Below are 56,578 nucleotides of genomic sequence, written 5' to 3' on the forward strand. Positions count from 1 at the left end.
CAGCCTCTACCTGCTTCCTCTATATATAGTGGCGGCCGTTTTGCACTTGTGGCGCCAGTTGCGTTGGCGACTGCCGTCCACCCTTGGCCAACCCCTCTTGTGGTCGCTGCACCTAGCCTACCTGTTTATTCCTCTTGGTCTGCTCGCCCTTGGTGCTCTGGCGGCCGGCCTGCCCATCAGCCTGTCACTGGCAAGCCACCTGCTCAGTGCCGGCTGCATGGGGACCATGATCATGGGGATGATAGCGCGGGTCTCCCTCGGCCACAGCGGTCGGGCCTTGCAGGTGGGGCGCAGGACCCAGTGCGCGTTCGGGCTGGTCATCATGGCCGCCCTGCTCCGGGTGCTGATCCCGCTGCTTTGGCCTGCCTATACCCTGTACGGCTGGAACCTGAGCGGCCTTGCTTGGAGCCTGGCATATGCTCTGTTTGTCTGGGTCTATACCCCCATACTGACCAGCCCCCGGGCTGATGGGCGCCCTGGCTGACCCGTGAGGGTCAAGATCTGCTGGCCGGATAATGGATCAGATTGTGGAAGATGGCAGGGGCCCCCCCCTGATTTCGATAGCCATGGGGGCGATCGGCCGCGAAACGCACCGCCTCCCCCTGCGTCAAGGAGCGCCACTCCCCTTCCACCAGCACTTCCATCTGGCCGCTGATGACGATGACATGTTCGGTCACCCCGGGTTCATGGGGTTCTGACTCTCGTTGATAGCCGGGCAACAGAGTCAGCTCAAACAATTCGAAACCAAAACGCCCCTCATAAGGGAAGAGGGGAGCAACCTGCATGCCTTCTCCCGCCGGTTGTTGGCGAATGGCATCGGCGGCGCGATAAAGCACATCGTCCTGCGCCGTGGGAGCCGGCTCGATAAAGCTGGAGAAAGAGACCCGAAAGCCGGTGGCAATCTTCCACAGAGTGGCCACCGTCGGGCTCGACTCCCCTCGCTCAATCTGGCCCAGCATGGCCTTGCTCACTCCCGTTTCCCGCGCCGCCACATCCAGGCTCCAGCCCAGTTCGCTGCGCAAGCCCTTCAGACGTTGGGCCAGATGCTGATTCATCTCTTGCATGACTGCCTCTTTGTTGCGCTTGCTTGAATCGCCTTGTGCGCTATAGCGCACAGCGATATAGTCTAAAGCAATATTGTACGCAATAACGCACAAGCCGTCACAACCCCACAAGGACGTCACCATGCCCTTTGCCCTTCCCCACCTGGTCGCCGGCTTCATCGCCGTGATGGTCGGCTACACCAGTTCGGTCATCCTGATCATTCAGGCAGCCACGGCAGCAGGAGCCGATGCTGCCCAGCTCGCGTCCTGGCTATGGACGCTGGGCATCGGCATGGGTATCAGCTGCATCGGCCTCTCCTTCTATTACCGCATCCCTGTTTTGACCGCCTGGTCGACCCCGGGTGCCGCCCTGCTCATCACCAGTCTCGGCAACTTCACCCTGGCCGAAGCCATCGGCGCCTTCGTTATCTCTTCTCTATTGATCACCCTGTGCGGCATCAGCGGCTGGTTCGATCGGCTGATGCGCCATATCCCGGCCCAGCTGGCGGCGGCCATGCTGGCCGGAGTGCTGCTCAAGTTCGGACTGGATCTGTTCAAGGTTGCGCCAGCCGATCCCTTGCTGCTCGGCAGCCTGTTGCTGGCATTCCTGCTCGGCCGCCATCTCTGGCCACGCTATACCATGGTGCTGGTGCTGGCAGTCGGGATCCTCATCTGTCTGTTGCGAGGGGAGCTGCAGCTTGACGCCATTCACTGGCAACTGGCCGGCCCGGTCATGACCTGGCCAGAATTCTCTTTTGATGCCCTGTTCGGCATTACCCTGCCGCTATTCATCGTCACCATGACCTCCCAGAACATGCCCGGCATTACCATTTTGCGGGCCCACGGCTATCAACCCGCCACCTCCTCTCTCATCACCTGGACCGGCCTGACCGGCCTGTTATTGGCCCCCTTCGGTGGCTACGCCTTCAACCTGGCGGCCATCACGGCGGCCATCTGCATGGGGAAAGAGGTGGATCCGGACGCCAACCGGCGCTGGCCCGCTGCGGTGTGGGCCGGGGGCTTCTATCTGCTGACCGGCTGTTTCGGGGCCACGGTGGCGGCCCTTTTCACGGCCTTCCCGGCCACGCTGGTGACCTGTGTCGCCGGTCTGGCGCTGCTCGGCACCATCGGCAGCAGCCTGCACACCGCGTTGCAACACGACGATGCCCGTGAGGCCGCCCTGCTGACCTTCATCATCACCGCCTCCGGCATCAGCCTGCTCGGCATCGGCGCCGCCTGCTGGGGATTGCTCGTCGGCATCATCCTGCATCAAGTCAACCAGCGGAGAAACTGACCTGACCATCTGGGGAGCCCCCCGTGAGACACCGCACATAATTCAGAGAATTTGGTTCACAGCTGAAACTAATTGCCATTAAGTGGTGGCGAGGCACTTCTTCTTCCCCGATGTGTGCCTCATGTCAGACTCATAAACTGGAGAATAATAATGAGGAATCAGGCTGTCATTTTGTTACTGGCACTGCTGGGCGCCACCACCGCCCACGCTGCCGACACCGATCGGGAGCTGGCCCGCCAGCTCGCGCTGCAGCAGAAGAACCTGTTGCCGCTGCTGAGCAATCAGGAGTACCAGAGCCCGCTGCCCAACCTGTTGCAAAAGGCCAGCCCGCGCCTGAAACGCCAGGCTCGGGATGCCAACCAGGCGGCCATCAGCCGGCAAGGGCTGGACGGTGAGGTCAAGGAGCTGATGCAGCTGCGACTGGCCAACCCGGAACAGGCCGCCGCGCTGCAGCAGGGTGTCGAGCCGCTGGTCGCCTATGTACCGAGCGGAGATGAGAAGAGCTGGAGCGCCATCGAAGCCTTCGACAGCGCCGGCAACCCCGTCTATCTGGATGTGGACAAGGCACCGGCCCGTCCGGTCCTGGTCGTTGAGGCCGATCCCGTCAAGGCCAAGAACGCCGGCCTCAAGGTGATCCGCAAGGCGCTGGCTGCCGCCGACATGCAGGTGGCTCCCCGTGCGGCTGCCATCACGGCGCCGCTCAAGACCAGCATCCTGAAGAAAATTCGGTTGAAGGATGATCAGGAGCCCTGGCTGCTGGGTGCGGCCGAAGTGTATGCGGTGGTCGCAGGGGTCAATCCCAGCCGGGATGAGCCCGTGGTCGACATCGTCGACATGCCCTATCTCGACTATGACAACACCGACTACACCCCCAACCAGATCCTGGTTTACTGGGATCGCTATCGCTGGGGTGCCGTCGACATAGTCATGATGGAGCAGGACGACAACGTCAACTACAAGGAGCTGAGCGGCCTGTTCATCGATGCCCTCAAGCTGGCCTTCACTGCTGGCGGCGTGCCCGAGGCTCTGCCCTTCCTCGATCTCGGCGGCCGTATCGTCAAGGCGCTGCCCGACTCCTGGATGACCAACAACGATGACTATCTGGATACCTTCTACACCCTGGAGCAGGACCAGAGCTATCACCAGTACCCCGGCGCCGCCGGCAATGCGGTGATCGATCTCGAACCCAAAGAGATCTCCCCCACCAGACCCTGATTGGTCGTTATGACAAAAAAGCCAATGAACGACTCATTGGCTTTTTTTTACCCGCGATCCGTTACGGCTGGCCTTTCGGCCTCACCCCCAGGGTGTGGCAGATGGCGTAGGTCAACTCGGAGCGGTTCAGGGTATAGAAGTGGAAATCCTTCACCCCCTCCTGACTCAGCACCCGTACCTGATCGATGGCGATGCTCGCCCCCACCATGTTGCGGGTCATCTGATCATCATCCAGCCCCTCGAAACGCTGATGCATCCAGCGCGGGATCTTCACGTTGGTGAAACCGGCAAACTTGGCCAGGGTCTGGTAGTTGGAGACCGGCAGGATCCCCGGCACGATTTCCGCATCGATGCCGATGGCGGCGCAGCGATCCCGAAAACGCAGGTAGGTCTCGACGTCAAAGAAGAACTGGGTAATGGCGCGGTTGGCACCTGCATCGATCTTGCGCTTCAGGTTGAGCAGATCCGACTGCGCACTGCGCGCTTCCGGGTGACCTTCCGGGTAGGCGGCCACTGAGATGTCGAAGTCCGCTTCGGCCTTGAGCAGGGCTACCAGGTCGGTGGCATACATCTCCGGCTTTTCCAGCCCCTGGGGCAGGTCGCCGCGCAGCGCCACGATATGGCGGATGCCGCTGTTCCAGTAGTCGCGGGCAATGGTGCGCAGCTCGTCGCGGCTGGCGTCAATACAGGTCAGGTGCGGGGCGGCGATCAGACCGGTCCGCTCCTTGATGTCCTTGATCACCTTGTGCGTGCGATCCCGGGTGCCCGAGTTGGCACCATAGGTCACCGACACGAATTTGGGCTCCAGCACCTTCAATCGCTCGATGGATTGCCACAGGGTATTTTCCATCCCTTCGCTGTTGGGCGGAAAAAACTCGAAACTGACCGAAATGTCGCCACTCAAATCTGCCAGACTCTGGTTGAGTGCCTCAACCTGACGTGCGCTGTGAAATCCCATCTGCTCTCTCCCTGCCCTGCAATCCATTTCTCTACGTCAAAACGGATGTTTGGACGTCTAAACGTCTTTCTATCTTTATGAGAAAATGGCACAAAGTCAACACTGTTTTACAGCGAGAGGAAGGCCGCCGATTTTTATTTGGCAATAAAGCCAAAGTAACGATTGGCACCCCATCCCAAAATCCGGCGAGTCGCGTTATGATGAACGCAGATCGTCCTGGACGTTCTGAATCTGCGTGTGATTGTTTGGCCGGAGGTTTCTCCGGCCCCTTTTCAACCTCTTCCCCTTCCTGCCGATAACCAATTGAACCATTCGCAGGAGCATCATCATGGACACCCACCCCGGCTTTGCCACCGACTTGCTGTTCGATCGCTATCAGGGCAACGTGGTCGACCATGATCAGTTCTGGGCCGTGCGCACTCCCGATGCTCCCGATTACTACTTTGGCAACTATCTGCTGCTCCCCTTCCCCCCCAGCGATCACGACAAGGGCTGGCTCGAGGCCAGTTTCGACAAGCTGATCGGGCAAGATCCCCGGGTCAGACATCGCACCTTCCAGTGGCCTCTGGCGGCCGGTCAGAACAGCCGGGTCGCCGGCTTCGTGGCGGCGGGATACCAATACATGGAGTGCGTGGTGCTGGCGCTGGAGGCAGAAGGCTGGCAACCGCCAACCGCGACGGTGGCTGCGCGTCCCTTTACCCCGACCGACTGGGACGAGTGGCTGGCCTTTGAACTGGAGGAGCGGGATCCCGGCCACTCGGAGCAGAGCTACCTGCCCTATCTGCAATCACGCCGCCAGTTGTATGAGGCGATGATCGGAGACGGGCTGGGTCAGTGGTGGGGGATCTGGCAGCAGGAGCAGCTGGTCGCCAGTTGCGGTCTCTTCTTCACCGACACCCTGGGTCGCTTCCAGCTGGTACGCACCCGGCAGGCATGGCGCAATCAGGGATTGTGCCGCCAGCTGCTGAGCCAGGTTGCCCGGCACGGGCTGACGCGGGTCGACCGGCTCATCATAGTGGCCGACGAGCACTATCACGCCCAGCGGGTCTATCGCTCGCTCGGCTTTGCCCCGGTGGCCCGCATCGGCAGTCTCTGCCGCTGGCCCCGTACGGAGCAATGAATCAGAACACGGGCAGCAAAGAAAACGGGAGGCGACAGCCTCCCGTTGTGTATCTGCCGGCAGCTATTGCTGCGGCGTTTCCAGCTCATTGGAGAGCGCCTGCTCCACCTCAGCCGACTGCGCCGGTAGCGGGGCTGCCGCCGCAGATGCCGCTGCGGCAGGCGTTGCTGACGGCGCCGGGGCGGCTGGTGTCTCTGCCTCCACCGGCGTCGCGACAGGTGCAGCAGCAGGCTCGGTGGTCGCCGCTGCAGCCGACACCGCAGGCTCGGCGGCAGGAGCGTCACACTGGCAATCTGCCCCTTTCACCTTGTTGCCCTGATGGGGCGGATACCAGCCCTTCAGCCCCTGCTCCAGCCGATCGGCTGCCGCCTTGGGCTCCATCTTGCCGAGCAGCACGGCCTGGCTCACTTCGGCCAGTTCGTCACCCAATTTGGGCGTACCGCGGGAGAGGATCTGGGTGGCCACCCGGATGGTGGAGTCGCACTGATCCCGCCACTCCATCATCTCCTTCGCAGCCGGGTTGGTGACCTCGAAGAAGTGGTTGGAGAGGGAGAAGAAGCCGGGCAGCGAGTTGGTATAGAGCTCGGCGAACTGGGGCGTGGTCAGCCACTGCAGGAAGGCCATGGCCGCCTCCTTGTTCTTGCTGGCCGGGTTCATGCCCATCCCGATGTCGGTGTGATCGGTAAAGAAGCAGCCATCGCCCTGCTTCGCCACGGGCGGGCGCATCACGCCAAAGTCCACCTTGCCGGTAAAGGGGGCGATCTCCCAGGAACCCGCCACGTAGAAGGCGGCCTTGCCCGAGGTGAACAGCTCGTTGGTCGCGGCATAGTCGCGGCTCTCGCCACCTTCGCCGAGGTAGGGACGCCAGCGCGCCAGCTCCTCGAACACCTTGATGTAGGGCGGGTTGTCAAAACGCTCCTGCCCGCCGATCAAGGCCAGCCGGCCATCCTCCCCCTTCCAGTAGTTGGGGCCTATGTTCTGGAAGCCGAGCTCGGAGGATACCCAGCTTTCCGAGCCACTCATGGCGAGCGGCACGTAGCGGCCATCGGCCTTCACCTTGTCGAGCACCGCGAAGAAGGCATCCCGGGTCTGCGGCACGCTCAGCCCCAGCTCACTGAAAATCTTCTTGTTGTAGAAGAAGCCGTGAATCACCGAGGCCATGGGCACGCAGAAGGTCTGGGCGCCGGAGTCGGTCTGCCAGGGGGACTGGGCAAAACTCGGGAAGTTCTCCATCCCCGACATCTCGGTCAGCTCCGCCAGATGGCCCGCCTTGAACAGGGCCAGGGAGTCGTCGAACGGCCGGCAGGTGATGAGATCCCCTGCCTTGCCCTCCTTCAGGCTGGCCCACAGGGTCGGCATGTAGTCGACATTCTGCACCCCGTTGAATTTTACCTGGATGCCTGGGTGGGAGGCCTCGAAAGCAGGGATGATCTTCTGCTCCCACAAGGCCTTGTCATCTATCCGCCAGCTCTCGATCACCAGCTCGCTGGCCATCAGCTGACCACACAACAGGAGACTCAGGGCCCCGATCCACTTGTTAGACATAAGCCCTCCTAAACCTTGAAATGTGCGATCAATTGCTGCTGCTTGGCCACCAGATCCGCCAGTACCTCGCTGCTGCTGGCCGATTCCCGTGCCTCCCGCTCGGTCTCGTAGGCCACCTCGGCGATGCCGGAGATGTGACGTGCCACCCCCTGGCTGACCGAGATCTGCTCCTGAGCCGCGTGCGCCACCTGATCCGCCATCGCCTTGATGGCGCTCATCCGGTCGGCGATGGACTGCAGGGCCGCATCCATCTCACGGGTCTGTTCGACACAGCTGTGGGTCTGCTCCTGGCTGCGTCCCATCACCTCCACCACCAGCTTGCTCGAGCTCTGCAGGTTTTCGATCATCGCCTGGATCTCTTCGGTCGACGTCTGGGTCCGGTTGGCCAGCGCCCGCACCTCGTCGGCCACCACGGCGAAGCCGCGGCCGGCATCACCGGCTCGCGCCGCCTCGATGGCCGCGTTCAGCGCCAGCAGGTTGGTCTGTTCGGCGATGCTGCGGATCACGTCGAGAATGCTGCCGATGTTGTCGCTGAATTCGCCCAGCTTGTAGGTGATGCCGACGGCCTCCTCCATGGCTCCGGCCAGTTGTTCCGTGATGCGACGGGTGGTTGCCACCTTCTGACGGCCGGTTCTGGCTTCGTCATCCGCCAGATCCACTTCCCGCTTGGTGCCGTCGGTGGAACGGGCCACCTCGGTGGCGCTCACCTCCAGCTCGGTGATGGCGGCGGCCACCTGATCGGTCTGGCTCTTCTGATCCTGCACCCGGGATACTGCCCTTTCGCTTATCTCGGCGGCGCGGCTCGCCTCCTCCACCAGATGACGGGAGCCGGCATTGATCTGGGAGAGCAGCTCGCCGGTCTTGCCGGCCAGCACGTCGATGGAGCGGGCCAGGGCGCCGAATTCGCAACTGCTGCGGTAATTGATGCGGCGGGTCATGTCCCCGGCCGCCATGTAATCCAGCTCCTTGTTGATCATCTGCAGCGGGCGCTGAATGCTGCGCGCCGTGGTATAGCCGATGATGAGGGCGGCGGCAGCCGAGATGGCGGCCACGATCAGGATCCAGAAGCTGGCACTGCTGACCGCATCATCCGCCGTGGTACGGCTCTGGCTGGCGATGGAGCCGGCCGACTGTCCCATCTCGTCGAGCAGCCCCAGGCTGTTGATCAGGCTGGCGTCGAGCTGCTGATTGAGGGTCTGCAGCGAGGCGGCCAGCTGCTGGGCATTGCGCATGGTGGCGAGCAGCCCCTGCGGGCCGAGCGCCAGCTCCTGCATCCGGTCGAGGTTGGAGACGAAGCGCTGCTTCACGTCATCCGGCACCAGCACCCGGTCAAGCCGCTTGCGCGCCATCTCGATGTCCTTGCTCAGCACCTTCTCCAGTTCGTTGAGGTCGGTCTTGGCATCGGCCCGGCGAATGTTCTTCAGGTCGCGCGCGATGCCCGAGGTGATGAGCTCCGCCTTGTTGCGCATGGAGCGCTTGCTGGCGGTCTGCTGCAGCAGCAGATCGGCCGCCCACTGGTAGGTGTCTTCCAGCCGGATGAAGGCAATCTCCAGCTTGTGGCGCTGATCCTGGGCATTGACCCACTGACTGTGCTGGGAGAGCACCTGTTCGGCCAGGCCGTAGAACTGCTTGGTCGCCGCATCGACCTGCTGGAAGCGGGAACCGGCCTCGGTCACCCCACTGAACTTGTCCATCTCCTGGCTCAGCTGCCTGAAACGCGCCTGCTGCTCCTTGAACTGGCTGGCCAGCTGCGGCAACTGACTGCCATCCTCATTGGTCCGGTAGACCAGCACCCAGCGGTTGCTGTCCTGCAGGGCGCCCTTCAGACCGGCCACCGCAATCACCAGGGGGGTTGCCCGGTCGGAAACCTGCGACAAACCGTCGTTGATGCCCCTGATCTTCAGGGTGCTGATCACACCCAGCAGGATCAACAGCAGCAGCATCAACACAAATCCGGCGATGATCCGCTGCACAATAGATAAACCCATGGAGACATCCTCACTCGTGGGGGAAAGGTAACGTGAACATAGACACTATCGGCACAAGGGGCGAATTATAGAGGGGAGACAGAGGGTATTTTATTGATCTATATGGGGTTGGATCACAGTTGGCGGGGAGTGGCCTGACCGTAAAAGGGCCCGGACTGTGCCGGGCCAAAGAGACATGCTAGCTGTAATGGCCCGTGGGGAGGCCAACCCTGTGTCCTATCAGAAGCGATAGCCGACACCAACCATAAATACCATGGGGTCAATCTTGGTCTTGATGCCATCACCACCGTTTACATGCACATCAGTATCGATATCCATGATCCAGGCAGAACCGTTGACGAACCAGCGGTCATTGATCGCCATGTCCAGACCGACCTGACCGGCCATGCCCCAGGAATTATCCAAGCTCACATCAGCGTTGCTCAGAGGGCCGCGACCTTGCTCGTCGAAGAAGGTGGTGTAGTTCACACCGATACCAACATACGGGCGCACCTTACTCTGGACATCACCAAAGTAGTACTGCGCCATCAGGGTCGGCGGCAGGTGCTTGACCTTGGCGACTTCCGTATCTCCCATTTTCACTGAATGAGAAAACGGTGTTGCTGCCAGTAGCTCAACCCCAAAGTTATCGGTTGCCATATAGGTCAGCGTTAACCCAAGTTGGGCATTGTCATTGATCTCAAAATCGTTACCGCTACTTTGCGGAGAAACGAAAGCCAGGCCGCCACGCACCAGAAAATCGCCAGCCTGGTGAGCCATGGCGACGGGGGACGCAAGCGCTGCTGCGATCATCAGAGGAAGGATCTTTTTCATCACGTATTCCTTTTAGTTTTCGTTTTATATGTTGCAAGCCCGAAAACTATAAAGGGATGTGAATGCTGAGTTATTGATTTAGCTCAAACGTTACCAAGAAATAGATAGATGTGTACAGCAGCTTCCAACCATGTTGGGCATCGAGAGAAACACCAAAAATATCAAATAAAAACAATTAACTGGATAGATTTTCCGCCTTACCAACCACAATAAGAAATAATTTCCATATATCTTATTGCGGATAAAAACGACTGAAAACGGTTGTTTCACTCGTCCAACAAGAGTATTTTTGCGGGCCATGTAGCCGGGCTGTAAGTAATTCTTTATGAAACCACAAACCAGAAGGGACAAAATAGTAGCCATATTGGCAGCCATCTGGGGCATTGGCTCTTTTCTGTTTATTTTGCTGGGTTTCGTGCTCGGCATGGCCTTGCTGATCCTGACCCATTAGACCGGCTGGTTGGCGTGGGAGGCCTGGCACAACAGCCACTCCCCTTCCGCCAGCTGCTCCGGGCTCAACCTCCACTGTGCCCGCCCCAGCTCGCCGCTGTATCCACGCCAGCGATCCCGGCCCTCCTGTTTCGCCCGGTACAGGGCCATGTCCGCCAGCTTGAAACTCAGACTCCAGAAAGAGTCCTCCAGCTCCGCATGCAGAGGATAATCGCAGAATCCCAGTGAGACGGTCATGCGCAGCGGCAGCTCCTCCCGCCCGAAACGGCAGTCGGCGATCTTGCGGCGCAGGCGCTCGATCCGTCCCGCCACTTGTCCTGGCTCCTCTCTGGCCAGCAACAGCATGAACTCCTCGCCACCCAGCCGGATCAGCGGCTCCTCCTCATCCAGCGCCCCTCGCAGCAGCTCGGCCAGCTGACATAACAGCAGATCGCCGATGTCATGGCCGAAGCGATCGTTGACCCGTTTGAAGTGATCCAGATCCAGGATCACCAGCACCCAGCCTGCCGCCGGATCCTGGCGGTTCAGCAACCACTCATCGAGATAACGGCGGTTGAAGGCATGAGTCAGTGGATCCGTATAGGCGGCGACCTCCATGCGGGAGGAGTGGGCCTGCAGGGCACTGTGGTGCAGGCTGATCCTGGCCGCCATCTCGCGGAATTTGCGGCTGAGCAGCGCCATCTCCTGGCTGCTGTCGATGATGGGCAGCACGCTCGCGTCCTGCTTCTCGGTAAACTGGTGCAGCGCCCCCACCAGCTCGCCGATCGGCCCCAGCACGATGGCGCGCAGCCGGGCCAGTGCCATCAGAATGCAGGCGAAGCTTATCAGCAGCATGCCGATGAAGGTCCAGATCGCCCCCTCCATCGCCCCCAGCAACACGTCCCGCTCCTCGTCCACGATCAGGGTCAATACAGGCTCGCCGTCGTTGTCGAGCAGCAACCCCTCCCCTCTGACCTGCTGCAACCCGAGATCGACCAGCCGGTAGCTCATGTGCGGCCCAAGCGGCTTGAAGGAGCCCAGATGCTCGCGCGTTCTTGGTTGGGCTATGGTCAGCGTGAGCGCGGTCCGTTCCCCCAGATCCTGCAGATAGCGCTTGTCCAGCCAGCGAGTCGCCAGCACATAACCGTTGGGCTTGACGCTGCCGAGGGTATCGGTCACCGGCTGCAGCGAAAAGATGAGCGGTCCCCACTGGGAGCGCCTGACGCCACTCAGGCTGCTGATGCCCGCCTGCCGTGACTCGCGCAGCAACTGCAGCTTGAGATCGTCCAGAAAGGAGGGCAACAGGGTGGTATCCGTGTCCGGCGCGTCTGGCAACAGGGTGCGGGTCCAGATCTCCGAGCCCTGCAAATCCATGTAACTCAACACGTTGAGTTCAAAGTCCCGCATCGGGGTGTCGACCAGCAGATTGGAGTTGATGTAGGCCTGGTTGGGGTGGGCCAGAAAATGGTAGCTCTGATCCCAGATCCCCCAGTCCCGGGTAAAGGCATTCATGGCGCCGATGTCGTTCTGCACAGCCCTGATCACCCGCTGCAGATGCTCCTCCATCCGCCGCTCCTCGACCCGCTGCGCCGCCGGCACCTGGGCCAGTGCGATCACGATGAGCAGCATCAGGATGGCGCCGGCCCAGACCGGAAACATGGAGTAGGCCAGCAGATGGTCGATGGAGCGGGACGGTTGAGCCATGGGCGCCAATATCCTTTGAATGGCAATGCGAAGCGGGAAGGGTCTTGCCCCAAGTATGGAGGATAGGCCCGCTGAGAGGTCACTGAATTACCACAATAAAAACAAGGGGCCCAGGGCCCCTTGTCACAATTATTGAACGCTTTATCTGGCCAGCAGAGGTGCCAGGAAGCGGGCCGTATGAGAATCCTCGCAACGGCTGATCTGTTCCGGCGTCCCCGTCACCAGGATGCGGCCGCCACCGGCGCCCCCCTCCGGCCCCAGATCGACGATCCAGTCGGCGGTTTTGATGACGTCCAGATTGTGCTCGATGATGACGATGGTGTTGCCGCGATCCCGCAGCTGGTGCAGTACCTTGAGCAGCTGCTGGATGTCGTGGAAGTGCAGCCCTGTGGTGGGCTCGTCCAGGATGTAGAGGGTCTGCCCGGTATCCCGCTTGGAGAGCTCGCGCGCCAGCTTGACCCGCTGCGCCTCGCCGCCCGACAGGGTGGTGGCCGACTGACCGAGGCGGATATAGGAGAGGCCCACGTCCATCAGGGTCTGCAGCTTGCGCGCCACTGCCGGCACAGGATCGAAGAACTCGCGGGCATCTTCCACCGTCATCTCGAGGATCTCGTGGATGTTCTTGCCCTTGTACTTCACCTCCAGCGTCTCGCGGTTGTAGCGCTTGCCCTTGCAGACGTCGCACGGCACGTAGACGTCCGGCAGGAAGTGCATCTCCACCTTGATGACCCCATCCCCCTGACACGCCTCGCAGCGGCCCCCTTTCACGTTGAAAGAGAAGCGGCCCGGCTGGTAGCCGCGCGAGCGCGCCTCCTGGGTGCCGGAGAGCAGCTCGCGGATCGGGGTGAACAGGCCGGTGTAGGTGGCCGGGTTGGAGCGCGGGGTACGGCCGATGGGGCTCTGGTCGATGTCCACCACCTTGTCCAGGTGCTCCAGCCCCTCGACGCTGCGATAGGGGGCAGGAGTGGACTCGGTCGCCTTGTTCAGCTCGCGGTGAGCGATACGGAACAGGGTGTCATTGATCAGGGTCGACTTGCCGGAGCCGGAGACGCCGGTGACGCAGGTCATCACCCCGATGGGTAGGTCCAGGTTGACGTTGCGCAGGTTGTTGCCGCTCGCCCCCTTCAATTTCAGCCACTTGCCGGTGAGCGGGGTGCGCTCGGCCGGGATGGCGATCTGCTTGCGGCCGGAGAGGTAGTCACCGGTCAGCGACTCGGGGTTCGCGATGATCTCCTCCGGCGTCCCTTGGGCGACGATGGCCCCGCCGTGCACCCCCGCCCCCGGGCCGATATCGAGCACATGGTCGGCGAGGCGAATGGCGTCCTCGTCGTGCTCCACCACGATCACGGTGTTGCCGAGATCGCGCAGATGGGTCAGGGTCTTGAGCAGCCGCTCGTTGTCCCGCTGGTGCAGGCCGATGGAGGGCTCGTCCAGCACGTACATGACCCCCACCAGACCGGCACCGATCTGGCTGGCCAGCCGGATCCGCTGCGCCTCACCACCGGAGAGGGTCTCGGCACTGCGGGACAGGCTCAGGTAGTTGAGACCCACGTTCACCAGGAAGCCGAGCCGCTCGACGATCTCTTTCAAGATCTTCTCGGCAATCTGGGCGCGCTGGCCGGTCAGATTCAACCCTTCGAAGAAGGCCAGCGCATCGCCGATGGACTGCTCGGCGATGGCCGGCAGGTTGCGGTTGTCGACGAAGACATGGCGCGCCTCTTCCCGCAGCCGACTGCCACCGCAGCTGGTGCAGGATTTGTTGGCGATGTATTTGGCCAGCTCTTCACGCACCGAGTTGGATTCGGTCTCCCGGTAGCGGCGCTCCATGTTGTGCAGGATCCCCTCGAACGGGTGTTTGCGCACCACCACATCGCCGCGATCGTTCATGTAGCGAAACTCGATCTCGGTGCGACCGGAACCGCGCAGGATCACCTCCTGGGTCTTGACCGGCAGATCCTCCCAGGGCGTATCCAGATCGAACTTGTAGTGCTCGGAGAGGGATTTGAGCATCTGGAAGTAGTAGAAGCTGCGCTTGTCCCAGCCACGGATGGCGCCGTTGGCCAGGCTGATGGCCGGATCGCCGATCACCTTGGCGGGATCGAAATATTGCTGCACCCCGAGGCCGTCACAGGTGGGGCAGGCTCCGGCCGGGTTGTTGAAGGAGAAGATGCGCGGCTCCAGCTCCGACATGGAGTAGCCGCACTCCGGGCAGGCGAAGTTGGCGGAGAAGGTCATGGGAGCGACCCCCTCCTCGCCGTCCATGGGCACCACCAGTACTATGCCGCCGGAGAGGGTCAGCGCCGTCTCGAACGACTCGGCCAGACGCAGGGCCAGGTCATCGCGCACCTTGAAGCGATCCACCACCACCTCGATGGTGTGCTTCTTGTGCAGCTCCAGCGCGGGAGGGTCAGACAGGTCGCACACCTCGCCATCGATGCGGGCACGGATGTAGCCCTGGGCCGCCAGGTTCTCCAGCAGCTTGGTGTGCTCACCCTTGCGGTCACGCACCACCGGGGCCAGCAGCATCAGCTTGCTCCCCTCCGGCTGGGCCAGCACCTGATCCACCATCTGGCTGATGGTCTGGGCGGCGAGCGGAATGGCATGGGTCGGGCAGCGCGGCTCACCGACCCGGGCAAACAGCAGGCGCAGGTAGTCGTAGATTTCGGTGATGGTGCCGACGGTCGAGCGCGGGTTGTGGGAGGTGGACTTCTGCTCGATGGAGATGGCGGGCGAGAGCCCCTCGATATGGTCGACGTCCGGCTTCTCCATCAGGGAGAGGAACTGGCGGGCATAGGCGGAGAGCGACTCCACGTAGCGGCGCTGCCCCTCGGCATAGAGGGTATCGAACGCCAGAGAGGATTTGCCCGAACCGGAGAGGCCGGTGACCACGATCAGCTTGTCGCGGGGCAGGGTCAGATTGATGTTCTTGAGGTTGTGGGTGCGAGCACCCCGGACCACGATCTTTTCCATCTTGTTGCACGCTCGATACGGAAACCTGAGCGAGTCAGTATGGCATAGAGACTACTGGATGAATAGACAGGTTTTATCCATCATCCCCATCGATTTCAGAGATATTCCTTGGCCCAGCTCACCGCCTGCAAACGGTTCTTCACATTCAATTTCTTGAAGACGTTATAGAGGTGGGACTTGATGGTGTGCTCGCTCACGAACAGGCTGTCGGCGATCTCGGTGTTGGAGGCGCCCGTCATCAGATAGCGGATGATCTCCTGCTCGCGCACGGTCAGCAGCGTCTGGTTGCGCAGGTGATGTTCCCCACCCTTGCGGTAGTAGTTGACCAGATCGCACAGCAGGTGGCGCGGGATCCAGTACTCCCCCTCCAGCACCTTGCGAATGCCGAGCACCAGCCGATCCAGCGGATCCTGGCAGAAGAAGAGTCCGCTGGTATGGGGCCACATCAGCAGCAATTCCCGATCGGTGCTGGTCGGGGCATTGAGCAGCACCGTATTGGCCTCCCCGAAGCGGCTGGAGATCTCCCGCGGCCATCCTGCCTGCTGGCTCGACTTGAGGTAGTCCAGATCGACCAGAAACAGCGGACGAGGCTCGAGCTCGTCCGGTTGCGGCAGCTCCTCCAGGGTGCTTACCAGCACAATGGGCAGTGCCAGCTGCTCGGCCAGATAGCTCTGGAAGCTGGTTGCCTGCACATTGTTTTCGGTTACCAGTACGATGGGATATGGGGTGCTCATGAAAGGCTGGTCCTTGAACATTGCGGCCATGGTTTTTTTCGGCAGCAGAGAGTACCAAGCCCCCCGTGGGGTGCAGCATTAAAAAAGTATTAGACGGCGATGCGCCTCCTTTGAAACTCACCAATTTTCCAAGCAATACAAATAACTAGCAGCCCCCCCCCATTTGGGTGGAATGCTGGCATCCGGGCAGACAGGGGCTGTCGTAGCGTCATCGAATTCACTTTTCGCGCCCGGGTTTCGATGCTAGGCGTCCCCCTCTGCGGCTCACTTGCTGGCCAAGGCCCGCCTCGTGTAAGTTAACCCCTCGGTCCGGAGAAGCTGGCGACGAAGAAGACGTCTTTCTCCCCAAAAACTGTTACTATTGCGGGCAAAATCTGGAAACGGCATGGCAGTCGACAGGCGAGCCAACCCGGGTTCAGTCATCACATGAGTCGCAAGCGCCTGCGGCGTTCTTGCGTATCTCGCAGAAAACAAACGAAATGTTGAATTGGTCCGGGCATATGGCCTGGCCGGAATACAAAGGGTGGAAGAGAGATTATGGCCAGTCGAGGCATCAACAAAGTCATTCTGATCGGTAACCTGGGGCAAGACCCGGAAGTGCGCTACATGCCGAGCGGCGGTGCCGTGACCAACATCACCCTGGCCACCTCCGACACCTGGCGCGACAAGCAGACCGGTGAGCAGAAAGAGCGTACCGAGTGGCACCGCGTCGTCTTCATGGGCAAGCTGGCCGAAGTGGCGGGCGAGTACCTGAAGAAGGGTTCCCAGGTCTATGTGGAAGGCAAGCTGCAGACCCGCAAGTGGCAGGATCAGAGCGGCCAGGAGCGTTACACCACCGAGGTGCTGGTCGATGGTTTCAGCGGCGTGATGCAGATGCTGGGTGGCCGTCCGCAAGGCGCCGGTCAGGGCATGGGCGGTCAGTCCCAGGGCAACTGGGGTCAGCCGCAACAGGGCATGCAGTCCCAGCAGCCGATGAACCAGTCCCGCCCGGCTCCGCAGCAGAACATGCAGCAACAGCAGGGCGGTTATAGCCGTCCGGCCCAGCAGCCGCAGTCCGCTCCGCCGGTATACAACGAGCCGCCGATGGATTTCGACGACGACATCCCGTTCTAAGGGAAGTGCACGGTTCAGAGGGCCCTGTTCACGCAGGGCCTTTTTTTGCCCGTTATTGACGCAGGCGCGGCACGCAAGCCGGCTCCCCCGACCAGAGTTGCCGACCCTGCTCCCCCTGTCGCCCGCCCAGGGTTTATCATCAGGGCAATTCGTTTGTCAGAGAGAACGCATGGGGTTTTTGTCTCGTATCCTGCTGCTCGCGGCAAGCCTTGCCGTGCTGTTTCACTCTCCCCTCTTGCTGGCCGGCGAGCCACTGCGGGTGGGGGTCAGTTTCGCCATTCCCCCCTATGTGATTGAGGAAGAGGGACGCGGCATCGAGCTCGATCTGCTGCGCGAAGCCTTTCGTGGCAGCGGCTACGAACCCAGCTTCGAATATCTGCCGCTGGAGCGCACCTTTCGCATGCTGGAGTCCGGCAGGCTCGATGCCATCATCAACGTCAAACCCGGGATGCTCGACAACGTCTTCCTGTCGCAACCCGTCATCGCCTTTCACAACCGGGTGTTCACCCTGAGCAAGACCCACATCGCCACGCTGGACGACATGAAAGAGCTGAGGGTCAGCGCCTTTCAGCGGGCACGCCAGGTATTGGGGGGAGCCTTCGCCAGCATGGCCGACCAGAATCCCCGTTACGAGGAGGTCGCCAAGCAGCAGGGACAGGTGCACAGACTGATGCTGGGGCGGGTGGATGCGGTGATCCTGGAGCAACGGGTGTTCTATTACTATCTGGCGCAACTGGCCACCAGCAAGTATGGCGCCGAGCTCTATGCCCCAAGCCGGGTCAGACAATATGATCTGTTCGCTCCCACCCACTACCATTTCGCCTTTCGCCAGGCCGCGCAGCAACGCTGGTTTGATCGCCAGCTCGGCAAGATGCGAGCCGATGGCCGCTACGAACGGATATTTGCCAGCTACGGCGCCACCCCCTGAGCCCACGCCAAAAACATAAAAGCCAGCCCGAAACAGGCTGGCTTTTTGTTACTGGCTCCAGAGGAACTACAGCATGGGGAGCGTTACTTCATCGCGCTGCCATTTTTCAGTTCTGCTTTCTGACGTTTGGCTTCGCGCTTCTCTTTCAGTGACATCTGCGGTTTTTTCTTGGCATCTTTGCCGTTGTGATGTTCTTTGTTACTCATCATCAAACTCCAAAAATGTTACCCAGACAGTTGGAACCCAGGTTCCAGCATGCCATCCGAATCGTAGACTACAGTACGCTTTCAGTGACGATCCCAGGATCGCACTCAATCCAGCATACCCCCAATCTTGCGCAAGAATCCACCCTCATTCGTCACGCCGCGCCAAACCGGGGCCGACGGCCCCCGTCAGGCTCTCCTGGGCGGGGAAGGAACAGCCGTAAAAACACTGGAAGCCTTATAAAGTAGCGATTATCAATATTATTTGGCGACCACCTGAAATAAATAACCAAAAACCAAAATAACTATTATTTAAACGAGCAGTGTTAATTTGGATAAGCATTCTCACTATCGCCGGAAACAAAAAGTTACAACCTCAAGAAGTTATTATTAACGCAAGCTGATATTATCAGGCCTTATTTTCAAACTATTTCATCGAGAATAGGGATATCCCATGACCAGAAAAACCAGAGCCGCCTTGGTCTCGGTTTGCTCCAATATCAGCCTGATTGTCATGAAGATAATTGCCGGCATACTGAGCGGTTCCGTCAGCATCATCTCCGAAGCCATCCACTCGGCCATGGATCTGGTGGCCGCCCTGATCGCACTGGTGGCCGTGCGCAAGTCGGATATTCCACCCGACCCGCGCCACCCCTATGGCCACGACAAGATAGAGAATGTCTCCGGCGTGATCGAAGCGCTGCTGATCCTGCTGGCCGCCGGCTGGATCATCTTCGAGGCCGTCGGCAAGCTGATCACCCCCACTCCCATCGAAGGCGTCGGGCTCGGCGTGCTGGTCATGCTGTTGTCGGCGCTGGTCAACAGCGGCGTCTCCGCCTATCTCTACCGGGTCGCCAAGGAGGAAGAGTCGGTGGCGCTGGCTGCCGATGCCCTGCATCTGAAGGCGGACGTGCTGACTTCGCTCGGGGTGGCTGCCGGTTTGCTCGGCATCTGGATCGCCTCTGCGCTGGGCTACAACCTCTATCTGCTGGATCCCCTCGTCGCCATCGGGGTCGCGCTCTTCATTCTCAGAGAAGCCATCGCCATGCTCAACCAGGCCTTCCAGCCCCTTCTGGATCACAGCATGAGCGAGGAGGAGCTGGCCATCACCACCCAAGTGATCGAGGAGTGTTGCCCGGAGCACGGCGGCTTCCACGATCTGCGCAGCCGTCAGGCGGGACGTCGTCGCCATATCGACTTCCACCTGACACTGCCCAAGGAGATGAGCATCGAGCACTCCCACGCCATCTGTGACCGCATAGAGCAGGGGATCCAGCGCCATCTGCCCCACGCCATCGTGCTGATCCATGTCGAACCAACCGGTCACGCCTAGTCCAACCGGGGAAATCATCGGGAATGCCATAAACAGCACAATAAACTGTCAGATGACGTGGTAGGGTGTTCCCTCCCCGTCATCAGGTATACGCCGTGAAAAAGCTGGAAATGAAGGATCTCACCGACGCCGAGAAGGCCGGGATCACCCTGCTGCTGCAAAAAGCACAGGCCAACGCGGATCACCCATTGACCAATGCCGAACGCAATCGCATACGCGAGGAAGGCCGGCTCAAGGTGGTCGCAGACCGGGCGGCAGCCGCGAAAGCGGCGGCACAGATCGCGCGAGAGAAGGCCAAGGAACGGGCCGCCAATCAGGTACTGCCCGAGACATTCAGCTGGGTTGACTCCGTCAGCAATCGCTTTCGAAAGAAGCCTTGATCATGCCGTTTCAACCGAATGCAGCCAGCCCACGCCCTGTCGACGGGCTGGCTTTTTCATGATGGAAGGGGAAGGTTCTGACACTTGACGTGACATTATCTGTCGACTCACATGACCCTTTATCTCGTTTTTTCTTCGCACAAAGGGATTCACCACAACCCGAAAAGCACCTGAAATGGATATTCATGCTATTGATATAAAAGGTAAAATCGTCCTGAAAATCCAGTCATCCGGCACAGAGTACCAACTGAGAGATAAAGTTTGCTTTAACAAAGCGTGCGTGTTCTAATCGACAGCGATAGTTCGGCAGTTCAGTCCTGATTATGTTAGGCAGTCATTTTAGTAAAGCAGTGATTAGTGCAAGTGTTATTTCGATGATGCTTGACGAATAATTCTCCTTCTTTAGTGCTTCCCCTACGTATTGCTGACGAAAAATCAAAACTTGCCATCTGATGGCATTTCAAACACTAAATTTGAGAGTAATTATTATGTCCAAAGTGACTGGTACCGTAAAATTCTTCAACTCCGAAAAAGGTTTTGGCTTCATCTCCCCGGTTGACGGCAGCAAAGACGTGTTCGTACACTTCTCCGCTATCCAGTCCAACGGTTTCAAAACCCTGGAAGAAGGTCAGCGCGTTGAGTTCACCATCGAGCAAGGCCAGAAAGGCCCGGCTGCTGCCAACGTAGTTGCCCTGTAATTCAAGTCAGGGATACCATCACCCCGCTTCTGCCGGCTGAACGGATCCACTGCAAGAATTGAAAAAACCCGCTTCGGCGGGTTTTTTGTTGCCTCGAATTCACCCTGCCCGCCATCCCTACCCTGCTCCCATCCTTGCATACCTCCGCTTCTCTGCTGGCGAGAGGATAACCGCACAATATTAATGAGATTAATTATCATTTACACAGCCATCAGTGATCACTACAATGCCTGCCGACCGCCGGGATCACTATTCGATTGAACCTGCCTGGTCCGGGTTTCACGCGGGATGCGGCGAGACCCCCCATCGATTCACCCAAAGGATGAATGCATCTTCTTACTAAAAAAGAGTTCAGGCCAACATGATAACAATGCACCGCAACAAGCTGACCACGCTCATTCTCGCCGTCCTCGCCGCCAACGCCCATGCCGCCGAACAGGAGGTCATGGTGGTGACCGCCTCCGGCTTCCAGCAGAAGATCGAGAACACCGCCGCCTCCATCTCGGTGGTGACGCGCGAGCAACTGGAGAAACGCGCCTACCGTGACGTGACCGACGCCCTGAAGGACGTGCCGGGAGTGGTGATCACCGGCGGCGGCAGCAGCAGTGACATCAGCATTCGCGGCATGAGCTCCAAGTACACACTGATGCTGGTCGACGGCAAGCGGGTCGACAGTCGCGGCACCCGTCCCAACAGCGACGGTCCCGGCATCGAGCAGGGCTGGCTGCCGCCACTGCAGGCCATCGAGCGGATCGAGGTGGTGCGCGGCCCCATGTCCTCCCGTTACGGCTCTGACGCCATGGGCGGGGTCATCAACATCATCACCCGCAAGACCGCCAGCATGACGGCCTGGCAAGGTTCGGTGCAGGCCGACTCCACCTTCCAGGAGAACAAGGACTCCGGCAACATCTTCCAGAGCAACGCCTACACCGCTGGCGCCCTGGTGGATGGCCTGCTGGGGGTACGAGTGAACGGTCTGCTCTCCCATCGCGGCGAGGATCAGTTCCAGAACGGGTTCGCCGAACAGGAGATGCGCAGCGGCACTGTGGTGTTCAGCCTGACGCCGGACGAGCACAACCGCTTTGACTTCGAAGCCAGCCGCGGCCTGCAGGATCGCAACCGCACCCCGGGCGACTCTCTGGCAGCCAAGGCCAAGCCCAGTCTGAACACCTACGGGCGCACCAACTACGCCATCACCCACGACGGTCGTTATGACTTTGGCTCTTCCACCAGCTACCTGCAGCGGGAAGAGAACACCAACCCCGGCCGTCAGATGAAGCTCATCAACACCATCGCCGACACCCATACCCAGTTCGAACTGGGGGCTCACTACCTGAGCGTGGGCGGTCAATACCGTCACGAGGATCTGCAGGATGAGGGCAACCAGCTCAACGTGGCCAACCGTGCCAATCAGCTGACCCGCTGGAGCTGGGCCCTGTTCGTGGAAGATGAGTGGTCGCTGACCGACAGCTTCGCCCTCACCGGCGGCGTGCGGATGGACCGTGACCAGAACTACGGCACCCACTGGAGCCCGCGTCTGTACGGCGTCTGGCACCCGGCCGAATTCTGGACCCTGAAGGGCGGCGTCTCCACCGGCTACCGCTCACCGGATCTGCGCATGTCGGCCGCCAACTGGGGCCAGGCCACCGGCGGCGGCACCCAGGACGGCATGCTGGTCGGCAACCCGCAGCTCAAACCGGAAACCAGCGTGAGCCAGGAGATCGCCCTGCTGTGGGATGGTCAGGAGGGGCTGAGCACAGGGCTGACCCTGTTCAATACCGACTTCGAGGACAAGATCTCCGAGATCCGCCGCTGCACCAGCAAGGATGACCCCTCCTGCACCCTGAACGGTCACACCTATGACTTCATCAGCGACCGCATCAACGTCGACAAGGCGAACATGCGCGGGGTGGAAGGTACGGCCAACTGGGCCATCAACGAAAAGTGGTCGCTGGCCTCCAGCTACACCTTCACCCAGTCCGAGCAGAAGAGCGGTCCGAACGAGGGCAAGGCGCTTAACCAGATGCCGCGCCACATGTTCAATACCACGGTCGACTGGAAGAGTACCGATGACGTCAGCCTCTGGTCACGGGTCAACTTCCGCAGCAAGACCTCGGACTACCTGAGCCGGGTCAGAATGGCCGACGGCACCCCTTCCTACACCTTCTTCGACACGGGTCTGGTCTACAAGGCCAACGAACATCTGAACGTCACCGCAGGCGTCTACAACCTGTTCGACAAGACGGTGGACTACAGCAGCTTCGGCACCGTGCTGGATGGTCGCCGCTACACCCTGGGCATGACCTACAACTTCTGATGACTCACCGCCGCCCACCCTGGGCGGCGGTTCTTTATTGCCCCGCCTCGTCTGCCCCCTCTTTCACATAGCTTGCCGCCTGCCAGGTGTTGCGCCCCAGCGACTTGGCGCCATACATCAGCTGATCCGCCTGCAGCAGCACTCGTCGGCCCTCTGCCCTCACCTCTGCCGGCACCCACACCGCCCCCGTGCTGATGGAGATGCCAAGCTCCCCGGCGCTGGTCGACAGCTTGCGGCCATTGACCTCCCGCCCGATCCGCTCGGCCCACTGCTGCAGCGTCGCCATGTCGACCACCAGCAGACTGATGCAGAACTCCTCGCCGCCGATGCGGGCGAACAGGGCGCTGGCGGGCAACACCCGCTGCACGCGCGCCACCATGGCCGACAGTACCTCGTCGCCGACCCCGTGCCCGAAGTGATCGTTGATCCCCTTGAAGCGATCGAGATCGAACAGCAGCAGGGCACACGCCTCGCTGCTGCTCAGTCGTTGTTCCAGCAGCGGCAAGAAGGCGCGCCGATTGAGGATGCCGGTCATGGAGTCGGTGCTGGCGAGACGCTCCAGCCTGGCGTTGGCCTGGATAAGCTCGGCGGTACGGCTCGCCACCGCCCGCCGCAGCTGGATGATGTAGGCCATCAGCACCAGGCCGCCGACGGCCAGCAGCCAGGGCCAGAGATGTGCCGGGTAGACGGTCTCGATATGCATCCACTTGCGGATGATCCGCTCCCGATCCGCCTCGCCGATACGGGCGAAACCCTGCTCCAGCTCCTGCAGCAGCGCCTGATTGCCCTTGGCGACGGCAAAGCGGACGTCATCGCTATAAAGGTGGCGCACCGGGATGAAGCGGGTGGGATCCGCCGCGGTGTAGATGTAGAAGTTGGCCACCTGCAGGTCGGCGATGAAGGCTTCCAGTTCGCCGTTCAAGGCAGCGCGCAGCATGGCGTCGTTGTCATCGAAGGTGCGCAGCCGGGTGCGCGGGAAGTTCTTGCGGGCGTAGTACTCCTCGAATCCTCCCGCCACCACGCCCACGCTCTCGTGCAGCAGGTAGTAGTTCACGTCCGAACCGCGCAGAGAGTTGGCGAAGAAGAGCTGGGCGTCGAGGTGGGAGAGGGCCTGGCCATAGTCGTAGACCCTATTGCGCTCCGGCGACCAGAGCAGGCCACCATGGACATCGGCCTGGCCGTTGCGGACCAGATCCAGCGAGCTCTGCCAGTCCACCAGCTTGAACTGGATGGGGCGACCGGTGACGCGGCCATACTCACGCCACAGATCGATCAACAGGCCATCGGGCTGACCCGCCTCATTGAGATAGGAGAAGGGCTGCCAGGCCTTGGAGTTCGCCACGATGAGCGGTTTGGGCGCTGTGTTCGCCCATGCCGGCAATACCAGCGTACAGAGCAGCAGCAACCACCCGTATCCGACTCGCCACCTGACTCCCAACTCACCTGCCATCCCTGTACCGACCCTGCTGTTTGGCCGTCTGCGCGGCCATCGATTATCACCATCTTCAGCATAGGAGAACAAGCATGAGCGAGTATGAAACGAGCGTGATGCCGGCCGGACCAGTGCAAGACCAAAAACGAAAAGGGCACCCGCAGGCGCCCTTTCCATCGACTCGTTCGCCCCTCACAGCGGCAGGCTGATACGCGCCTCCAGCCCGCCCTGCTCCCGGTTGTGCAGGGTCAGTTCGCCCCCATGCTGGTGCACCAGAGTGCGGGCGATGGAGAGGCCCAGCCCTACGCTGCCGGATTCGGTGTTGCGGGCCTCGTCGAGGCGCACGAACGGCTTGAACACATCCTCCAGCCGGGCCGGATCGATGCCGGGCCCCTGATCGCAGACCCGGATCACCAGCTCGCTGTCGGTGCGTTCCAGCGACACCTCGGCGCTGCCGGCGTACTTGATGGCGTTGCCGATGAGGTTTTGCAGCACCCGGCGCAGGGTGTTGGCGCGGCAGGCATAGACCTGCTTGCCCTCTGCCAGACAGGTAACCGGCTGACCTGTGTCGGCATAGTCGTCGCACAGGCTCTCCAGCAGGCTGACCAGGTCCAGCTCGCGGGTCGCCTCCTGCTGCCCCTCCTCCCTGGCGAAGCTGAGGGTGGCCGCCAGCATCTGCTCCATCTGTTGCAGGGTCTGCTGGATCCGCTCCTTGTCCTCCCCCTCGTCCAGAAATTCGGTGCGCAGCCGCAGGCTGGTGATGGGGGTACGCAGATCGTGGGAGATGGCCGCCAGCATGCGGGTTCTGTCCTGCACGAAGCGATCGAGCCGGGTGTGCATGCGGTTGAAGGCCTGGATGGACTCGCGCACCTCGGTCGGCCCCTCCTCCCGCAGCGGCTCTATGTCCTCGCCGCGGCCGAGCCGGTCCGCGTTGGCGGCCAGTTGCTTGAGCGGCCGGGTGGCGCGGCGGAACAGCCAGATCATCATGCCGATCACCAGACTCGCCACCAGCATCAGGTTGAAGGTGGTCTGCCAGGACCAGCTGGCCGACTCCTTGTCCACCAGCGAGCTGAACTGCAGCCAGCCGCCGCGCGGCAGCTGGATGGAGCCGTACAGCCGCATGTCCTGCGGCGGCGGCACCCCCTTGCGGTCCTTCATCATCCGGTTGTGGTGCTGCCAGGCCCGGCTGCGCTGGGCATCCTGCTTGAGCTCGGCGCTGATCTCCACCATCAGGGTCGAGGGGTAACCCAACCGGGAGCGCACCAACTGCTCGAAGCGGGGGCTGCGGTTGTCCGGCTGCAGCGGCTCGTCGGCGATGCGCAGCAGCAGGGTCTCGCTGCGGCTCGCCTTGAGGATCTCGTCATAGAGGGAGGGGGGCGAGAGGGCCAGCAGCCGCACCACCGAGACGATGCGCTGCATGGCGTTGCGGCTGTTGACGTAGCCGAGCGCCTCCTCCCGATCCGTACGGTAGATCTGGATGCTGAGCAGCTGGATCAGCACCAGCCCGGCCAGCGCCACCAGGATGATCTGGCCGGTCAGCCCCTTGGGCCACAGCTTCGACCAGCCGCGTCTTAACATCCCCACCGCCTTATACCTGGGTCACATCGGCGGCGAACAGGTAACCGCCGCCCCAGATGGTCTTGATAAGCTCCGGATTCTTGGGATCCCGCTCCAGCTTGCGCCGCAGCCGGCTCACCAGAGTGTCGATGGCGCGGTCGAACGCCACCGCCTCACGGCCGCGGGCCAGATCCAGCAGCTGATCCCGGCTCAGCACCCGCTGCGGGCGCTCCAGAAAGACCCGCAGCAGGTCGAATTCGGCGGTAGAGAGGCTCAACCCCACCCCTTCCTCATCCACCAGCTCGCGCCGGTTGATGTCGAGCAGCCAGCGATCGAAGCGCAGATCCCGGGTCAAGGCCTCGGCCACCGGCTGCGGCTCGACCTGGGTGCGGCGCATCACCGCCTTGATGCGGGCCAGCAGCTCGCGCGGATTGAACGGCTTGGCGAGGTAGTCATCGGCCCCCATCTCCAGCCCTATGATGCGATCGGTCTCCTCCCCCATGGCGGTGAGCATGATGATGGGCAGGCTGGACTTGGCCCGCAGCTCGCGGCACAGGGTCAGGCCATCCTCCCCCGGCATCATCAGATCCAGCACCAGCAGATCGAATTCCCGCTCCTCCAGCAGCCGCTTCATCTCCTTGCCATCGCGGGCACAGCTGACCCGCAGGCCGTGCTGTTCCAGAAAACGCTTCAGCAGATCGCGGATCTCGCTGTGATCGTCGACCACCAGAATGTGGGTGCTGTTTTGATTCATGGGGACCTCCTGTTAGAGCTGGCACGAGTATACGAAAATCCGCCGGGCGGTTTGTGTCAAAGTGTGCCAGATCAGCAAGATGCCACACTCTGCTACAAAAAAGCGGCCGCTCGGCAAAGTTGAGACACAGACCGGCTGTTTACTGTGACCACCCCATCGGTTGCAGGAGCAGACAGGCCATGCTGGCCCTCACCACCCCCTTGCTGCTGGCCTTTGCCGCCAGCGAAGCCCTTGCCAGACAGGCAAGGCGCACATCCGGCCAGACCGACCCGGCCCAGGCCGGCGCCATCGACGCGGCAGCAGACGATACCGGCGTGCCCGCCGACCAGGCGACCGAGCCCCCTTCGTCATGATGCGCCCCCTCCGGTGCGCCCCCTGACCTTCCCGCCGCCCCTGCGGCATCTCATCAAGGAGAATCGACTCATGATCAACAAGACCATGGCCCTGTTCATGCTGGCCGGACTGGCCCACACCGGGCTGGCCCAGGCCGCCCTGCCGGCCGACGTCAGCGTTGCCCCCGGCCTGCTGTTCGTCAACTGGCACGACACCGCCAGCAGCAGCGATGCCCATCCGACCCTGGAGGTCCACAATGCCGCCGGCGACCTGATCAAGCGGGTCCCCGCCCGGCTGAACGGCATGCAGCAGGTGCGCCTGCCAATGCGGGCCCAGGGTGACCTGACCCTCAGCCTGGATGGCGAGAGCAGCAGCTATCGGATGCCCTACAACGTCGGTAGCGGTCGCCAGCGCTAAGCACGCCCATCCGGAAAAATACCCCGCCAGTGACAGACACTGACGGGGTATTTTTATTGCCCATCCAGCATGGACCCGGTCAATGCCCGGTACAGGGTCATGGTGTCACACTCTGCTACAAAATAGGCTTCAACTGGCAAAGTTCAGACACCTGTCTGGTGTGTAATCAGGGTCAAGGCGAGCAAGCCGACCCCGAACTCAATCCGCAAGGAGATAGACCATGAAAAAACTGACCAAGACTCTGCTGACCGCCACCCTGATCCTTGGCCTACCGCTTGGCGCCTATGCCGCCAGCGAAGCCGTCAGCACTGCCCAGCCCGGCATGATGACCGACTGCCCGATGGACGGCAGCGGCATGATGGGCGGCAAGCACCATGGCGGCCGCCACGACAAGATGGCCCGCATGCAGAACATGACCCCGGAGCAGATCCAGACTCACCTGCAGCAGCGTTACGACAAGATCGAAGATCCGGCCAAGAAGGCCGAGTTCGTGAAAAACCTCAATCTGCGTGCCGACGGCATGACCAAGCACGCCGAAGCGATGAAGCAGTTCGCCGAAGCGCACCAGTAATTCGAAAGCAGCAAAAAGGGGCCCGCGGGCCCCTTTTTTCATGCACGTCGTTCAGACTCAGGCCTTGGTCTTGTCGGCCAGGTTCAGGGTCTTGACGGTTTCGCCTTCGAACTTGATGAGCACGGTTTTCTGGGCCACTTCGGACTCCTTGAACAGGCTCTTGGAGGTCTCTGCCAGCATGGGGGATACCTTGTTCAGGGCGCCCAGATCATAGGTCCAAACTTCCAGACCGGCTTCGGTCTTGGTGCTGGCCGGTGCGCCCAGCTTCTCCTTGATGGCCTGCTTGTTGGAGCCGCCTTCCTTGATGTCCAGCGCCTTCTTGATCGCCTCGTTGGAGGCGCTGTCCATGGCGGTGCCAGCCATCTCTTTGGCAGTGCTGGTTACGCTGCTGGTCACTGTGTCGGTCAGGGAGTCCATCAGGCCGGCGTTGGCCATCAGAGGCAGTGCAGTCAGGGCAACCAGGATGCTCTTTTTCATCGTTTCATGTCTCACGGGGTTTAAAGAGCGCGCATCAGACCAGCGTACCCGTACGGAGTCAAGATGAGGCTGAGGTCAAGACGCATTCGGGGGGAAGGATTAGCACCATTCGGCAGCCAGCGCCCTGGCGGGGCGGCTGGCTACTGGCAGATCTGGTTTTTGCCCGTCTGCTTGGCCTGATAGAGGGCCCGATCCATTCTGACCATCAGCTGACCCATGCTCTCGTCCGGCCGGTACTCGGCCAGCCCGAAGCTCATGGTGATGGGGAAGTGCTCGCACACCGGCGTATCCATCAGCAACTGCCGCAGCTTGTCGGCCACCCGCCAGCCATCGGCCAGGCCGGTATTGGGCAGCACCACCATGAACTCGTCCCCGCCCCAGCGGGCAATCAGGTCTATTTCGCGAATGTGGCTGCGCACCAGCGCCACTATGTTGATCAGGGTCTGATCCCCCGCCTGGTGGCCGTGGCTGTCGTTGATCTGCTTGAAGTCGTCCACGTCCATGGCGATGACGGAGAAGGGTTGCTGAAAACGCTTGGCCCGCTCGCACTCCTGCCGAATGGTGCGCTCCAGCCGGTAGCGGCTGGCGGCACCGGTCAGGGCGTCGGTTTCCGCCAGCTGGCGATTCTCCTCCGCCTTTTGCTGCAGCGCCTCGTTGAGCCGCACCAGCTCGGCGGTGCGCAAGGCGATCTGCTGCTCCAGGGTGTGGTTGCGCCGCTCCAGCTGCTCCAGCAGCAGCTTCTGGGCGTGGATGTTGCGATGGGCACCGATCATCCGGGCCACAGAACCGTCCGGGTTGCGGGCTATGATGCGGCCGCAATCCTCGATCCAGATGTAGTCACCGCCGCGGCTGCGGCAGCGATACTCGACCCGGTAGTCGGGGGCGGCGCCGCTCAGGTAGGCGTCGAAGCAGGCCATCACCTGCTCCATGTCGTCGGGATGGATCACGCTCTCCCAGGTGAAGACAGTGTTGCCGAGGGTGTGGGGCTCGTAGCCCAGCATCTGGTACCAGCCAGGATTGCGATAGACGAACCCGGTGTTGGCGTTCCAGTCCCAGATGCCGTCGCTCACCACCGCCAGGATGCCGTGCACCACGGCTTCGCTGACGTCCGAGATCCTGATCGTGTCACTGTCTTGCAGCATAGAGACCATCCTTGCCCTCTCACCCCCAACTGCGGGAAATGCAATTTGATTGAAGAAAAACGATTATGGGGAGACGACTCCCATGAAACCCAACTCTGTCGCGGCCAGCCGGCTCATGGCCCGTCTCCGGTTATCGGCCGCAATCAGGTTCGTCTGAACAACAGTAGCAACCAGTGTGACTCAATACACTAGCCTTTTCCGGTTTTAAAGGCGGGATGATGCCGGTGGCGATAGTGGCTGGGCGCCAGGCCATGCTGGCGTTTGAAGGCGGTGGAGAAGTGGTACTCGTTGCGAAAGCCGCACTGCTCGGCCAGCAGCTTTACCGAATCGGCCCGGCTGGCCAGCAACAACGCCGCCCGTTGCAGCCGCAGCCGTTGCAGCAGCGCCATGGGCGCCAGCGCGAAGTGCTGCTGGCAGAGCCGGTAGAGCTGGCGCTCGGAGAGATGCAGGGCGCCGGCCATGCGCGCTATGTCCCAGGGCTCGGCCAGCGCCTCCTTGAGCAGCAGTTCGAGGCGCAGCGCCAGCCGCTCGCCGCGCCGCTGCCCCTCCCCCTTCTGCAGCAGACGGCGCAGATAGAAGCCGAGCTGCTCCACCAGCAGGGCGCTGAGCAGCGGGTCCTGATGGCGTTCCTGCTCCGCATAGAGGTTCTCGATGGTACGCAGCAGAGTGGCCTGCTGGGAGGTGCAACCCAACCGGGATTGGCTGGCGAAAACATCCCAGGGGGAGTCCTTGTGCAGCAGCAGCCACACCAGCTCCCAGTCGCTCGACTGTTGGCTCAACGGCTCGCTCGGCTGCTCTCTCAACTGCTCACTAATCGGCTCACTCAGCTGCTCACTAAGCTGCTCTCTCAACTGATAGCAGAGCGGCTCCCCGGCCGGGATCAGAGCCCATTCACCCACCTGCAGCCGCGCCATGCGATCGCCCACCAGCACCTCCCCCTCGCCCCCCAGGGTCAGCAAGAAGCAGTGCATATCGGCAAAGCGGCGCGCGATGCGGTAGCGAGTCTTGAGGCGAGAATAGCCCGCCAGCCACACCTGCTCCTGCGCGAGGGCCGGCAGCAGGCTGTCACAGCAGATCTGCTCGCGGCAGTCGGGGGAGACATCGATAAGCTCGATGTTGGCAGTTTCAGACATCATCAGGACGGACTCAACCATGTCGAAGGGGCAGGCCCCAGCATAGCATTAAGGGCATCAAGTCACAGGAGATAAGCCATGCATATCCATCACGTCGCCATCTGGGCGCAGGATCTGGAGGCGCTCACAACATTCTACTGCACCCTGTTTGGCGGGCAGGCCAATGAGCGTTACCACAATCCAAGCAAACAGTTCAGCTCCTACTTCGTGCGCTTCGAAGGGGGGGCCAGTCTGGAGCTGATGCACACCCCCATCCTGTTTCCGGCGGATCTGCGCCTGCCACACCCGCTGCAGGGGCTGGCCCATATCGCCTTCTCCCTCGGCAGTGTGGAGGCGGTGGACAAGATGACCGCCCGCCTCAAGCTGCTCAAGGGGGCCGAGGTGAAACACCTGGACGGCCCCCGCTGGACTGGCGACGGCTATTACGAGAGCACCTTTCTCGACCCGGAAGGCAACCGGCTGGAGTTGACCATCTAATCCCTGAGAGCTCCCCTCACCCTGCCCTCTCCCAACGGGAGAGGGGATAAAGCAGCATCGAAGACATGATCGCCAGCCATGTTGATTCGGTTGACGGCAAAAATAGCCAACCAAGTAGGTTCGATTAACGAAGCGTAATCGGACAGCGTATTTGCTCCCTTCTCCCCTTGCGGGAGAAGGGTCGGGGATGAGGGGAAGGCAAAAGAGATTTAGCGGTAAACGTTGGACTTCGTTCAGCCACCACCTTCGCGACAGATTGATTGATGCGGTTCTCGTGCAGAATTATATACGGGACTACCAATTGCCAGATCATATCACCTGAGGTGCAATACCATATCTCAGACAGGGTGACACCAGCGCCACTCAATATCATATTCAGAAAAATAAACATTAATTTGGCACGCGGTACCAAAAACAGCGTCTCAATATTTAATCCTGTCTCTGGCGTGATGCTGCTTTTGATTGTCATCATCGTGCAGCCCCATATCTTGTCGCAACCAGTCTGGCATATTCTCCTGCTTGAATGTGCGGGTCTTGTCGGCCCTTCTGGTCAATATTTTCATGATCGATTCGATCAGATTGCTTCCTGCCGTTTCCATGATAACCTCGCCTTTATTTCGCCGTTTGATTGGACGTCGAGTGTTATTAATTCGGGCCAGGAAGGCCAACGATGAAAGCTAACCAGACACATAAGCGCAAGTTATACATCGCCCAGATCGGCGCCCTGCACACCTTCGAGGCGGCGGCCCGCCACGGCAGCTATTCCCGCGCCGCCGAGGAGCTATTCATCACCCAGGCGGCGGTCAGCCAGCAGATCCGGGGGCTGGAACAGAGTCTGGGGGTCAAGCTGTTTGTCCGCGAGGGGCGCAACATGCGCCTGACCGAGCGGGGTGCACGCCTGCTCCCCTGGGTCAGCCAGGGCATGGCGGCGTTCGAGCAGGGCATGGCCGCCCTCGAGTGTGAACCGCTGGCAGGGGTGCTGAACGTCACCGTCATCCCCTCCTTCGCCAGCCGCTGGCTGATGCCGAGGCTCTGGCGCTTCGTCGAACGCCACCCCGAGGTCGAAGTGCGCCTCAACGCCAACCCCCAGGTGCAACCCATAGGCCGGGGTGGCATGGATCTGGCGATCCGCTACTGCAACCGGGTCGACCCCGAGCTGAGCTCCTGCCTGCTGATCCGGGAGTGCGTCTTTCCGGTCTGCTCGCCGGCCCTGGCCGAGCGGCTGCAGCGTATCGAGGATCTATACGACACCGTCATCGTCTCCGGGCCCGACTACGCCGGAGTCTCGTGGGAGAAGTGGCTGCAGGAGTCGGGCTATCGGCTCGACCTGAGCCGGATCAAGCGCTTCGAGGTCAACAACAACAGCCTGGCGATCGACATGGTGCTCTCCGGCAAGGGGGTGGCCCTGAGCCGCAACGTGCTGGCGGGGGATCTGATCGCCAGCGGCCTGCTGACCCGCCTCTTCACCAAGAGCTACAACCCCGACAACGACTACCACCTGGTCTGGGATCCCGACTCCCCCAGACTGACCCGGATCCGCTGCTTTACCGACTGGCTCAAGGAGGAGGTCGCCCAGGGCCCCGGCTGCCAGCCGGATATACAGGCCGAACCATAAGCCAGAGGCGGTTGGAGGGGGTGGATATTCGACACTCGAATCTCTGGCTCGCCGAAACCCCGGCCAAGGGAGCCTCCAATTAGGTGATCGTCGGATTACGCGACCATCCGGTTACGCGATTTTCCGATTACGCGACCGTCCGATTACGCGACCGTCCGATTACGCTTCGCTAATCGAACCTACAAATGCCGGATAATCCCTTGGTGCGAAAGATATAAAAAGATGCCTAACCTCCCTTCTCCCCTTGCGGGAGAAGGGTCGGGGATGAGAGGGAGGAAAAAGTTCATTTAAGCTCTGCTGCCACCACAAACAACTAGCTAGGAGATTAAATTGCAAAACAGAAAAGACAATATCAAAGGCTAATTACTCATATTTTACAACTATCCCCCTGAGGTAGCTCTACCGAGAAATCATATTCCTCTGGTTTATAAAAACTCAACTTATCAATTGACTGTTGCACCAAGAATTTATACATAAATTGATCTGAACATCCTTCTTCAAAAGATGAGGAAAATGTAAACATAACATTTTGTTTGTTTTTCATATCAAACCATGATGTGATAAAATAATATCCAGTTATTATATCTGTTTTTGTTGACGAACCTATCACTCCAAATGTTTTTTGCCTGTTTTCGGTACAACTTAGTGTTGCACCAAAACCAGTGCAGTTTGTAGTAGAAAAGCCGCTATCTACCATACCGTAATCTGGGCTATTGTATTGATATGAACTAGTTTTTTTGCTTACATCAATGAATATGACCAAGTCTATCGGCTTGCTTACTTTATCTAATTCATTATATGAAAATACATTCTCGAATCCTTTATTCTTCAAGGCATTAACAACTTCTTTTACATAGAATTTAGTTTCTAATAAATTTCCTTGTTCATATGCAGAAACGATTATCAATTTATCATTTTTAAAACTGTAATCTGGATCAACTTGAGACTTATACTTCGCACTAATTTGAGTTGAACAACCTGAAAGAAAAATAATAACAATTAATAGAAGAAACTTATTGAACATAATATACCCCTTTTATTTATTGCACCAAAACAAATTGACATTTATATCATTATGCTATTCCAGTCTCTCCGCCAACCCTGAATACCGCTCGGTCTTTTTCCGCACTGCTTGGGCCAACAGGGCGCGATCGCCGTAGAGATCGAGCCGGGCCTTGGCGCGGGTGATGCCGGTATAGACCAGCTCGCGGGTCAGCAAGGGGCTGGGGCTGTCGGGCAGCACCAGCACGGTATGGGCAAACTCCGAGCCCTGGGATTTGTGGATGGTCATGGCGTAGACGGTCTCGTGGGGCGGCAGGCGGCTGGGCAAAAGCGCCCGCAGGGTGCCGTCCGGCTGCTCGAACCAGACCTTTAACCGGCCAGTTTCATCGGGCAGGCAGAGCCCCATATCGCCGTTGTAGAGGCCGACCCCGTGGTCGTTGCGCACCACCATCACGGGGCGGCCCGCATACCAGTCGCCATCGCGGGCAATCAGCCCCGCCCGTGACAGGGCCAGTTCCAGCCGCTCGTTAAGCCCCTCGACGCCAAACGGACCATCGCGCAGGGCGCAGAGGATCTGAAAACCGTTGAACGCCTTGAACACGGCGCCGGGCGCTTCCCCCGCGCGGGCCGCCTTCAGATAGCTGCCGTAACCGGCCACCCCCTGGGCAATCAGGGCGTCGTAGGCCTCCCCGGCCCAGGGGTACAGGCTGATATCGGCAAAGCCCGCGCCCCAAACCGCCTCCACCGCCGCCGCATCGCCGCCATTGCAGGCGCGCGCCAGCTGGCCGATGCCGGAGTGCTGGTCGAAGCGCCAGCTCTTGGCCAGCAAACAGAGGCTGTCACGCACCGGTGCGCCAGTTGGCGTGCCCTGCAAGCGGTAACCGGTCTGGCGGGAGAGCCAATCCGCCTGCGCCGGGCTGATGCCCTGTTCGATAAAGCTGCAGATATCGCCGAGCACGGCCCCCGCCTCCACCGAGGCGAGCTGATCCTTGTCGCCGAGCAGAATGAGGCGGGCGTGACTTGGCAGCGCGTCCAGCAGGCGCGCCATCATCGGCAGGTCCACCATGGAGGCCTCGTCCACCACCAGCAAGTCGAGGTGCAGCGGGTTGCCTTTGTGATGGCGGAACTGGCTGCGCCCCGGAATGACCCCGAGCAGCCGGTGCAGGGTGCCCGCCTCGGTGGGAATGGCTTCCACCCACTCAGGGGGCAAGTCCAGCGCCTGCAGGGCAGCACCGATACTCTCGGTCAGACGCGCCGCCGCCTTGCCGGTGGGGGCCACCAGCCGGATCGCTGGCGCCTTGCCCGCTTGCAGGCCGGTCTCCACCAGAATGGCGAGCAGTTTGGCGACCGTGGTGGTCTTGCCGGTGCCGGGGCCACCCGAAATCACCGCAAAGGGGCGCGCTGCCGCGGTGGCCGCCGCCAGCTTCTGGCCGTTGCAGCAGAGCGCCTCGGGCACCAGCGTATCCAGCTTGCTTAAGTCGCTCGCAGCCTGGGCGCTGGCCAGTAGCCCCTCGATAGCGAGCCAATCCACTTCATTGGGGAACACCAGATCCAGATACTTTTCGATAAAGTGGCGAGCCGAGAAGTCGGGGGCGAGGCGGGCTTTGAGCAGCGCCGCGAACACCAGCCCGTAGTCGCGGGCAAACAGCCGCGACAGAGCCGGGGCTATCTCCGGCCATTCGGCTCGCTCGCTCAACGCGCGCAGATGGCGGGCTACCCCCTGCTCATGATCGTGGTAGCGGGTGAGGTAGAGCCGCCCGTGCCACAGCCGCAGCGGCCAGCGCGGGGCGAGCCCCTCATCCTGTTCGGTACCAACCAAGGGACTCTCTGCAAACAGGGCGGGCCAGCGGGCAGGATCCGCCAGATCCCCCAGCAGATCCCGGCTCTGCTGGGGATCCAGCCCGAACGGCCGCAGTGATCCGGTAGCGAGCATCTCCAGCGGCAGGCAGACATGACCGCGCCCCAGCTCGAAGCAGGTGAGCGCCGCCCCCAGCACCAGCTCGGGGCTGCCGCCAAGGTCGGCCACCAGCCGGGCAAATTGCAGATCCAGCTGGCGGATGCGGCCAGCCAGCGCCAGTGTTTTGAGCCGTTCAACCATCATTGCGCTGGCTGCGGTGCTGATCATGGTGCCGCTCATGCCTCTACCTCGTTTAATTCTGCTGATGACACACCGCCGGAGCGATCACCATTTCTAAACAACTCATCCAGCCCCAGCACCAGTTCACGGCTCGGGCGGGTATGGAAAATGCCCCCCTGCGGCATGCCGCGCAGGAACAGATAGAAGACCCCGCCAAAGTGCTGCTCGAAGTCGTAGCCCGGCAGGCGCAGGGTGAGCAGCCGGTGCAGCGCCAGCGAGTAGAGCTGGTATTGCAGGTCGTAGCGGTGCTCGGCCATCGCCCGCTCCAGCGCCGGACGACTGTAATCGGCGGGGCTCATGCCGAGGTGGTTCGATTTGTAGTCGAGCAGATACCAGCGCCCCTGCCACTCGAACACCAGATCGATAAAGCCCTTGAGCATCCCCTGCACGGTGGCAAAACTGAGCGGCTTGTTGCCCCGCGACAACGGGTCGTGCTGCTGGCAGAGGGCGGTCAGCGCCGGTGCCGTCACCCGCCCCATGGGCAGGAAGAACTCCAGCTCCACCTGCTTGCGCTCGGGGGCCAGATCCCTCAGCCGCACCGGCTCGCCAAAGCCCGTTTCCAGCGGGGTATCCAGCACCGCCTCCACCTGCTGTTGCAGCACCGGGGCCCAACTCTCGTCGAAACCGTCTTGCAGCAACAAACTGGCGATATGCTCTGCCAGCGAGTCGCCGCCGGCGCTTTGAAAGTCGATGGTCTCGAACAGGCTGTGCAGCAAGGTGCCGGGGCGCGCCCCCTTCGGGAAGGTGAAGATGGAGGGCTCAGGCGCCTCTTCCTGTTGTGCTGTAGACAGGTCGGCAGCCAATGCAGCTGCCTCGGTGACCACCTCGTCATCGAAGCCGGGATTGGCCAAGACCCCCTTGCTGTGACCGTGACCCTGCGCCGCCAGCCCGGAGTAGGAGCTGATCCACCAGTCCCGCTCAAGGGTGCCGGTAAAGCGGCGCACCTGCGGCTCGCCCAGTTGCTCCTCCTCCGCCGCCATGGGGGCCGGACGGGTGAGCGAGGGCTCACCGACGGCCACTCCGGGCAGCGCCTGCGCCAGCTCGGTCAGAGCGGTCGCCAGGGTGGCGGCATCCCCCTCTTCCCCCTTTTGCAGCAGGTAGCCGATGGCGGTGTGGTGCAGGTCGGTCTGCTCCGATTTGCCATTGCCGGAGCGCACCGGCGCCAGCCCCAGCCAGGTGGCGTAGACGCCCCGGGTCAGCGCCACGTAGAGCAGCCGCAGGTCTTCGGCAAGTCGCTCACGGTCGGCCTCGGCCAGGGATTCCTCGGCGCCGGTCAGATCGAGCACGGTGCGATTGCCCGCGCCGTCCGCTTCGTGGAACAGCGGGGTATCGGCAGCGCGGTGGCTGCAGATGAAGGGGAGGAACACCAGCGGGTACTCCAGTCCCTTGGATTTGTGGATGGTGACGATCTGCACCAGCTTGCGCTCGGATTCGAGCCGCAGTACCTGCTCCGCATCCTGGCCGTCGGGGCGGCTCGCCGCCTCCCCCAGCCAGCGCAGCAGGGCATATTCGCCATCCAGCTCGCAGCTCACCTGTTGCAGCAGCTCGCCGAGGTGGAGGAAGTTGGTCAGCCGCCGCTCGCCATTCGGGCTCGCCAGCAGGGAGGAGGCGAGATTGCGCCGGTGCAGCAGGGCGCGCAGCATGGCCAGCACGCCGCGCTTGTGCCAGATCTTGCGGTACTCCATAAACTCCTGCACCGCGCTCTCCCACGCCCGCTCGTCGCTGGCGAGCTCGTCGAGCGCCTTGGCATCCAGATCGAACAGCCCGGTGGCGAGCGCCGCCCTAAGGCTCCGTTCCTCCCCCGGGTTCTGGCAGGCGTGCAGAATGAGCAAAATCTCCCGCGCCTCCACCTGCGCCAGCACGCTCTCGCGATTCGACAGATAGACAGAGGCGATGGCGAGCCGCGCCAGCTCCTGCTGCACCAGCTTGCCCTCGGCGCCGGTGCGCACCAGCACGGCGATATCCCCGGCCTTCACCGCCTTGTCACCAATCAGCGCCTTTCCTTCGCGGGCCAGGGTCAGCAGGCGGTGGATCTCCACCGCCGTGGCGCGGGCCATCCGGCTCTGGTAATCCCCCTTGTTGAAGGTGGGTTGGCCGGTGAGCTGCCAGCAGTGGAGCACGGGGGCGGTGTCGCCCTCCAGCAGTAGCGCCTTGCTCTTGCCCTGTGCCTCCACCGGCAGGAAGGGGATATCCGCTTCGTAGATAAAGGGATCCTTGGCCCGCTCGAACAGGCCGTTGACCGCCGCCACCAGCGCACTGCTGGAGCGCCAGTTGCGCCCGAGGGTGTAGTGGGCGCTTACATTTCGCCGCGCCTGAATGTAGGTAAAGATGTCGGCGCCGCGAAAGCCGTAGATGGCCTGCTTGGGGTCACCGATCATCAACAGCGCCGTGTCTGTGTGGCCGCCGTAGAGACGGTGGAAGATGCGGTACTGCTGGGGGTCGGTATCCTGAAATTCATCGATCATCGCCACCCGGTAGGTGGCGCGAATGCGCTCGCACAGCCGCTCGCCAAGGCCGGAGCCAAGCGCGCCGTCGAGGTCTTTGAGCAGGTCATCGAACGAGAGCTGATGGGCTTGCCGCTTGCTGGCCTGCATCCGGCTGCGCACCACCACCGCCGCCCGTTGCAGGATCAGATCCCGAATGCCGGGACGGCTCGCCAGCAGTTCATCGATCTGACTGAACAGCGGCAGGGTCGGCACCGTGCCCCCCTTCTTGAGGTTCTCCTCCAGCACCGTCTGGCCGAAGCGCTCCAGCTCCTTGGGGATGGCGTAGCCGCTGTGCTCGTCCTGCGCCCAGTCAGCTATCTTGGCGAGCCACCCTTCGTAGTTCTTGCCGGTGTAGCGGCTTATTTGCCCATCGGTCTGGCGGCGGATCTCGTCCGTCTGCGCCAGCCATTCGCGCTTCACCGCCTCAATGTGGGCCATGGCAACGCTGTGCCGCGCCGCCAGGGTCTCGTCCCCCGCCGGCGGGCGCATCTCCAGCTCGCTGTTGTCGAGCCAGCTGCCCATCTCCCGCAGCAGGGCGGCGGGGCTCGGCCAGAGCGCACGCACGGCGCTGGCGAGGGGCTTGTCCACCGGATAGAACTCGGATCGCCAGTAGTCGCTCACCGCCTGCAGCCTGAGCTGACTGTCGTCGGTGAGAAATTCGGTTTCAAAGAGGGCGCCCGATTCGAAGGCGTTCTGTTTCAGCATCCGCTGGCAGAAGCCGTGGATGGTGAAGACCGCCGCCTCGTCCATCTGCCGCTCGGCGGCCAGCAGGCGGCGGGCCGCCAGTTCGTGATCCTCCACCTCCGCCAGCAGCTGGCTCAGCAGGGCGTCCTTGCTCTCACCGCGCATAAAGGCGAGCCGTGCCTCGTGGATGCGGCCGCGGATCCGCCCGCGCAGCTCGGCGGTGGCCGCCTCGGTAAAGGTCACCACCAGGATCTCGGTCACCGAGAGCGGCCGCTCGTGGGCACTCGGCTGACCCACATCGGCGCCCTCTTCGATGAGCGGGCCATGGCCCAGCAGCAGGCGCAGGTAGAGACCGGCAATGGTGTAGGTCTTGCCGGTGCCGGCAGAGGCCTCGATCAGTCGCTCGCCATAGAGGGGAAAACGCAGGGTATTGAGCGGGTTGGCCATTATTGCAACTCCTCCAGGCTCTTGAGCAGCGGGGTCAGGTGTTCACGGGCCAGCGCCTGCAACTGGGCCAGCACGGCCTCGTCGAGTTCCGGGAAACAGCGGGCGACATAGGCGTCTTCCCCCTCCCCCTTGGCCATGTAGCCGCCGTTGAAGCGGGTGAGGGCCGCCTTGTCGGCCGCCTCCGGTTTCTCCGGATCCTTCTCGATCGCCTTGAGCCAGTCCCAGGCGGTGCTCGGAAAGAAGGGCAGCGGCCGCTTCATCCCCTGCATCCAGAGCGCCACCAGCGCCGCCAGTTTGGGCCGCGCCTCGTCGGCCGGGAGCCTGGCCAGCCGCAGACTCTGCTTGGCGTCAAACAGCAGGGTGTCGCCGGGGGCGTCGCTCAAGGAGAGGCAGAGGTGCTGGATCCAGCCCAGCAGCAGATCCTTGCCGTTGAAGCTGCCGGGCTTGATCACCAGCAAGCGTCCCTTCTGGGTGTCGATCCACCCTTGCAACTGACCCTGGGCCAGCGCGATATCGACCTCCACCGCCTGTTTTTCTGCCTCATTGGCCGCCACCCAGGGCCGCAGCCGCTCCGCCAGCTTGCCCATCTGCTCGTCCAGATCCTCCAGCAGCAGGCTGCCGAACCACCCTTGAGGCAGCAGGCCGGTGAGCTGCAGGCGCTGGCGGCGCTCCTCGCTTTCCCCCTGCGCCAGATGGGCATCGAGCAGCAACGCCTTGAGCTGGTAGTGCTGCAGGCCGTCCAGCTCGAACGGCTCGCTGTCCTCGATCTCGGCCTCATCCAGTTCGAACCACACCTTGAGGCGGCGGTTGAGGAAATATTTGGCGGGCTGGCGATAGAAGCGCAGCAGCTCCGCCAGCTCCAGCCCCTGCTCCTTGCCCCCCCCTTTGTTCCAATCTGGCGGCAGCGGCAGCTCGCCGCTCTGGAAGTTGGCGGCCCCGCGCTGCGGGCTCAGGGCCGGCAGCCAGTCGGCGGCATAGGTGAAGAGGCCGGAATCCGCCTCTGGATAGAAGTAGCTGCGGCTGTAGGGGGTGAGCGGGTGCTCAACTATCAGGTGCTCCAGCAGCCGCTGGCCGGACGTCTCGTCGTCGAGGCCCTCATCCCCCGCCAGCACGAAGCCCTGGCGCACATAGTCGATGAGCTCCGCCAGCAGCACGGAAGGCACCTTCTCGCTGTTGTCCTGGGCACTGAAGCCCTGATAGCTGATATAGAGCCCCTGCTGGGCGCTGAGCAGCGCCTCGAGGAAGAGGTAGCGGTCGTCATCGCGGCGGGAGCGATCCCCGCGCCGGCCGGCCACCGCCATCAGGTCGAACCCCATGGGCGGCAGGGTGCGCGGGTAGACACCGTCGTTCATGCCGAGCAGGCAGACCTGTCTGAAGGGGATGGAGCGCATCGGCATCAGGGTGCAGAAGTTGACCTGACCGGCGAGGAAGCGCTGGCTGGAGCGGGACTCCCCCAGCACGCTGCCGAGGTAATCCTGCAGCAGGTCGGCACTGATGGCCTGCTCGAAGCGGGCTTCGCCAAGCTGGGCGAGCCACTCCGCCAGCTGGCTGCGAATAAGCTGCAGCTGGCGCTCTTCATCCTCATCGGCCAGATAGAAGCGCTCCAGCAGCTCGTTGAGGCAGGCGATCCACTCTGGCAGCGGCTGCGCCTGTTGCAGGCGGGGCAAAAATTCCGCCAGGGAGTCGACAAACCAGGCGAGCTTGCCGAGCGCCAGCCCCTGCTGACCTTCGATATCGGCGTAGGGCAGAATGCCGGCCACCGGTTCGCCGTCGCCCATGGCAAAGCCGAGCAGCATGCGACGCAGGCCGAACAGCCAGCTGTTGCCAGAGAGGCGCGGCAGATCGAAGCGCTCGGGGTAGCCGTCATCCAGCCCCCAGCGGATGCCGGTCTCCTGCACCCAGCGCCGCAACTGGTTGAACTCCTCGTCATCCAGCTCGAAGCGGCGCAGCACGGCGGGCACCTCGAGGATGGCGAGCAGCTCGCCGGCTCCCAGCCGGGCGTTGGGGAGTCTGAGCAGGGCGAGGAAACTTTGCAGCAGCGGGCTCTCCTGACTCGCCGCCCGGTCCGACACCGCGAAGGGGATCTGGCCTCTCGCACCGAACACCGCCTGGATATAGGGACCGTAGCTGTTCACATCCGGCATCATCACCACCACGTCTTTCGGGGTGAGAGAGGGGTCTTGCTCGAACAGCGCCAGCAGCCGGTCGTGCAGCACCTCGAGCTCGCGCATCGGGCCGTGACAGGCGTGGATCTGCAGGGATCCATCGCTCGCGTCGATCGGGCTCTTGTGCTGGCTGCTATCCAGTTCAAACTCGCCAGCTCCCCGTTCAGCCAGCTCCAGCACATCCTTCTGGATGGCGTGCAGCAGCTTGATATTGCCCTTGGCATCCAGCTCGTCGATATCGACGAAGGCCTCGATTTGCGGCACCTCCAGCTCCATCAGCTGATGCAGGTAGTCGCGCCCCAGCTTGCCCATGGAGGCAAGCAGCGGGTTGGCGGGGCCCTGCAGGGTCTCGATGTCGGTGCCGGGCTTGAGCTTGTTTTCGAGGCGCGCCAGGGTCTTGCGATCGAGCAGGTCGCCCCAGTAGTAGCGGCAGGGGTTGGTGACGAAGAGGTGCACCTCCACCTCATTCCGGCTGCCGAGGGCCAGCAGCGCCTCCACGTAGCGCGGCGGCAGCGCCGAGATGCCGAACACGAAGACCCGTTGGGGCAGCGTGCCCGGCAGATCGGCGGTGCGTTCCAGCTCGTGGATAAACTCCTCGTAGAGGTTGGCGCGGTGGTAGCCGCTGGGGGCCAGCGCCAGGGTGCGAGCCACCAGCTCGCGCCACAGCTCCGGCTGCCAATCCTGGCCGCTCACCCCGGCCAGCTCCTGGCTCAATCCCTCCCCCTGTTCCCAGCGGGCGATCCAGTCCGGCCGGTAAACCAGGTACTGGTCAAACAGATCCGCCACCTTCTGGCAGAGCTGCCACAGCCGTACCTGCTCGGGATCCTGCAATGACTCCGCGTCATCCCCGCCCAGATAGGCGGCCAGCGGCGCAAAGGCGGGGCGGTCGAGCAGGGCGGGCAAGATGGTCATCAGCTGCCAGCTCATGGATCCCTTGTTGTAGGGGCTCTGGCGCGGCACGTCCGCCAGCACCCGGGTGAACATCTCCCAGATAAAGCTGGCGGGCAGCGGGAAGTCTATGTTGGCGGCAATGCCGAAGGCCTTGGCCAGCTCCAGCTTGAGCCACTGGGCCATGCCCGGGCTCTGCACCAGGATCTGCTCGCGCTCGAAGGGGTGAGCGAGGGGGGTCTGCCGGATGCGGCTCACCAGCAACTCTTTGAGCAGATCCAGCTGATTGGAGTGGTAGAGGGTAAACATGGGCAATTCCCGCCAGTGCAAAAGAGGGGTCAGCGCGGGAAAACCTCAAGGATCCCCGTCACGTCACAGGTATCGGGATTGTCGGGGATCGGGGGATAAGATGCAAAAGGCGCTTGTTGTCGCCGATCACATCGCCCATCTGCCGCAGGCAAATGTGACGGGCATAAAAAAGCCGGTGCAACTGCACCGGCCAAAAGGCGTTGGAAAACTCGAACCTGCGGGGTTTACCAGTTCTTGCCGAGGCGGGCATCCAGGCTGAAAGCCCCTGCACCGGCCGCCGCCAGGGCCAGGAAACCACCGGCCACGGAGACGTTCTTCATGAACATCAGCATCTGCATCTGGTCGGCAGGCTGATAGTGGAAAATAAAGGCGGCCATCAGGGTGAAACCGGCCATCAGCACGGAGAGGCTGCGGGTAAACAGGCCCAGCATGATGGCGAGGCCACCGCCCAGCTCCAGCAGGATCACCAGCGGCAGGATGAAACCGGGCACGCCCATGGCTTCCATATACCCCTGGGTACCGGCGTAACCGCCGATCTTGCCCCAGCCCGCAATCACAAACATCAGAGCCAGCAGTACGCGACCCACCAGCAGTGCCAAATCTTTCATCTTGTCCATTTCAATATCCTCGTTTTGTGTCACATCACCGCTGACTGCTTCAGGGTAGGTCAAATAACAGGGCTTGGCTGGCACTCATGGCCACCAGATCCCATTTGGGCTCATCACGACTGAGTACCCCGTCGCCGGGTCGGGCAGCCAGACCGTTGGCGGCAAGCTCCCCTGAAATCATCTGCAGGTAACCATGTCGGCCGGCCAGCTCCCAGGTGAGGCTCTCACCCGGTTCAAGCTGCAACCGCCAGACGCGGGCCTGCTGGCGGATCCTGAAGGATCCTGCTTCGCCGTCCGGTGACGCCACCAGCGTCATGCCCGGATTGGCTTCAATCTTCTTCTGCTGATAGCCGGGTGTCGTGCCGTGTTCGTTCGGCTCGATCCAGATTTGCAGCAGGGAGAGCGGCTCGGTCTGCGAGGGGTTGTACTCGCTGTGCCGGATGCCGGACCCCGCGCTCATCAGCTGGAAATCCCCCGCCGGGATCTGCTCGGCATGGCCGAGGCTGTCCTTGTGCTCTATGGTGCCTTGCAGCACGCAGGTCAGGATTTCCATGTTGGCGTGAGGGTGGGTCGCGAAACCGCCACCCGGCGCCACCAGATCCTGATTGATGACCCGCAGCACTGAATGCCCCATCCAGTCCGGGTCGTAGTAGTGCCCGAAGGAAAAGCTGTGGCGCGCATCCAGCCAGCCGAAGTTGGCCTTGCCGCGCGCTTCTGCGGCTCTCAATTTCATCATGGTGTGCTCCTCACGTACCGATACGGTTGATTAACGCTGTTTGCCGCTACCGATGCCGAACGGAATACGGTAGTCGCTGCTCTGCTCACCCAGGCTCACGGTCAGGTTGCCCTGGGTGCGGCTCGGGATCTGTACCTGCTGGCTGCCCATCAGGTTGGCATGGACGGAGGCAACCAGGTCGCCAGACTCGTCACGCACTTCCAGCATGGGGTTGCCCTTGCCTTCCACCGCGGCGGTGGCGTGCCAGTTTACAAACAGCACACCCGGGGCGGCGTTGAGGTCAGCCGGGACGGAAGCCTGAGCAAAACCTGCGGTCATCAGGCCTGCAACGGCCAGCATCTTGATTACGTTTTTCATGTTCATTCACTCTCTTGGTTTTATGTCATTGCCAAGGCCGCTGTGGCCAGAATCAATGCATCCATGCAAGAGGTCATTCAAATAGTGTGTTGTTCTTTCACCGAAGTCAGACGCCCTGATTGAGGGGGTCACAGTCTGGAACTACCCGTTTATTTGGCTGCTTGGCGCTCCTGCCTAAGCGTTGATTGAATATTAAAGACACTTGGCCTAACTTGTTAGCGAGATAAACTGGCAAACATGTTCAAAAAAATTGAAGGCAATTTATGGCCAAGGAACTGAACAAGGAACGGGCGCTGACCCTGGAAGCCATCCGGGTGCTGGATGCCATCGATCGCCGCGGCAGCTTCGCGGCGGCAGCCGACGAACTGGGCAAGGTGCCCTCGGCGCTGAGCTACACGGTACAGAAGCTGGAAGACGAGCTGGACGCCATGCTGTTCGACCGCAGCGGCCACAGAACCAAGTTCACCCCGGCCGGCCGCATGCTGCTGGAGCGCGGCCGGATACTGCTGGAGGCGGCCGAGCACCTGGTGGGCGAGACCCGGGCGCTGGCCCGCGGCTGGGAGACCGACATCACCATCGCCGTCGATGCGCTGGTGCCGCTGCAGGCGCTCTACCCGCTGGTGGAACGGCTGGCCGAGCTGACCGATACCCGGCTGCGGCTGCGGGCCGAAGTACTGGCGGGCAGCTGGGAGTGTCTGGAGGATGGCCGGGCCGACCTGCTCATCTCCTCCCTCAATCCCGACATCATGATGACCGGCATCAAGCACCAGCCGCTGCAGGAGGAGGTGATGCTCTACGTCGCCCACCCGGATCACCCCCTGCACCAGGAGCCCGAGCCCCTGGCAGACGATACCCTGCGCCGCTACCGGGCCATCGCGGTGGCCGACACGGCGCTGCGCAAGCCGGTGCTCACCTATCGCCTGCTCGACAAGCAGCCGCGGCTGACCGTCAGCACCATGGGCGAGAAGCGCGACGCCCTGCTGGCGGGGATCGGGGTCGGCACCATGCCGCTGAGCTGGATTGAAGAGGACATCCGGGCCGGACGGCTCAAGGTGATCGGCCCCGAGTATCGCCACCAGATCCAGGTGGTACTGGCCTGGCGGCGCGACACCATGGGCAAGGCCAAGAGCTGGCTGATCCGGGAGATACCCAAGCTGTTTCCCTGCAAGGGGGAATAAATGTCTGCCGCGCGAGGGCGGCGGCGCAGGAAGTGCCGAAACTGAGCCCCTGTCTTGACGGCGGGCTCAGATTCTAGGAAAAGAAAAAAGCGGCCCTCTTGCGAGTTCCGCTCAATGCCAGGAAAGAATAAAAAACCTTGCGGTTTAAAAAACCCTTAAATTGGAAGCAAACAATCGATTTCTCAACCAGGAAGGTCTTGAATCCGATTCGTTTTGAATTATGCGCGATGTTTTATGCGCCACCAGCAAAATGTTGAACGGTTGAAGGATATGCACCGCAGAGTATCACTATCTGCAACCTTCGAGCACGACTGGTCTGGCCATTTCAATCGATTAGGTCGGGTTTGTTTCCTCTGGTTTTTTAAAGTGTCAGTATCTGAGCCCACAACGACAAAATAACTCAATTTCTGACACAACATAAAAATGCAGATAAAGGAATAGTTGCATGACCTACAGCCAGACCCTGGCCAACAATATTCTCGACACCCTGAAGAAGACCCTGACCGACAAGGGGATCCGCTATCAGACCCTGGCAGAAGCCATGGGGGTTTCCATCGCCACCGTCAAACGGATGATGAACAAGCCCTCCCTGCCGTTCGACACCCTGTTGGAGGTGTGCCACCTGGTGGGGCTCTCATTCGAGGAGCTGCTGGACCGCACCCAGGACGCCCAGAGCCGGCGCGCCGTCTTCACCCAGGAGCAGGACGAGGCGTTCCACAATGAGCCCGGTCTCTACGCCTTTCTCGCCAACATCTTCTGGCGCGACAAGACTCTCATCGATCTCAAGCGGGAGTACGGCCTGACCGATGCCTCCTGCTACCTCTACCTGCGCAAGCTGGAGAAGCTCGGCATCCTGCAGCTCGGCATCGACAACAGTTACCACTTCCTCATCAGCGAGCGGATCAGCTTCGAGCAGCACAGCCGCTTCGCCCGTCAGCAGGCGCGCCAGGCGATGTCGGTGCTGGGGGACTATCTGGTGGAGAACATGCACAGGCCCAACAACTACATGGCGCTGTGTCAGCTCCACCTGGACGAGAGCGAGGCGATGGCGCTGATCGAGCGGATGAAGGAGTACTGGCATCAGGAGCTCAAGCTCAACCGCCCCGCCATCGGCCAGCGGGAGGGCAGCAAGACCTACACCATGTCGCTGCAACTGGCCGACTGCGGCTATCAGAGCTTCGACGATCTGATCCCCAATATCGACAACTGATCCCGGCGGATCCCGCGGGATCCGCTCCCCCTCCTTTCCTCACAGGCATGACCCGCCAGGACACGCCGGATCACCCCTGATCCACGAGCCGGGTTTGCGGCAGCTTGCCTGCGAGGGGCTGCAATGCTCGCGTATCGAGACAGATGCGGATGGCATCCGGTCGCCAGTGTTCGATGTCGCAATCCACCAGCGCTCCCCGCTCGTCGTAGTTGACCCGCACCAGCCGCAGCACGGCGCTCCCCTCCGCCAGATTGAGGGCGCGGGCAATGGCGCCGCGCGCCGCCGAGGGGGTGATCTCGAGGCTCGCCCCACCCTGGCCTATGCCATATCGCTCCCGATAGAGCTCGGTGAGGGAGCTGGCCAGTGGCGCGCTGGCGATATCGGGAAACCGGCTGGCCAGCAGGTGGTGGCTGACGTGCAGCACGGGGCGGCCATCGATAAGGCGCAGGCGGCGGATTTCATAGAGCGGCGTAAAAGGCTCCAGCCCCATCCAGCGGCAGAGCTCGCTGCTGGCCAGTTCGCCGCCGTGGGCCAGCACCCGGGTCTCGGCGGTGCGCTGCTGCTCGCCGATCCACTGGTGAAAGTGGGTGTGGATGGCGGGGTCGTAGGTGAGCCTGGGGGGCGCCACGAACCAGCCGCGCCGCTCGGCCCGGTAGATGAGGCCGTCCGCCTCGAGGCTGGAGAGCGCCTCCTTGATGGTGATACGGGTGGTGGCGAAGCGCTCGCTCAGGGCCCGCTCGGCGGGCAGCTGCTGCCCCGCCTCCAGCTGGCCGCTGCCGATATAGCGGCGCAGGGTCTGGCAAATCTGTTCACACTTGGAGGCGCGGCCATCGGCCACTGCCCGCTCGCTCAATCTCGGTTCGATCACGCTCATCTTCCTGTCGATCATCCTGGCTGCTGTGGCTGGTTCACCCCTCGCTGGAGTAGTCCAACCTCACTCGGATTGAGAGTTGTAACCGTGCAGGATGACAGCGCCATGACAGGGCGATTGTCATCAAACTGCCATCAAAGCGCCCCGCCACCGTCATATTTCCCCTCTAGCATCCCTCTCGAACCTTAACTGACCTAGTCCAGAGGGATGGAATGATGAAAAGCGTGATCGCAAGTGCACTGGCCCTGGTGGCCATCAGTCAGCCACTGTTTGCCGCCGAGAACATCGCGGATCTCGAAAAGGCCGCCCGCGGTGAAGGCCAGCTCAGCAGCGTCGGCATGCCGGACAGCTGGGCCAACTGGAAGGATACCTGGCAACAGCTCGGCAGCATCTACGGCATCAAGCATCAGGACACCGACATGAGCTCGGCCCAGGAGATCGCCAAGTTCGCCGCCGAGAAGGGCAACGCCACCGCCGACATCGGCGACGTGGGCGGCGCCTTCGGCCCGGTCGCGGTCAAGCAGGGGGTCACCCAGCCCTACAAACCCTCCACCTGGGCCGACATTCCGAACTGGGCCAAGGATGCTGATGGTCACTGGATGCTGGCCTATACCGGCACCATCGCCTTCCTGATCAACAAGGATCTGGTCAAGGCGGCCCCCACCAGCTGGCAATCCCTGCTGGGCGGCGACTACAAGGTGACCCTGGGTGACGTGGGTGTCGCCTCCCAGGCCAACAACGGCGTGCTGGCGGCGGCCTATGCCACCGGCGGCAGCGAGAAGAACCTCAAGCCTGCGCTGGAGCTGTTCGGCAAGCTGGCCCAGCAGGGCCGTCTGTCGCTGAACGACCCCACCATCGCCAACATCGAGAAGGGAGAAGTGGAAGTGGGTGTGCTGTGGGACTTCAACGCCCTGAACTACCGCGACCAGATCGACCCCAAGAAGTTTGATGTGGTGATCCCGAGCGACGGTTCCGTCATCGCCGGCTACACCACCATCATCAACAAGTGGGCCAAGAACCCCAACGCCGCCAAGCTGGCGCGGGAATACATCCTCTCCGACGCCGGCCAGATCAACCTGGCGCGCGGCTACGCCCGCCCCATCCGCAGCAACGTGACCCTGCCGGATGACGTCAAGGCCAAGCTGCTGCCGGCCGAGCAGTACGCCAATGCCAAACCGGTCCAGGATCACGCCGCCTGGGAGCAGAGCTCCAAGGCACTGCCGCGCCAGTGGCAGGAAACCGTCATGATCAACATGCAGTAAGGAGCGGCCAGTGCAACACAAGGTGATAGTGGTACTTGTGGATGGCCTCTCTGCCGAGGTAGCCCATTGCATGGGCTACCTCGCGGGCATGGTGGAGGCGGGACAGGGGTTGCAGGCCACCCTGAGCTGCGCCCTGCCCTCCCTCTCCCGGCCCCTCTACGAGTGCATCCTGACCGGAACGACGCCGGTGGAGAGCGGCATCACCCACAACGGGGTGAGCCGTCTCAGCCGGCAGGAGTCCATCTTCCATCTGGCCCGCGCGGGCGGCAAACGCACAGCGGCCGCGGCCTACCACTGGGTGAGCGAACTCTACAACCAGAGCCCCTGGCAAGCGGCCCGCGATCGCTTCACCCATGACGAGCGACTGCCCATCCAGCACGGCTGTTTCTACTGGGATGACGGCTACCCCGACAGCCACCTGCTGATGGATGGCGAGTGGCTGCGCAGCCAGTACGACCCCGATTTTCTCTTGATCCACCCGATGGGGGTGGATGACGCGGGCCACCAGTTTGGCCTCGACTCCCGTCAGTACCGCAATCAGGCGCGCCGGATGGACAGCCTGCTGGCCGACCTGCTGCCCCAGTGGCTGGCGGAGGGGTATCAGGTGGTGATCACCTCGGATCACGGCATGAACAACGACTTGAGCCACGGCGGCACTCTGACCGAAGAGCGCCGGGTGCCGCTCTGGCTGTTTGGCGATGCGTTCGTGGCCCAGTGGCCAGCCGGTCCCGCCATGCAGCAGACCCAGCTCTGCGCCCTGATGGCCGACCTGCTGGGAGTTTCCCACGACAAGCCGGGCTGCCCGCCGCTGCTCAAGGCCGGCAACCTGCCGGAGGTACACTGATGATGCCCGCCACCACCGAGATCCTCACGGATCAACCGACCGTCACCCGGCGCCGGCTGCGCCGCCACTGGCTGCCCGCCCTGGTGCTGCTGCCGTTCGTTCTCCTGATGATCCTGTTCCAGCTCGCCCCCATGGTGTGGGTGCTGGTGGGCAGTTTTCAGACCCCGGATGGCTGGGGCCTCGACTACTACCGGGAGATTTTGAGTTCCCCCTTCTATCTGCAATCGTTCGGCAACTCCTTGCGCATCGCCGGCATCGCCAGTCTGGCGGGGCTCGCCATCGGCACGCTCGGGGCGGCGGCGCTGCGCCACAGCGGTGAGCGGGTCAAGCGGGTGCTGCTGGCCTTCGTCACCATGACCGGCAACTTCAGCGGGGTGCCGCTGGCCTTCGCCTTCATCATCATTCTCGGCATCAATGGCGCCGTGACCCTGTTGCTGAAATCCTGGGGCCTCATCGACGGCTTCAACCTCTACTCAGGCAGCGGTCTCATCCTCATCTACACCTACTTCCAGATCCCGCTCGCCCTGCTGCTGCTCTACCCGGCCTTCGATGCGTTGCAGGATGAGTGGCCGCAGGCCGCCGCGTTGCTGGGGGCGAGCAAGAGCCAATATGTCTGGCACGTGGCGCTGCCGGTGCTCACCCCCGCCCTGCTCGGCACCCTGATCATCCTGTTTGCCAACGCGGTGGGGGCCTATGCCTCCGCCTACGCCCTCACCACCGGCAACTTCAACCTGGTGACCATCCGGGTGGCCAGCCTGGTCTCCGGCGATATCTTCCTCGAGCCCAATATGGCGGCGGCGCTGGCGGTGATCCTGATGGTGCTGCTGGGGGTGGTGACGGCCGCCAACCAGTGGCTGCTGAAAAAGAGCTATGTGAACAAGGGGCAATCCCATGCATGATTTGACGCCGCGCTGGCCCAAGTGGGTGTTGGGTGGGCTGGTGGCCACCCTGCTGCTGCCGCTGCTGGCCACCTTTCTCTACTCCATCTCCACCCGCTGGGGGGCCACCCTGCTGCCTGACGGCTTCACCCTCGACTGGTATCTCAAGCTCTGGGGCGACCCGCGCTTTCTGGCGGCGTTTGGCCGAAGCCTCTTGGTCTGCTTCGCCACCCTGCTGCTGGGGACCCTGGTACTGGTGCCCACCGTGCTGGTGGTGGCCTACTACTTCCCAAAGCTGGATCCCTGGATGAACCTGTTGATCCTGCTCCCCTTCGCGGTGCCGCCCGTGGTCTCCTCGGTAGGGCTGTTGCAGATCTACGCCGACGGCGTCCTGCCCATCATAGGCACGCCGTGGATCCTGATCGGCACCTGGTTCACCGTGGTGCTGCCTTTCATGTACCGGGCGCTGGCCAACAGCCTGCAGGGGGTGCCGCTCAGGGATCTGATGGATGCCGCCCACCTGCTGGGGGCGAGCAGCCGCCGCGCCTTCCTGCTGGTGGTGATCCCCTGCCTGCGCAAGGGGCTGCTGGCGGCGCTGTTTCTGTCGCTCTCCTTCCTGCTCGGCGAGTTCGTGTTCGCCAACATGCTGGTGGGCACCCGCTACGAGACCCTGCAGGTCTATCTCTACAACATGCGTTCGACCTCGGGCCACTTCACCAGCGCACTGGTGATGAGCTACTTCCTGCTGACCCTGCTGCTCACCTGGGCGGCGAACAGATTTCATAGGTGAATCAAGATGTTCCATCTAGAAGTGAATCAACTGCACAAATCCTACGGCGACACCAAAGTGTTCGAGGGGATCGAATTCGGCATCCGCAAGGGGGAGCTGGTGACCCTGCTCGGTCCCTCCGGCTGCGGCAAGTCCACCCTGCTGCGGGCGCTGGCCGGGCTCACCCCGGTGGATGGCGGTCAGGTGCGGGTGGCCGGTGAGGACATTACCTGGCAGGAACCCCAGAAGCGGGGCATCGGCATGGTGTTCCAGAGCTATGCCCTGTTCCCCAACATGACGGTGCGGGACAACGTCGCCTTCGGCCTCAAGATGAAGCCCCAGCCGGGGCGGGATCTGGCCGCCAGCGTGCAGGAGGCGCTGGCGCTGGTGGAGCTGACCGGCTTCGAGCGCCGCTATCCGGCCGAACTCTCCGGTGGCCAGCGCCAGCGGGTGGCCTTGGCCCGGGCCCTGGTAGTGCAGCCGCGGATCCTGCTGCTGGACGAACCGCTCTCGGCGCTGGATGCCAGAATCCGCCGCAGCCTGCGCCAGCAGATCCGCGAGATCCAGCAGCGCCTCGAGCTCACCACCATCTTCGTCACCCACGATCAGGAGGAGGCGCTCACCATGTCGGACCGGATCTTCCTGATGAACAAGGGATCCATCGTCCAGAGCGGCACGCCGGAGGAGATCTACACCCGCCCCGCCGACGCCTTCGTGGCGGGCTTTATCGGCAACTACAACCTGCTCGATGGCGAGCAGGCCAAGGCCCTGTTCGGCCAGCACTGCCGTGGCAAGCTGGCGCTGCGACCTGAATCCCTCTCCCTGCTGCCGGCCGGCGCCCGCAGCGACGAGCCGCACCTGCCGGGGGTTATCAGCGGGCAGCAGCTGCTCGGCAACGTGATCCGCTATCAGGTGAGCTGCGCGGCGGGCCTGCTGACGGTGGACTGCCTCAACCGCTCGGCCCGGGATCTGCTGCCGGTGGGCAGTGCCGTGACCCTGGCGGTGGCCCGGGATCAACTCTGTGAGGTAGCATGACGCCCCATTACATTTCCATTTTCACTGCGAGGAGCACCCATGGCACTGGCACTGTTTGATCTGGACGAGACCCTGATTGCAGGGGATTCCGCCAGCCTCTGGCTGGAGTACATGGTGACCGAGGAGCTGGCCCCAGCCGGCATGATCGTCGAGGAGCAGGCGATGATGTCCCTCTACCATCAGGGCAAGATGGACATGCACCAGTACATGGCCTTCACCCTGCAGCCGCTGGCAGGCAAGTCGCGCCAGTGGCTCGACCCGCTCTGTGCCCGCTTTGCCGAGCAGGTGCTGCGCGAGCGCATCTACCCTGAGGGGGTGGAGCGCATCGAGTGGCACCGCAAGCGGGGCGACGAGCTGGTGCTCATCTCCGCCTCCGGCGAGCATCTGGTGGCTCCCATGGCGCAGATGCTGGGGATGGATCACTGCGTGGCCATCCTGCTGGATGAAGAGGCCGGCATGCTGACCGGTCAGACCCGCGGCACCCTCAGTTTTCGCGAGGGCAAGGTGGCCCGCATCAACCAGCTGTTTGCCGCAAGCACCGACCCCTGGCGGGAGAGCCACGGCTACAGCGACTCCCACAACGATCTGCCACTGCTGCAGGCGGTGACCCACCCCCACGCGGTCAATCCCGCCCCGGGCCTGCGCCAGATCGCCACCGAGCAGGCCTGGCCCACTCTCGACTGGCAGCTTGCCTCCTGAATGAAGAAGAGGCCCTCAGGCCTCTTCGTTGCTCAGCAGTGCATCGTCGGCAGGGGGCGTCTCCTCCTGCCCCTTCGCCTCTGCTCGGCCCAGATGGATACAGTTCTTGCCGTCGCGTTTGGCGCGATACACCTCGGCATCGACCGCCGCCAGCAGCGCCTTGCCATCCATCCCCGCCCGGCTGGCCACCAGCCCGCCGCTCAAGGTGATCCTGAGCCCCGGCTCGCGCCAGTCCAGTGACTCCACCCCCTTGCGGAACTGCTCCAGCAGCATCTGGCAGAAGTGGATGTCCGGGTTGACCAGCAACACCACCAGCTCTTCGCCACCGTAACGGCAGACCCAGCCGTGATCCCCCAGCAGGGCCCGGCCGAGCTGGCTCACCCGCTTGAGCACCACATCCCCGGTCTGATGGCCGAAGGTGTCGTTGACCCGCTTGAAGTCGTCCAGATCCACCATGGCCAGGCAGAACGGCTGCTGATCCTGCAGCAGTCGGTTGAAACGTTCGTCGAAGAAGCGGCGATTGTAGAGGCCGGTCAGCTTGTCCAGGTTGGCCTGCTGGCGCGCCTCGTGATAATCCTTGCTCACCTCGGCCAGCTCGGCATAGACGTGCCTGAGCTCGCGCATGCCCCCCAGGGGTACTCCGTCAGGCTCCATCCGGCTGGCCCGGATCATGCTCGAGATCTCGTCGAGCATGCGGCGAAAATAGCGGGACCAGATCAGCGCCAGCATCAGGTAGAGCACACAGGCCAGCGCCACCATCAGCAGCACGTTGAGGGAGACCCTGTCCACCACCGCCATCACGCTGGCCGCCGGCTGCACGCTGATCAGTACCCAGTTGCGCTCCTGCAGCCTGCTGTAGGCCACGAACTGGCGGGAGTCCTTGTCCAGAAAGATGCCGTCCTCCTGAGTGAAGTGAGCGAGCCATTCTGGGTGGGCCATGGGCTTGAGCAGCTGGGCCGCGTCAGGATGGGCCAGCACCTTGCCGGACTGGTTGACGATCATCTGGTAGCCCTCACCCAGCTGACGATTCAGCTGAGCGGAGAAGGGAGCCAGGATGGCATCGACCGCAAGGACCCCGCGCACCTTGCCCTCCCTGTCGGTCAGGGCCCGCGCCAGGGCGATCACCAGGTTGCCGTTGGTGTAGTCGTAATAGGGCTCGGTCCAGACCATCTTGCCCACGTGCTGGCTGGCCAGCTGATACCAGGGGCGCACCCTGGGATCGAAGTTGGCATCCGCCTGCCAATCGGGGTAGATCAGCATCTGACGCTCGGCGGTGCCGACATAGATGTAGACCAGATCGGCCATGATCCCCTTGTAGAGCTGCCACTCCTTCAGATAGGTCTCGGTGTTGAGCAGGCGGGGACCGCTGATGTCCTCAACCTTGACCCTGTCGTAGATGAGGGTGAACTGGCGCTCCATCTCGTGCAGATAGGGCTCGATGAAGACGTGACGAAGCTGGTGGTTGGTGGCGAGCAGGCGTTGCTGCAGCTCGCTTTGCAGACTCCGCTCCATGTGCAGGTAGTAGATACCACCCAGCATCAGCACCGGAATGAACAGCAAAAGCAGGCCCAGACGCATCCTGGTTACCAGGGACCAGGTTTTTTTGGCGACCGCTCGTTTAACCAATCCTGACTCCTGCTATTGCCAGACCACGCGTAGTGTCAGAATATCAGCAGCGCGAGATGGCGTCCAAAAGGAAGCTGTTTATCTGCTCAATTAGAGGTAATCGACACGGATGCTGAACCCGGACCTGTTGATGGCGCTGCACTACTGCGCCGTGATCACCCTGACCGGGGCGATCACCTCCGAATATTTCCTGTTCCGCCGCGGCATGTCCATCGAGCAGGTGCGCAAGCTGCTGCTGGCCGACGGTCTGGCGGCGCTGGCCCTGCTGCTCATCTTCATCACCGGGGTGCTGCAGGTGCTCGCCCACCCCGATGAACCGGCCGTGCTGCTCGCCAATCCGGGCTATCGCACCAAGCTGCTGCTGTTCTTCGTGATGGCCATCAGCTTTGGCTACCCCAGCCGCCTCTTCTATCGCTGGCGCCGCTCCCTGCGCCAGGGACGCGCCCCCATGGTCTCCATTCAGCAGCAGTTCTGGGTGATCTGGATCCTGCGCGGCAACCTCTTGCTGCTCGCCCTCATTCCCCTGCTGGCCAGAATCACCAACGGCTAAGTCCCCCGGCCTGCGGCTCTGCAGCGGGATAACCGCTCACGCCGCCAACCTCACCGACAGCGCAAGACAAATCCCCCCGCTCACGGTTATCTTGGAGGCTGGCGCTTTGCGGCACGGCCCTGCCCGTCCGTCTTTCAGGGATGAATCTATGCGTTCGAACATGATGTTATTGATGGCCGCCGCCATCTGGGGGCTGGGCTTCGTCGCCCAGCGGCTCGGGATGGACCACATGGGGCCTTACACCTTCAACGGCCTGCGCTTTCTGCTGGGGGCCCTCTCCCTGCTGCCGCTCTTGTGGTGGCTCAAATCCCGCCAGCCGGGCGGGCAGGCCGGGGATCGCCGCCTGCTGCTGACCGGCGGCCTCATCGCCGGTACCGTGCTGTTCAGCGCCGCATCGCTACAACAGGTGGGGCTGCTCTACACCACGGCCGCCAAGGCGGGCTTCATCACCGGCCTCTACATCATACTGGTGCCCGTCATCGGCCTGGCCCTGCGCCACAAGACGGGGGCCAACACCTGGGTTGGCGCCCTCATCGCCATGGCGGGACTCTACTACCTCAGTGTCACCGAAGATTTCACCATCGGCTACGGCGACCTGCTGCAGGTGGTGGGGGCCCTGTTCTGGGCGGTGCACCTGCTGGTGCTGGATCACTACTCGAGCCGGGTCGCCCCCATTCGCCTCGCCGGGGTGCAGTTCGTGGTGTGCGGCCTGCTCAGCCTGGCCACCGCCTTCCTCATCGAAACCCCCTCGGTGGCCGGTGCCGTCGCCGGCTGGCAGGCGCTGCTCTATGCCGGCCTGGTGTCGGTGGGGGTGGGTTACACCTTGCAGGTGGTGGGCCAGCGTGGCGCCCACCCGGCCCATGCCGCCATCATCCTCAGCCTGGAGACGGTGTTCGCCGCCATCGGCGGCGTCCTGCTGCTGGGGGAAACCCTGGACGAGCGCGCCTTCGTCGGCTGCGCCCTGATGCTGGCGGGCATGCTGATCTCCCAGATCCGCCTGCGCTGGTGGTGGAAATCCCGGCGGGACAAGGTGCCCAGCCAGCCATGATGAGGTAACGGCCAGCCTCCATCCCAAATAAAACGAGGCGCCCACAGGCGCCTCGTTTTATTGCCGCGCGTCTAGCGCACGCTGGAGCAGAAACTC

51 protein-coding genes (2 of these 51 cut by a window edge) are annotated in these 56,578 nt (G+C 62.1%); 25 read left to right on the top strand and 26 right to left on the bottom strand.

Features of this window, described 5'->3' with window-relative positions; genetic code table 11:
• On the top strand, window positions 1-484 hold the end of the coding sequence (locus I6L33_RS02310) for an NnrS family protein (protein WP_216973477.1). It extends 713 nt beyond the left edge of the window; only the last 484 of its 1,197 coding nucleotides appear in the window; its start codon lies off the left edge, out of view; it ends in the stop codon at window positions 482-484.
• Window positions 485-494: 10 nt separating this feature from the next.
• Here I6L33_RS02310 and I6L33_RS02315 read toward each other — a convergent pair whose 3' ends face one another.
• A complete protein-coding gene (locus I6L33_RS02315; protein ID WP_216973478.1) occupies window positions 495-1,064 on the bottom strand; it encodes a helix-turn-helix domain-containing protein in 570 nt (189 codons plus the stop codon).
• 121 nt (window positions 1,065-1,185) lie between these two features.
• On the opposite strand from I6L33_RS02315, the gene I6L33_RS02320 reads away from it, so the two are divergent.
• Together I6L33_RS02320 and I6L33_RS02325 are read left to right on the top strand one after the other, a co-directional pair.
• Window positions 1,186-2,337: a benzoate/H(+) symporter BenE family transporter gene (locus I6L33_RS02320; protein ID WP_216973479.1), complete on the top strand. Its 1,152-nt coding sequence runs from the start codon at window positions 1,186-1,188 to the stop codon at window positions 2,335-2,337.
• A 150-nt stretch (window positions 2,338-2,487) separates the two neighbouring features.
• A complete protein-coding gene (locus tag I6L33_RS02325; protein WP_124251128.1) occupies window positions 2,488-3,552 on the top strand; it encodes a DUF3103 family protein in 1,065 nt (354 codons plus the stop codon).
• 61 nt (window positions 3,553-3,613) lie between these two features.
• On the opposite strand, the gene metF is transcribed toward I6L33_RS02325, so the two are convergent.
• Window positions 3,614-4,510, bottom strand: a complete 897-nt coding sequence (gene metF / locus I6L33_RS02330) for a methylenetetrahydrofolate reductase (protein ID WP_005306036.1) — start codon at window positions 4,508-4,510, stop codon at window positions 3,614-3,616.
• A 328-nt stretch (window positions 4,511-4,838) separates the two neighbouring features.
• Between metF and I6L33_RS02335 the strand changes: the two genes are divergently transcribed.
• On the top strand, window positions 4,839-5,630 hold the full coding sequence (locus I6L33_RS02335) for a GNAT family N-acetyltransferase (protein WP_216973480.1): 792 nt from the start codon (window positions 4,839-4,841) through the stop codon (window positions 5,628-5,630).
• 63 nt (window positions 5,631-5,693) lie between these two features.
• Here I6L33_RS02335 and I6L33_RS02340 read toward each other — a convergent pair whose 3' ends face one another.
• The 6 genes from I6L33_RS02340 to I6L33_RS02365 form a co-directional block, all read right to left on the bottom strand.
• Window positions 5,694-7,175 carry an ABC transporter substrate-binding protein gene (locus tag I6L33_RS02340; RefSeq protein WP_216973481.1) on the bottom strand — a complete coding sequence of 494 codons (1,482 nt, stop codon included), beginning with the start codon at window positions 7,173-7,175 and terminating at the stop codon, window positions 5,694-5,696.
• Between the two features lie 8 nt (window positions 7,176-7,183).
• Window positions 7,184-9,163 (bottom strand): methyl-accepting chemotaxis protein, encoded by a 1,980-nt coding sequence (locus I6L33_RS02345; protein ID WP_216973482.1) that lies wholly within the window; start codon window positions 9,161-9,163, stop codon window positions 7,184-7,186.
• 219 nt (window positions 9,164-9,382) lie between these two features.
• Complete coding sequence (locus I6L33_RS02350) at window positions 9,383-9,976, bottom strand: OmpW family outer membrane protein (RefSeq protein ID WP_017765561.1); 594 nt, start codon at window positions 9,974-9,976, stop codon at window positions 9,383-9,385.
• 447 nt (window positions 9,977-10,423) lie between these two features.
• Entirely contained in the window at window positions 10,424-12,109 is a 1,686-nt protein-coding gene (locus I6L33_RS02355; protein WP_162518864.1) for a diguanylate cyclase, read from the bottom strand.
• A 141-nt stretch (window positions 12,110-12,250) separates the two neighbouring features.
• Entirely contained in the window at window positions 12,251-15,079 is a 2,829-nt protein-coding gene (gene uvrA, locus I6L33_RS02360; RefSeq protein ID WP_017782173.1) for an excinuclease ABC subunit UvrA, read from the bottom strand.
• A 95-nt stretch (window positions 15,080-15,174) separates the two neighbouring features.
• Complete coding sequence (locus I6L33_RS02365) at window positions 15,175-15,834, bottom strand: LuxR C-terminal-related transcriptional regulator (RefSeq protein ID WP_010635910.1); 660 nt, start codon at window positions 15,832-15,834, stop codon at window positions 15,175-15,177.
• 516 nt (window positions 15,835-16,350) lie between these two features.
• Here I6L33_RS02365 and I6L33_RS02370 point away from each other — a divergent pair.
• Together I6L33_RS02370 and I6L33_RS02375 are read left to right on the top strand one after the other, a co-directional pair.
• Window positions 16,351-16,926 carry a single-stranded DNA-binding protein gene (locus tag I6L33_RS02370; protein ID WP_005306061.1) on the top strand — a complete coding sequence of 192 codons (576 nt, stop codon included), beginning with the start codon at window positions 16,351-16,353 and terminating at the stop codon, window positions 16,924-16,926.
• 169 nt (window positions 16,927-17,095) lie between these two features.
• Window positions 17,096-17,854 carry an ABC transporter substrate-binding protein gene (locus I6L33_RS02375; RefSeq protein WP_017782171.1) on the top strand — a complete coding sequence of 253 codons (759 nt, stop codon included), beginning with the start codon at window positions 17,096-17,098 and terminating at the stop codon, window positions 17,852-17,854.
• Window positions 17,855-17,937: 83 nt separating this feature from the next.
• On the opposite strand, the gene I6L33_RS22120 is transcribed toward I6L33_RS02375, so the two are convergent.
• Window positions 17,938-18,060 (bottom strand): hypothetical protein, encoded by a 123-nt coding sequence (locus tag I6L33_RS22120; protein WP_005306071.1) that lies wholly within the window; start codon window positions 18,058-18,060, stop codon window positions 17,938-17,940.
• Between the two features lie 451 nt (window positions 18,061-18,511).
• Between I6L33_RS22120 and I6L33_RS02380 the strand changes: the two genes are divergently transcribed.
• The 4 genes from I6L33_RS02380 to I6L33_RS02395 all read left to right on the top strand — a co-directional run bounded on the left by I6L33_RS02380 (window position 18,512) and on the right by I6L33_RS02395 (window position 22,785).
• On the top strand, window positions 18,512-19,390 hold the full coding sequence (locus I6L33_RS02380; protein ID WP_010635891.1) for a cation diffusion facilitator family transporter: 879 nt from the start codon (window positions 18,512-18,514) through the stop codon (window positions 19,388-19,390).
• Between the two features lie 95 nt (window positions 19,391-19,485).
• Window positions 19,486-19,770, top strand: coding sequence for a DUF3811 domain-containing protein (locus I6L33_RS02385; RefSeq protein ID WP_216973483.1), 285 nt, complete (start codon window positions 19,486-19,488; stop codon window positions 19,768-19,770).
• Between the two features lie 488 nt (window positions 19,771-20,258).
• Complete coding sequence (locus I6L33_RS02390; RefSeq protein WP_005306081.1) at window positions 20,259-20,468, top strand: cold-shock protein; 210 nt, start codon at window positions 20,259-20,261, stop codon at window positions 20,466-20,468.
• Window positions 20,469-20,838: 370 nt separating this feature from the next.
• Window positions 20,839-22,785, top strand: coding sequence for a ligand-gated channel protein (locus I6L33_RS02395; RefSeq protein WP_017782169.1), 1,947 nt, complete (start codon window positions 20,839-20,841; stop codon window positions 22,783-22,785).
• 34 nt (window positions 22,786-22,819) lie between these two features.
• Here the strand turns inward: I6L33_RS02395 and I6L33_RS02400 are convergent, their stop codons facing one another.
• The 3 genes from I6L33_RS02400 to I6L33_RS02410 form a co-directional block, all read right to left on the bottom strand.
• Entirely contained in the window at window positions 22,820-24,307 is a 1,488-nt protein-coding gene (locus I6L33_RS02400) for a transporter substrate-binding domain-containing protein (protein ID WP_216973484.1), read from the bottom strand.
• 102 nt (window positions 24,308-24,409) lie between these two features.
• Window positions 24,410-25,795 carry an ATP-binding protein gene (locus I6L33_RS02405; protein WP_005306091.1) on the bottom strand — a complete coding sequence of 462 codons (1,386 nt, stop codon included), beginning with the start codon at window positions 25,793-25,795 and terminating at the stop codon, window positions 24,410-24,412.
• A gap of 10 nt (window positions 25,796-25,805) precedes the next feature.
• Entirely contained in the window at window positions 25,806-26,528 is a 723-nt protein-coding gene (locus tag I6L33_RS02410; protein WP_005306095.1) for a response regulator, read from the bottom strand.
• A gap of 179 nt (window positions 26,529-26,707) precedes the next feature.
• Here I6L33_RS02410 and I6L33_RS02415 point away from each other — a divergent pair, with 179 nt between their 5' ends.
• From I6L33_RS02415 to I6L33_RS02425, 3 genes are all read left to right on the top strand, one after another.
• A complete protein-coding gene (locus tag I6L33_RS02415) occupies window positions 26,708-26,881 on the top strand; it encodes a hypothetical protein (RefSeq protein ID WP_017782166.1) in 174 nt (57 codons plus the stop codon).
• A gap of 70 nt (window positions 26,882-26,951) precedes the next feature.
• Window positions 26,952-27,278 carry a hypothetical protein gene (locus I6L33_RS02420; RefSeq protein ID WP_017782165.1) on the top strand — a complete coding sequence of 109 codons (327 nt, stop codon included), beginning with the start codon at window positions 26,952-26,954 and terminating at the stop codon, window positions 27,276-27,278.
• 220 nt (window positions 27,279-27,498) lie between these two features.
• On the top strand, window positions 27,499-27,849 hold the full coding sequence (locus I6L33_RS02425; protein WP_010635886.1) for a hypothetical protein: 351 nt from the start codon (window positions 27,499-27,501) through the stop codon (window positions 27,847-27,849).
• A 57-nt stretch (window positions 27,850-27,906) separates the two neighbouring features.
• Here I6L33_RS02425 and I6L33_RS02430 read toward each other — a convergent pair whose 3' ends face one another.
• The 3 genes from I6L33_RS02430 to I6L33_RS02440 form a co-directional block, all read right to left on the bottom strand.
• Window positions 27,907-28,326 carry a hypothetical protein gene (locus tag I6L33_RS02430; RefSeq protein WP_005306108.1) on the bottom strand — a complete coding sequence of 140 codons (420 nt, stop codon included), beginning with the start codon at window positions 28,324-28,326 and terminating at the stop codon, window positions 27,907-27,909.
• A 140-nt stretch (window positions 28,327-28,466) separates the two neighbouring features.
• On the bottom strand, window positions 28,467-29,468 hold the full coding sequence (locus tag I6L33_RS02435; RefSeq protein ID WP_017782164.1) for a diguanylate cyclase: 1,002 nt from the start codon (window positions 29,466-29,468) through the stop codon (window positions 28,467-28,469).
• Window positions 29,469-29,656: 188 nt separating this feature from the next.
• Complete coding sequence (locus I6L33_RS02440) at window positions 29,657-30,604, bottom strand: AraC family transcriptional regulator (RefSeq protein ID WP_017782163.1); 948 nt, start codon at window positions 30,602-30,604, stop codon at window positions 29,657-29,659.
• Between the two features lie 75 nt (window positions 30,605-30,679).
• Here I6L33_RS02440 and I6L33_RS02445 point away from each other — a divergent pair, with 75 nt between their 5' ends.
• Complete coding sequence (locus tag I6L33_RS02445) at window positions 30,680-31,078, top strand: VOC family protein (RefSeq protein WP_010635883.1); 399 nt, start codon at window positions 30,680-30,682, stop codon at window positions 31,076-31,078.
• 422 nt (window positions 31,079-31,500) lie between these two features.
• On the opposite strand, the gene I6L33_RS02450 is transcribed toward I6L33_RS02445, so the two are convergent.
• Window positions 31,501-31,677 (bottom strand): hypothetical protein, encoded by a 177-nt coding sequence (locus I6L33_RS02450; RefSeq protein ID WP_017782161.1) that lies wholly within the window; start codon window positions 31,675-31,677, stop codon window positions 31,501-31,503.
• A 71-nt stretch (window positions 31,678-31,748) separates the two neighbouring features.
• Between I6L33_RS02450 and I6L33_RS02455 the strand changes: the two genes are divergently transcribed.
• Window positions 31,749-32,693 (top strand): LysR substrate-binding domain-containing protein, encoded by a 945-nt coding sequence (locus tag I6L33_RS02455; RefSeq protein ID WP_017782160.1) that lies wholly within the window; start codon window positions 31,749-31,751, stop codon window positions 32,691-32,693.
• A gap of 367 nt (window positions 32,694-33,060) precedes the next feature.
• Here the strand turns inward: I6L33_RS02455 and I6L33_RS02460 are convergent, their stop codons facing one another.
• From I6L33_RS02460 to I6L33_RS02490, 7 genes are all read right to left on the bottom strand, one after another.
• Entirely contained in the window at window positions 33,061-33,717 is a 657-nt protein-coding gene (locus I6L33_RS02460; RefSeq protein WP_216973485.1) for a hypothetical protein, read from the bottom strand.
• Between the two features lie 54 nt (window positions 33,718-33,771).
• Window positions 33,772-35,832 carry an exodeoxyribonuclease V subunit alpha gene (recD, locus tag I6L33_RS02465; protein WP_216973486.1) on the bottom strand — a complete coding sequence of 687 codons (2,061 nt, stop codon included), beginning with the start codon at window positions 35,830-35,832 and terminating at the stop codon, window positions 33,772-33,774.
• On the bottom strand, window positions 35,829-39,449 hold the full coding sequence (gene recB, locus I6L33_RS02470; RefSeq protein WP_216973487.1) for an exodeoxyribonuclease V subunit beta: 3,621 nt from the start codon (window positions 39,447-39,449) through the stop codon (window positions 35,829-35,831). The genes recD and recB overlap by 4 nt, the downstream gene beginning before the upstream one ends.
• On the bottom strand, window positions 39,449-42,811 hold the full coding sequence (gene recC / locus I6L33_RS02475) for an exodeoxyribonuclease V subunit gamma (RefSeq protein ID WP_216973488.1): 3,363 nt from the start codon (window positions 42,809-42,811) through the stop codon (window positions 39,449-39,451). Before recC ends, recB begins: the two co-directional genes overlap by 1 nt.
• Before the next feature lie 224 nt (window positions 42,812-43,035).
• Complete coding sequence (locus tag I6L33_RS02480; RefSeq protein WP_024941255.1) at window positions 43,036-43,428, bottom strand: DoxX family protein; 393 nt, start codon at window positions 43,426-43,428, stop codon at window positions 43,036-43,038.
• 40 nt (window positions 43,429-43,468) lie between these two features.
• The gene (locus I6L33_RS02485) at window positions 43,469-44,155 is read right to left on the bottom strand and encodes a pirin family protein (RefSeq protein WP_005306141.1); all 687 of its coding nucleotides are present in this window, start codon (window positions 44,153-44,155) and stop codon (window positions 43,469-43,471) included.
• 30 nt (window positions 44,156-44,185) lie between these two features.
• A complete protein-coding gene (locus I6L33_RS02490) occupies window positions 44,186-44,518 on the bottom strand; it encodes a hypothetical protein (RefSeq protein ID WP_011707661.1) in 333 nt (110 codons plus the stop codon).
• A gap of 257 nt (window positions 44,519-44,775) precedes the next feature.
• Between I6L33_RS02490 and I6L33_RS02495 the strand changes: the two genes are divergently transcribed.
• Both I6L33_RS02495 and I6L33_RS02500 read left to right on the top strand, forming a co-directional pair.
• A complete protein-coding gene (locus I6L33_RS02495; protein ID WP_010635876.1) occupies window positions 44,776-45,690 on the top strand; it encodes a LysR family transcriptional regulator in 915 nt (304 codons plus the stop codon).
• 445 nt (window positions 45,691-46,135) lie between these two features.
• The gene (locus I6L33_RS02500; protein WP_216973489.1) at window positions 46,136-46,900 is read left to right on the top strand and encodes a helix-turn-helix transcriptional regulator; all 765 of its coding nucleotides are present in this window, start codon (window positions 46,136-46,138) and stop codon (window positions 46,898-46,900) included.
• 70 nt (window positions 46,901-46,970) lie between these two features.
• Here I6L33_RS02500 and I6L33_RS02505 read toward each other — a convergent pair whose 3' ends face one another.
• Window positions 46,971-47,789, bottom strand: a complete 819-nt coding sequence (locus tag I6L33_RS02505) for a UTRA domain-containing protein (RefSeq protein ID WP_017765540.1) — start codon at window positions 47,787-47,789, stop codon at window positions 46,971-46,973.
• A gap of 197 nt (window positions 47,790-47,986) precedes the next feature.
• Between I6L33_RS02505 and I6L33_RS02510 the strand changes: the two genes are divergently transcribed.
• The 6 genes from I6L33_RS02510 to I6L33_RS02535 are packed head-to-tail and all read left to right on the top strand — an operon-like array spanning window position 47,987 to window position 53,258.
• The gene (locus tag I6L33_RS02510; protein WP_005306158.1) at window positions 47,987-49,033 is read left to right on the top strand and encodes an ABC transporter substrate-binding protein; all 1,047 of its coding nucleotides are present in this window, start codon (window positions 47,987-47,989) and stop codon (window positions 49,031-49,033) included.
• 10 nt (window positions 49,034-49,043) lie between these two features.
• The gene (locus I6L33_RS02515) at window positions 49,044-49,877 is read left to right on the top strand and encodes an alkaline phosphatase family protein (RefSeq protein WP_017780865.1); all 834 of its coding nucleotides are present in this window, start codon (window positions 49,044-49,046) and stop codon (window positions 49,875-49,877) included.
• A complete protein-coding gene (locus I6L33_RS02520; protein WP_216973490.1) occupies window positions 49,877-50,776 on the top strand; it encodes an ABC transporter permease subunit in 900 nt (299 codons plus the stop codon). Before I6L33_RS02515 ends, I6L33_RS02520 begins: the two co-directional genes overlap by 1 nt.
• The gene (locus I6L33_RS02525) at window positions 50,769-51,545 is read left to right on the top strand and encodes an ABC transporter permease (protein WP_017765538.1); all 777 of its coding nucleotides are present in this window, start codon (window positions 50,769-50,771) and stop codon (window positions 51,543-51,545) included. The genes I6L33_RS02520 and I6L33_RS02525 overlap by 8 nt, the downstream gene beginning before the upstream one ends.
• A 6-nt stretch (window positions 51,546-51,551) precedes the next feature.
• Window positions 51,552-52,559: an ABC transporter ATP-binding protein gene (locus tag I6L33_RS02530; protein ID WP_216973491.1), complete on the top strand. Its 1,008-nt coding sequence runs from the start codon at window positions 51,552-51,554 to the stop codon at window positions 52,557-52,559.
• A gap of 39 nt (window positions 52,560-52,598) precedes the next feature.
• Entirely contained in the window at window positions 52,599-53,258 is a 660-nt protein-coding gene (locus I6L33_RS02535) for an HAD family phosphatase (RefSeq protein ID WP_216973492.1), read from the top strand.
• 15 nt (window positions 53,259-53,273) lie between these two features.
• On the opposite strand, the gene I6L33_RS02540 is transcribed toward I6L33_RS02535, so the two are convergent.
• Complete coding sequence (locus I6L33_RS02540; protein ID WP_216973493.1) at window positions 53,274-54,884, bottom strand: sensor domain-containing diguanylate cyclase; 1,611 nt, start codon at window positions 54,882-54,884, stop codon at window positions 53,274-53,276.
• 109 nt (window positions 54,885-54,993) lie between these two features.
• On the opposite strand from I6L33_RS02540, the gene I6L33_RS02545 reads away from it, so the two are divergent.
• Window positions 54,994-55,434 carry a DUF2214 family protein gene (locus tag I6L33_RS02545; RefSeq protein WP_216973494.1) on the top strand — a complete coding sequence of 147 codons (441 nt, stop codon included), beginning with the start codon at window positions 54,994-54,996 and terminating at the stop codon, window positions 55,432-55,434.
• A gap of 148 nt (window positions 55,435-55,582) precedes the next feature.
• Window positions 55,583-56,482 (top strand): DMT family transporter, encoded by a 900-nt coding sequence (locus I6L33_RS02550; RefSeq protein WP_024941245.1) that lies wholly within the window; start codon window positions 55,583-55,585, stop codon window positions 56,480-56,482.
• 71 nt (window positions 56,483-56,553) lie between these two features.
• Here the strand turns inward: I6L33_RS02550 and I6L33_RS02555 are convergent, their stop codons facing one another.
• Window positions 56,554-56,578, bottom strand: partial view of a GyrI-like domain-containing protein gene (locus I6L33_RS02555; protein ID WP_139726222.1) — the 3' portion only. Its footprint extends 833 nt past the window's final position; only the last 25 of its 858 coding nucleotides appear in the window; its start codon lies off the right edge, out of view — the gene reads right to left on this strand; the stop codon is at window positions 56,554-56,556.

Source organism: Aeromonas sp. FDAARGOS 1403 (assembly GCF_019047325.1).
In the GTDB taxonomy this organism is placed as follows: domain Bacteria; phylum Pseudomonadota; class Gammaproteobacteria; order Enterobacterales; family Aeromonadaceae; genus Aeromonas; species Aeromonas dhakensis.

Excerpts from the sequence above, each read along its gene's own strand:
- I6L33_RS02315 (WP_216973478.1), bottom strand. The coding sequence starts at position 1,064 with ATGCAAGAGATGAATCAGCATCTGGCCCAACGTCTGAAGGGCTTGCGC.
- I6L33_RS02320 (WP_216973479.1), top strand. The coding sequence starts at position 1,186 with ATGCCCTTTGCCCTTCCCCACCTGGTCGCCGGCTTCATCGCCGTGATG.
- I6L33_RS02325 (WP_124251128.1), top strand. The coding sequence starts at position 2,488 with ATGAGGAATCAGGCTGTCATTTTGTTACTGGCACTGCTGGGCGCCACC.
- metF (WP_005306036.1), bottom strand. The coding sequence starts at position 4,510 with ATGGGATTTCACAGCGCACGTCAGGTTGAGGCACTCAACCAGAGTCTG.
- I6L33_RS02335 (WP_216973480.1), top strand. The coding sequence starts at position 4,839 with ATGGACACCCACCCCGGCTTTGCCACCGACTTGCTGTTCGATCGCTAT.
- I6L33_RS02340 (WP_216973481.1), bottom strand. The coding sequence starts at position 7,175 with ATGTCTAACAAGTGGATCGGGGCCCTGAGTCTCCTGTTGTGTGGTCAG.
- I6L33_RS02345 (WP_216973482.1), bottom strand. The coding sequence starts at position 9,163 with ATGGGTTTATCTATTGTGCAGCGGATCATCGCCGGATTTGTGTTGATG.
- I6L33_RS02350 (WP_017765561.1), bottom strand. The coding sequence starts at position 9,976 with ATGAAAAAGATCCTTCCTCTGATGATCGCAGCAGCGCTTGCGTCCCCC.
- I6L33_RS02355 (WP_162518864.1), bottom strand. The coding sequence starts at position 12,109 with ATGGCTCAACCGTCCCGCTCCATCGACCATCTGCTGGCCTACTCCATG.
- uvrA (WP_017782173.1), bottom strand. The coding sequence starts at position 15,079 with ATGGAAAAGATCGTGGTCCGGGGTGCTCGCACCCACAACCTCAAGAAC.
- I6L33_RS02365 (WP_010635910.1), bottom strand. The coding sequence starts at position 15,834 with ATGTTCAAGGACCAGCCTTTCATGAGCACCCCATATCCCATCGTACTG.
- I6L33_RS02370 (WP_005306061.1), top strand. The coding sequence starts at position 16,351 with ATGGCCAGTCGAGGCATCAACAAAGTCATTCTGATCGGTAACCTGGGG.
- I6L33_RS02375 (WP_017782171.1), top strand. The coding sequence starts at position 17,096 with ATGGGGTTTTTGTCTCGTATCCTGCTGCTCGCGGCAAGCCTTGCCGTG.
- I6L33_RS22120 (WP_005306071.1), bottom strand. The coding sequence starts at position 18,060 with ATGAGTAACAAAGAACATCACAACGGCAAAGATGCCAAGAAAAAACCG.
- I6L33_RS02380 (WP_010635891.1), top strand. The coding sequence starts at position 18,512 with ATGACCAGAAAAACCAGAGCCGCCTTGGTCTCGGTTTGCTCCAATATC.
- I6L33_RS02390 (WP_005306081.1), top strand. The coding sequence starts at position 20,259 with ATGTCCAAAGTGACTGGTACCGTAAAATTCTTCAACTCCGAAAAAGGT.
- I6L33_RS02395 (WP_017782169.1), top strand. The coding sequence starts at position 20,839 with ATGCACCGCAACAAGCTGACCACGCTCATTCTCGCCGTCCTCGCCGCC.
- I6L33_RS02405 (WP_005306091.1), bottom strand. The coding sequence starts at position 25,795 with ATGTTAAGACGCGGCTGGTCGAAGCTGTGGCCCAAGGGGCTGACCGGC.
- I6L33_RS02410 (WP_005306095.1), bottom strand. The coding sequence starts at position 26,528 with ATGAATCAAAACAGCACCCACATTCTGGTGGTCGACGATCACAGCGAG.
- I6L33_RS02415 (WP_017782166.1), top strand. The coding sequence starts at position 26,708 with ATGCTGGCCCTCACCACCCCCTTGCTGCTGGCCTTTGCCGCCAGCGAA.
- I6L33_RS02420 (WP_017782165.1), top strand. The coding sequence starts at position 26,952 with ATGATCAACAAGACCATGGCCCTGTTCATGCTGGCCGGACTGGCCCAC.
- I6L33_RS02425 (WP_010635886.1), top strand. The coding sequence starts at position 27,499 with ATGAAAAAACTGACCAAGACTCTGCTGACCGCCACCCTGATCCTTGGC.
- I6L33_RS02430 (WP_005306108.1), bottom strand. The coding sequence starts at position 28,326 with ATGAAAAAGAGCATCCTGGTTGCCCTGACTGCACTGCCTCTGATGGCC.
- I6L33_RS02435 (WP_017782164.1), bottom strand. The coding sequence starts at position 29,468 with ATGCTGCAAGACAGTGACACGATCAGGATCTCGGACGTCAGCGAAGCC.
- I6L33_RS02440 (WP_017782163.1), bottom strand. The coding sequence starts at position 30,604 with ATGATGTCTGAAACTGCCAACATCGAGCTTATCGATGTCTCCCCCGAC.
- I6L33_RS02445 (WP_010635883.1), top strand. The coding sequence starts at position 30,680 with ATGCATATCCATCACGTCGCCATCTGGGCGCAGGATCTGGAGGCGCTC.
- I6L33_RS02450 (WP_017782161.1), bottom strand. The coding sequence starts at position 31,677 with ATGGAAACGGCAGGAAGCAATCTGATCGAATCGATCATGAAAATATTG.
- I6L33_RS02455 (WP_017782160.1), top strand. The coding sequence starts at position 31,749 with ATGAAAGCTAACCAGACACATAAGCGCAAGTTATACATCGCCCAGATC.
- I6L33_RS02460 (WP_216973485.1), bottom strand. The coding sequence starts at position 33,717 with ATGTTCAATAAGTTTCTTCTATTAATTGTTATTATTTTTCTTTCAGGT.
- recD (WP_216973486.1), bottom strand. The coding sequence starts at position 35,832 with ATGAGCGGCACCATGATCAGCACCGCAGCCAGCGCAATGATGGTTGAA.
- recB (WP_216973487.1), bottom strand. The coding sequence starts at position 39,449 with ATGGCCAACCCGCTCAATACCCTGCGTTTTCCCCTCTATGGCGAGCGA.
- recC (WP_216973488.1), bottom strand. The coding sequence starts at position 42,811 with ATGTTTACCCTCTACCACTCCAATCAGCTGGATCTGCTCAAAGAGTTG.
- I6L33_RS02480 (WP_024941255.1), bottom strand. The coding sequence starts at position 43,428 with ATGGACAAGATGAAAGATTTGGCACTGCTGGTGGGTCGCGTACTGCTG.
- I6L33_RS02485 (WP_005306141.1), bottom strand. The coding sequence starts at position 44,155 with ATGATGAAATTGAGAGCCGCAGAAGCGCGCGGCAAGGCCAACTTCGGC.
- I6L33_RS02490 (WP_011707661.1), bottom strand. The coding sequence starts at position 44,518 with ATGAACATGAAAAACGTAATCAAGATGCTGGCCGTTGCAGGCCTGATG.
- I6L33_RS02495 (WP_010635876.1), top strand. The coding sequence starts at position 44,776 with ATGGCCAAGGAACTGAACAAGGAACGGGCGCTGACCCTGGAAGCCATC.
- I6L33_RS02500 (WP_216973489.1), top strand. The coding sequence starts at position 46,136 with ATGACCTACAGCCAGACCCTGGCCAACAATATTCTCGACACCCTGAAG.
- I6L33_RS02505 (WP_017765540.1), bottom strand. The coding sequence starts at position 47,789 with ATGATCGACAGGAAGATGAGCGTGATCGAACCGAGATTGAGCGAGCGG.
- I6L33_RS02510 (WP_005306158.1), top strand. The coding sequence starts at position 47,987 with ATGAAAAGCGTGATCGCAAGTGCACTGGCCCTGGTGGCCATCAGTCAG.
- I6L33_RS02520 (WP_216973490.1), top strand. The coding sequence starts at position 49,877 with ATGATGCCCGCCACCACCGAGATCCTCACGGATCAACCGACCGTCACC.
- I6L33_RS02525 (WP_017765538.1), top strand. The coding sequence starts at position 50,769 with ATGCATGATTTGACGCCGCGCTGGCCCAAGTGGGTGTTGGGTGGGCTG.
- I6L33_RS02530 (WP_216973491.1), top strand. The coding sequence starts at position 51,552 with ATGTTCCATCTAGAAGTGAATCAACTGCACAAATCCTACGGCGACACC.
- I6L33_RS02535 (WP_216973492.1), top strand. The coding sequence starts at position 52,599 with ATGGCACTGGCACTGTTTGATCTGGACGAGACCCTGATTGCAGGGGAT.
- I6L33_RS02545 (WP_216973494.1), top strand. The coding sequence starts at position 54,994 with ATGCTGAACCCGGACCTGTTGATGGCGCTGCACTACTGCGCCGTGATC.
- I6L33_RS02550 (WP_024941245.1), top strand. The coding sequence starts at position 55,583 with ATGCGTTCGAACATGATGTTATTGATGGCCGCCGCCATCTGGGGGCTG.